General features: G+C 68.8%; 48 protein-coding genes (1 of these 48 only partly in view). 37 read left to right on the top strand and 11 right to left on the bottom strand.

The genetic code is table 11. The features are described 5' to 3' along the window. Positions 1-106: 106 nt before the first annotated feature. Complete coding sequence (locus tag MQN93_RS37820) at positions 107-886, bottom strand: hypothetical protein (protein ID WP_242713044.1); 780 nt, start codon at positions 884-886, stop codon at positions 107-109. Positions 887-1531: 645 nt separating this feature from the next. Here MQN93_RS37820 and MQN93_RS37815 point away from each other — a divergent pair. The 14 genes from MQN93_RS37815 (at position 1532) to MQN93_RS37750 (ending at position 10536) form a co-directional block, all read left to right on the top strand. After that, entirely contained in the window at positions 1532-2260 is a 729-nt protein-coding gene (locus tag MQN93_RS37815) for a hypothetical protein (RefSeq protein ID WP_016437595.1), read from the top strand. Between the two features lie 17 nt (positions 2261-2277). Further along, a complete protein-coding gene (locus MQN93_RS37810; RefSeq protein WP_016437596.1) occupies positions 2278-3126 on the top strand; it encodes a hypothetical protein in 849 nt (282 codons plus the stop codon). Beyond that, positions 3123-4430 carry a TadA family conjugal transfer-associated ATPase gene (locus tag MQN93_RS37805; protein WP_016437597.1) on the top strand — a complete coding sequence of 436 codons (1308 nt, stop codon included), beginning with the start codon at positions 3123-3125 and terminating at the stop codon, positions 4428-4430. Before MQN93_RS37810 ends, MQN93_RS37805 begins: the two co-directional genes overlap by 4 nt. A 2-nt stretch (positions 4431-4432) precedes the next feature. Further along, positions 4433-5404: a type II secretion system F family protein gene (locus MQN93_RS37800; RefSeq protein ID WP_016437598.1), complete on the top strand. Its 972-nt coding sequence runs from the start codon at positions 4433-4435 to the stop codon at positions 5402-5404. Then, positions 5401-6324 carry a type II secretion system F family protein gene (locus MQN93_RS37795; protein WP_016437599.1) on the top strand — a complete coding sequence of 308 codons (924 nt, stop codon included), beginning with the start codon at positions 5401-5403 and terminating at the stop codon, positions 6322-6324. The genes MQN93_RS37800 and MQN93_RS37795 overlap by 4 nt, the downstream gene beginning before the upstream one ends. A 59-nt stretch (positions 6325-6383) precedes the next feature. Next, positions 6384-6635, top strand: coding sequence for a hypothetical protein (locus MQN93_RS37790; RefSeq protein WP_016437600.1), 252 nt, complete (start codon positions 6384-6386; stop codon positions 6633-6635). 47 nt (positions 6636-6682) lie between these two features. Continuing rightward, positions 6683-7135 (top strand): TadE family protein, encoded by a 453-nt coding sequence (locus tag MQN93_RS37785; RefSeq protein WP_016437601.1) that lies wholly within the window; start codon positions 6683-6685, stop codon positions 7133-7135. Further along, positions 7135-7560, top strand: coding sequence for a TadE/TadG family type IV pilus assembly protein (locus tag MQN93_RS37780; RefSeq protein ID WP_242713043.1), 426 nt, complete (start codon positions 7135-7137; stop codon positions 7558-7560). Before MQN93_RS37785 ends, MQN93_RS37780 begins: the two co-directional genes overlap by 1 nt. Beyond that, positions 7557-8045, top strand: a complete 489-nt coding sequence (locus MQN93_RS37775; protein WP_016437603.1) for a TadE/TadG family type IV pilus assembly protein — start codon at positions 7557-7559, stop codon at positions 8043-8045. Before MQN93_RS37780 ends, MQN93_RS37775 begins: the two co-directional genes overlap by 4 nt. Before the next feature lie 52 nt (positions 8046-8097). Continuing rightward, positions 8098-8250, top strand: a complete 153-nt coding sequence (locus tag MQN93_RS37770; protein WP_242713042.1) for a hypothetical protein — start codon at positions 8098-8100, stop codon at positions 8248-8250. A gap of 225 nt (positions 8251-8475) precedes the next feature. Then, on the top strand, positions 8476-8868 hold the full coding sequence (locus tag MQN93_RS37765) for an SsgA family sporulation/cell division regulator (RefSeq protein ID WP_242713041.1): 393 nt from the start codon (positions 8476-8478) through the stop codon (positions 8866-8868). Between the two features lie 138 nt (positions 8869-9006). Then, the gene (locus MQN93_RS37760; protein WP_308404509.1) at positions 9007-9396 is read left to right on the top strand and encodes a barstar family protein; all 390 of its coding nucleotides are present in this window, start codon (positions 9007-9009) and stop codon (positions 9394-9396) included. A 134-nt stretch (positions 9397-9530) separates the two neighbouring features. Next, positions 9531-10028 carry a hypothetical protein gene (locus MQN93_RS37755; RefSeq protein WP_242713039.1) on the top strand — a complete coding sequence of 166 codons (498 nt, stop codon included), beginning with the start codon at positions 9531-9533 and terminating at the stop codon, positions 10026-10028. 109 nt (positions 10029-10137) lie between these two features. Then, positions 10138-10536, top strand: a complete 399-nt coding sequence (locus tag MQN93_RS37750; protein ID WP_242713038.1) for a hypothetical protein — start codon at positions 10138-10140, stop codon at positions 10534-10536. 50 nt (positions 10537-10586) lie between these two features. Here the strand turns inward: MQN93_RS37750 and MQN93_RS37745 are convergent, their stop codons facing one another. Then, positions 10587-10790 (bottom strand): DUF397 domain-containing protein, encoded by a 204-nt coding sequence (locus MQN93_RS37745; protein ID WP_242713037.1) that lies wholly within the window; start codon positions 10788-10790, stop codon positions 10587-10589. 8 nt (positions 10791-10798) lie between these two features. After that, positions 10799-11650, bottom strand: a complete 852-nt coding sequence (locus tag MQN93_RS37740; RefSeq protein ID WP_242713036.1) for a helix-turn-helix domain-containing protein — start codon at positions 11648-11650, stop codon at positions 10799-10801. Between the two features lie 237 nt (positions 11651-11887). Between MQN93_RS37740 and MQN93_RS37735 the strand changes: the two genes are divergently transcribed. Both MQN93_RS37735 and MQN93_RS37730 read left to right on the top strand, forming a co-directional pair. Then, a complete protein-coding gene (locus MQN93_RS37735) occupies positions 11888-12295 on the top strand; it encodes an ATP-binding protein (protein ID WP_242713035.1) in 408 nt (135 codons plus the stop codon). Between the two features lie 33 nt (positions 12296-12328). Next, positions 12329-13219, top strand: a complete 891-nt coding sequence (locus MQN93_RS37730) for a DUF4351 domain-containing protein (protein ID WP_242713034.1) — start codon at positions 12329-12331, stop codon at positions 13217-13219. A gap of 91 nt (positions 13220-13310) precedes the next feature. Here MQN93_RS37730 and MQN93_RS37725 read toward each other — a convergent pair whose 3' ends face one another. Further along, entirely contained in the window at positions 13311-13643 is a 333-nt protein-coding gene (locus tag MQN93_RS37725) for a hypothetical protein (RefSeq protein WP_242713033.1), read from the bottom strand. A 102-nt stretch (positions 13644-13745) separates the two neighbouring features. On the opposite strand from MQN93_RS37725, the gene MQN93_RS37720 reads away from it, so the two are divergent. The 5 genes from MQN93_RS37720 to MQN93_RS37700 all read left to right on the top strand — a co-directional run bounded on the left by MQN93_RS37720 (position 13746) and on the right by MQN93_RS37700 (position 20449). Continuing rightward, on the top strand, positions 13746-14393 hold the full coding sequence (locus MQN93_RS37720; RefSeq protein ID WP_242713032.1) for a hypothetical protein: 648 nt from the start codon (positions 13746-13748) through the stop codon (positions 14391-14393). A 137-nt stretch (positions 14394-14530) separates the two neighbouring features. Beyond that, positions 14531-19054, top strand: coding sequence for a DUF6531 domain-containing protein (locus MQN93_RS37715; protein WP_242713031.1), 4524 nt, complete (start codon positions 14531-14533; stop codon positions 19052-19054). 52 nt (positions 19055-19106) lie between these two features. Further along, entirely contained in the window at positions 19107-19616 is a 510-nt protein-coding gene (locus MQN93_RS37710; RefSeq protein ID WP_242713030.1) for a hypothetical protein, read from the top strand. A 13-nt stretch (positions 19617-19629) separates the two neighbouring features. Continuing rightward, positions 19630-20097 (top strand): hypothetical protein, encoded by a 468-nt coding sequence (locus MQN93_RS37705; RefSeq protein WP_242713029.1) that lies wholly within the window; start codon positions 19630-19632, stop codon positions 20095-20097. Further along, positions 20081-20449: a hypothetical protein gene (locus MQN93_RS37700; protein WP_242713047.1), complete on the top strand. Its 369-nt coding sequence runs from the start codon at positions 20081-20083 to the stop codon at positions 20447-20449. The genes MQN93_RS37705 and MQN93_RS37700 overlap by 17 nt, the downstream gene beginning before the upstream one ends. Here MQN93_RS37700 and MQN93_RS37695 read toward each other — a convergent pair. After that, a complete protein-coding gene (locus MQN93_RS37695; RefSeq protein ID WP_242713028.1) occupies positions 20439-21440 on the bottom strand; it encodes a hypothetical protein in 1002 nt (333 codons plus the stop codon). The two genes, MQN93_RS37700 and MQN93_RS37695, sit on opposite strands and share 11 nt — an antisense overlap. 59 nt (positions 21441-21499) lie before the next feature. Continuing rightward, positions 21500-22144, bottom strand: a complete 645-nt coding sequence (locus tag MQN93_RS37690; RefSeq protein WP_242713027.1) for a hypothetical protein — start codon at positions 22142-22144, stop codon at positions 21500-21502. 332 nt (positions 22145-22476) lie between these two features. Here MQN93_RS37690 and MQN93_RS37685 point away from each other — a divergent pair, with 332 nt between their 5' ends. The 4 genes from MQN93_RS37685 (at position 22477) to MQN93_RS37670 (ending at position 27952) form a co-directional block, all read left to right on the top strand. Next, positions 22477-25446 carry a bacterial transcriptional activator domain-containing protein gene (locus tag MQN93_RS37685; RefSeq protein ID WP_242713026.1) on the top strand — a complete coding sequence of 990 codons (2970 nt, stop codon included), beginning with the start codon at positions 22477-22479 and terminating at the stop codon, positions 25444-25446. 11 nt (positions 25447-25457) lie between these two features. Continuing rightward, complete coding sequence (locus MQN93_RS37680) at positions 25458-26186, top strand: prepilin peptidase (protein WP_242713025.1); 729 nt, start codon at positions 25458-25460, stop codon at positions 26184-26186. A 112-nt stretch (positions 26187-26298) separates the two neighbouring features. Further along, positions 26299-27498, top strand: coding sequence for a cyclic dehypoxanthinyl futalosine synthase (gene mqnC / locus MQN93_RS37675; protein WP_242713024.1), 1200 nt, complete (start codon positions 26299-26301; stop codon positions 27496-27498). Positions 27499-27505: 7 nt separating this feature from the next. Then, positions 27506-27952: an imidazolonepropionase-like domain-containing protein gene (locus MQN93_RS37670; protein WP_242713023.1), complete on the top strand. Its 447-nt coding sequence runs from the start codon at positions 27506-27508 to the stop codon at positions 27950-27952. A 61-nt stretch (positions 27953-28013) separates the two neighbouring features. Here the strand turns inward: MQN93_RS37670 and MQN93_RS37665 are convergent, their stop codons facing one another. Beyond that, positions 28014-29018, bottom strand: coding sequence for a chitinase (locus MQN93_RS37665; protein ID WP_242713022.1), 1005 nt, complete (start codon positions 29016-29018; stop codon positions 28014-28016). Between the two features lie 183 nt (positions 29019-29201). Here MQN93_RS37665 and MQN93_RS37660 point away from each other — a divergent pair, with 183 nt between their 5' ends. The 4 genes from MQN93_RS37660 to MQN93_RS37645 are packed head-to-tail and all read left to right on the top strand — an operon-like array spanning position 29202 to position 33792. Further along, positions 29202-29654: a hypothetical protein gene (locus MQN93_RS37660; protein WP_242713021.1), complete on the top strand. Its 453-nt coding sequence runs from the start codon at positions 29202-29204 to the stop codon at positions 29652-29654. 19 nt (positions 29655-29673) lie between these two features. After that, positions 29674-31977: a bifunctional polysaccharide deacetylase/glycosyltransferase family 2 protein gene (locus tag MQN93_RS37655; RefSeq protein WP_242713020.1), complete on the top strand. Its 2304-nt coding sequence runs from the start codon at positions 29674-29676 to the stop codon at positions 31975-31977. A gap of 1 nt (position 31978) precedes the next feature. Next, a complete protein-coding gene (locus MQN93_RS37650) occupies positions 31979-33073 on the top strand; it encodes an acyltransferase family protein (RefSeq protein WP_278191612.1) in 1095 nt (364 codons plus the stop codon). A gap of 23 nt (positions 33074-33096) precedes the next feature. Continuing rightward, entirely contained in the window at positions 33097-33792 is a 696-nt protein-coding gene (locus tag MQN93_RS37645) for a demethylmenaquinone methyltransferase (protein ID WP_242713019.1), read from the top strand. Positions 33793-33797: 5 nt separating this feature from the next. On the opposite strand, the gene MQN93_RS37640 is transcribed toward MQN93_RS37645, so the two are convergent. Beyond that, complete coding sequence (locus MQN93_RS37640; RefSeq protein ID WP_078516751.1) at positions 33798-34106, bottom strand: PASTA domain-containing protein; 309 nt, start codon at positions 34104-34106, stop codon at positions 33798-33800. A gap of 128 nt (positions 34107-34234) precedes the next feature. Then, positions 34235-34741 (bottom strand): GNAT family N-acetyltransferase, encoded by a 507-nt coding sequence (locus MQN93_RS37635; protein WP_242713018.1) that lies wholly within the window; start codon positions 34739-34741, stop codon positions 34235-34237. 98 nt (positions 34742-34839) lie between these two features. Here MQN93_RS37635 and MQN93_RS37630 point away from each other — a divergent pair, with 98 nt between their 5' ends. After that, complete coding sequence (locus MQN93_RS37630) at positions 34840-36132, top strand: geranylgeranyl reductase family protein (RefSeq protein WP_242713017.1); 1293 nt, start codon at positions 34840-34842, stop codon at positions 36130-36132. A gap of 1 nt (position 36133) precedes the next feature. On the opposite strand, the gene def is transcribed toward MQN93_RS37630, so the two are convergent. Then, the gene (gene def / locus MQN93_RS37625) at positions 36134-36760 is read right to left on the bottom strand and encodes a peptide deformylase (protein WP_242713016.1); all 627 of its coding nucleotides are present in this window, start codon (positions 36758-36760) and stop codon (positions 36134-36136) included. A 90-nt stretch (positions 36761-36850) separates the two neighbouring features. Here def and MQN93_RS37620 point away from each other — a divergent pair, with 90 nt between their 5' ends. Beyond that, positions 36851-38665: a hydroxysqualene dehydroxylase gene (locus MQN93_RS37620; RefSeq protein WP_242713015.1), complete on the top strand. Its 1815-nt coding sequence runs from the start codon at positions 36851-36853 to the stop codon at positions 38663-38665. A 118-nt stretch (positions 38666-38783) separates the two neighbouring features. Here the strand turns inward: MQN93_RS37620 and MQN93_RS37615 are convergent, their stop codons facing one another. After that, positions 38784-39593 (bottom strand): C40 family peptidase, encoded by an 810-nt coding sequence (locus MQN93_RS37615; protein WP_037783460.1) that lies wholly within the window; start codon positions 39591-39593, stop codon positions 38784-38786. 767 nt (positions 39594-40360) lie between these two features. Here MQN93_RS37615 and MQN93_RS37610 point away from each other — a divergent pair. The 6 genes in view from MQN93_RS37610 to nuoF are tightly spaced (at most 14 nt apart) and all read left to right on the top strand, a layout consistent with a single transcriptional unit that may run on beyond the window. Beyond that, positions 40361-40720, top strand: coding sequence for an NADH-quinone oxidoreductase subunit A (locus MQN93_RS37610; RefSeq protein WP_003992243.1), 360 nt, complete (start codon positions 40361-40363; stop codon positions 40718-40720). A gap of 14 nt (positions 40721-40734) precedes the next feature. Beyond that, entirely contained in the window at positions 40735-41289 is a 555-nt protein-coding gene (locus MQN93_RS37605; RefSeq protein ID WP_007383964.1) for a NuoB/complex I 20 kDa subunit family protein, read from the top strand. Next, on the top strand, positions 41286-42041 hold the full coding sequence (locus MQN93_RS37600; RefSeq protein WP_016437634.1) for an NADH-quinone oxidoreductase subunit C: 756 nt from the start codon (positions 41286-41288) through the stop codon (positions 42039-42041). The genes MQN93_RS37605 and MQN93_RS37600 overlap by 4 nt, the downstream gene beginning before the upstream one ends. Beyond that, positions 42038-43369 (top strand): NADH-quinone oxidoreductase subunit D, encoded by a 1332-nt coding sequence (locus MQN93_RS37595; protein WP_016437635.1) that lies wholly within the window; start codon positions 42038-42040, stop codon positions 43367-43369. Before MQN93_RS37600 ends, MQN93_RS37595 begins: the two co-directional genes overlap by 4 nt. Further along, positions 43366-44235: an NADH-quinone oxidoreductase subunit NuoE gene (nuoE, locus tag MQN93_RS37590; protein ID WP_242713014.1), complete on the top strand. Its 870-nt coding sequence runs from the start codon at positions 43366-43368 to the stop codon at positions 44233-44235. Before MQN93_RS37595 ends, nuoE begins: the two co-directional genes overlap by 4 nt. Further along, positions 44235-45121: the 5' portion of an NADH-quinone oxidoreductase subunit NuoF gene (gene nuoF, locus MQN93_RS37585; protein WP_016437637.1), read on the top strand. It continues 463 nt past the right edge of the window; only the first 887 of its 1350 coding nucleotides appear in the window; its start codon is at positions 44235-44237; the stop codon falls past the right edge of the window. Before nuoE ends, nuoF begins: the two co-directional genes overlap by 1 nt.

Here is a 45121-nt window from a genome sequence, read left to right as displayed (position 1 = left end):
GTCGCGTGTGTGGGATGTGTGCCGATCGTGTACGGGTCTGCCGGGCGCCGCACATGTTCCCGGAGGCCAGGGGGTGAGGTCTACTCACGCACCCTCGCCCTCCGGCTTACGCCGCAAAGGTCCCCCCAAGGCGCCTCTTCGAGGCTCCATGCCGCTGCGCGACGACCGTGCCTCCAATGATCCCGGCCGTCAGTACGGCCACCAACAGCCACTTCCCCGCGGAGGCGCCGAACAGGGCGTAGTCGAAGAAGAACACGAGCGGGAGCACGAGCAATGCCCAGCCGATGCTCACGGGCTGCAGCAGCGTGCCGAGCAGGCCGCTGAGGCCGGCCCACAGGGTCAGGCCGAGCAGGAGCCAGACGGCCGCGGTCCCCAGCCGCATCGAGTTCTCGGACGGTGCAGGGAAGGTCTGTGTGTGGCCGCGGACGGTGATGCCCACGACGGCGCCCTGCCAGGTCTGCGGATCGGCGCGGCTGCCGCGGTAGGCGGCGTCATAGGTGTCGCCCGAGACGTCGAGCCGCTCGATCCGTCGGCCCTCGTCGAGGCGCAAACTGTACTTCGTGGTGCAGCTGCGGTTACTGCCGCTGCCGGTGCACCCCTGCGACTCCCACTTGTCGACCACGCGCGCCTCTTCCAGGCCGACGCAACTGCCGGTCGCGGCGCCGCTTTTGGCGGTGCAGTCGCCCGCCTGCCGGTAAGCGGCCGACTCCTGGTACGCATCGACCGTCCACTGCGCGCTCGCCACAATGCCGGCCGCCGCGATGACCAGGACGAGTGCCCGCAACCAGACCGGCGAACGCCACCCCAGCCACTTCTGCGCGTCCTCGTGACCCCTCTTTCCTTCGAGATCCGCGCGCGCCCGCGCCTCCATCTCCCGGATGCCCATCGATCCCCCGTACCGTGCCGTGCCGTGCTGCTGTGAACCGGACGGTAGAGGCTACGCGGCAACCGGCGAACCGGAATGCACGGGTGCCATGCCCCTGAGCGTGATGAGGTACGCGGTTCGAGTGACGGGTTCGGCGGCGCGGGCGGGCGGGGCGGGACGGCGGTCGGGAGCGCGGCGGCGGACAGGGCGCCGGGATCGAGGAGCGGACCGCCGATGGCGTACGTCGTCCGACGATGTGCGGGCGAGCGCGCGCCGTGAGTGAATCGTGGAGGCATCATGGCCGAGCCGTGAGAGACGTCCCACTTCGGGCGCCGTCCCGGCAGGGTGGACGATTCGCTCCCGCACAGCCGCCCACCCCCCACAACCACCCCCATAACTGCGAAAACCCCACCTCAAGTTGCAGATGAATAACAGTGCACATCCCGCATCCCATGGGGCAGGACGCGCCTTGAGGGGCTTATGTGTGACTGGTACGGTGCCATGGCTTGACACTCACCCCAGGGATGGCTAATCGCCCAGGTCGGGCGGTAGGTCCGGGGGTGCCCCGGACGTCCGTGTGCGGGCGGGCCCGGGTGAAGTGTCCGTAATTGCAGAGAATTTGACAGACGTGTCAGACAATTTCTTGGGTGTACGGGGAGCGGTTGCGTGAAGATCCAGGAGCGTACGGGGGCGGGCGCAGGGCGTTCCGCGGCTCCGGCTCAGCCGTCGGTCGGCGACCGGCTTCCCACTCCGCCTCGCGAGCGCAAACCCGCGCTCGCCGCGCTGGCGGTGCTGTTGATCCTCGTGGGCGCGCTCGGCGCGACCATGCTCGTGCTGCGGGCCGGTGACCGCATCGAGGTCATCAAGCTGACCGGCACCGTCCAGGCCGGCGAGTCCATCACCGACGACAAGATCACGTCCGTGATGGTGAGCGAGGACTCGGGCGCCGAGTTCGTGCCGTGGTCCCAGCGCGAAACCCTCAAGGGACTCCAGGCCAAGTCCACCCTCTACGGGGGCACGGTCCTGGTCGGCCAGATGTTCTCCACGAAGAGCGCGGTGCAGCAGGGCAAGGCGACCGTGGGTGTCTCCCTCAAGGAAGGGCAGTACCCCAACAACATCAAGCCCGGGGACACCGTCGCGGTCTACCGCGTGAGCAGCTCCTCCGGCGGCGGCTCCAACTCCTCCTCCGACAACTCCTCTTCGTCCGGCTCCTCCGGCGACAACTCCCTGCTCGTCGACCGCGCCGTCGTCAGCGACGTCAAGGCCTCGAGCGACGATGTCATCAGCAGCACCAACCTGCCGATCACGCTGACGGTCGACACCTCCGACGCGCCCGCGCTCGCGCAGGCCGCGTCCAACGGCGAGGTCGCCGTCGTCCAGATCCCCGGCAACTAAAGGCGGCTGCGCACACCATGGCCCTCATCGCCCTCGCCGCCGACAAGGGTTCCCCCGGCGTCACCACCGCTGCCGTCGCTCTCGCCGCGGTCTGGCCGCGGCGCGTCCTGCTCGCCGAGACCGACCCGGCGGGCGGTGACCTCGTGTACCGCAGCGCCGCCGCGCACGGCGGCCCGCTCAACCCCAACACCGGCATGCTGTCCATCGCCGCCACCGCCCGCCGCGGCCTGGTCCCCGACCAACTCTGGGACCACGTACAGCCGTTGAGCGGTGGTCTCGAAGTCCTCGTCGGGCTCGGGAACGCCGAGCAGGCCGCCGGTCTCGCCGGCCTCTGGCCGACCCTCGGCCACGCCTTCTCCTCGCTCGCCGACTCGCCGAACGCGCCCGCCGACGTCATCGCCGACTGCGGCCGTATCAGCGGAGACACCCCGGCGGTCGACCTCTTCCCGCACGCCGCGCTCGTCCTGCTCCTGTCCCGTACGGAGCCCGAGTCGATCGCGCGTGTCCGGGACCGTGCCGCCGCGCTCGGCAACAAGCTGCACGGCGGCCCGCGCGGCGCCGCGAGCCTCGGGACCCCGATGATCGGCGTCGTACTGATCGCCGACACCAACAACGCGGCCAAGATCGCCGGCCAGGTCAACGACATGCTGGTGCACGCCCAGACCGGCGCCCGCGTCGTGGGCACCATCGCCGACGACCCGGCCGGCGCCGAGCAGTTGGCCGGCCGGCGCCGCGGCCGCCTCGAAAAGTCGCTGCTGATCCGCTCGGCCCGCAAGGTCACCACCGACCTCTACCAGCAGTACGGCGCCGCCTGGGCCGTACCCACCCACGGCCAGGTCAACGGCCATGCGGGGGCCGGGGCATGACCGCTGTCGACCACCAGTTGGTCAAGCGGTTCCGGCAGGACGCCGGTGACCGCATCGCCGAGCAGCGCCGCCTCGACCAGGCGAACAACGTCACGCCGATGTCCACCGAGGACGAGCGGCAGTACGCCCGCGCGGTCATAGCCCAGATCCTGGAGGAGTACGCCCGCACCGAGATCAACGCGGGCCGCACCCCGCTCGACGCCGAGACCGAGGAGCAGTACGCGGCCGCCGTGCACGCGGCGCTCTTCGGCGTCGGCCGGCTGCAGCCGCTGCTCGACGACCCCGATGTCGAGAACATCGACATCAACGGCGCGGACCAGGTGTTCGTCGGCTACTCCGACGGCCGTGAGGTCGTGGGCGATCCCGTCGCCGAGACCGACGAGGAGCTCATCGAGCTGATCCAGGTGCTCGGCGCCTACTCGGGTCTGTCCTCCCGGCCCTTCGACTCCGCCAACCCGCAGCTCGACCTGCGGCTGCCGGACGGTTCGCGACTGTCGGCCGTCATGGACGTGACGCGGCGCCCCGCCCTGTCCATCCGCCGCGCCCGCATGGGCAAGGTCTTCATCTCCGACCTCGTCGGCAACGGCACGCTGACCCCCGAGGTGGCGCACTTCCTCGCCTGCGCGGTCCGCGCCCGCAAGAACATCATGATCGCGGGCGCCACCAACGCCGGTAAGACGACGCTCCTGAGGGCTCTGGCGAACGAGATCGCCCCGCACGAGCGACTGATCACCGTCGAACGCGCCCTGGAGCTCGGGCTCGACACTTTCCCCGAACTCCACCCCAACGTCGTGGCGTTCGAGGAGCGGCTGCCCAACTCCGAGGGACAGGGCTCGATCTCGATGGCGGAACTGGTCCGTCGTTCCCTCCGCATGAACCCCTCCCGCGTCATCGTCGGTGAGGTGCTCGGCGACGAGATCGTGACCATGCTGAACGCGATGTCGCAGGGCAACGACGGCTCGCTGTCCACGATCCACGCGAACAGCTCCAGCGAGGTCTTCAACCGTATCTCCACCTACGCGCTGCAGGCCTCCGAGCGGCTGCCCATCGAGGCCAGCCAGATGCTGATCGCAGGCGCGGTGAACTTCGTCGTCTTCATCCAGCGGCGCAACAACTACCAGACCGGCGGCCGACTGCAGCGCATGGTCACCTCCGTCCGCGAGGTCAACGGCGTCGACGGCCGCGTGCTGTCCAGCGAGGTGTTCGCGGAGGCGCCCGACGGGCGGATCGTGCCGCACGCGCCCATCGCCTGCCTGGAGGACCTGATCGCACAGGGCTACCGGCCGACGGGAACGTGGGGGTGAACATGATGCCTGTTGCTCTCAACTCGCTCGGTTCCATGGGCGGGTTGTTCTCCACGACCGTCCTGTACTCGATCGGATGCGGAGTCGCCGTCGGCGGTGGTCTCGCGCTGTTCATGGTCGCCGTACGCGGTCTGCCCGCGAAGCCCGACCACGAGAAGCAGAAGGCGGCCGAGCGGGCCTCCGAGCTGATCCGGTTCGCCGGGCAGCGCGGCTCGCTCGCGGCCATCATCGGCATCGTCGTCCTGCTGCTGACCCGTTGGGCGGTCGCCGGCATCGCGGCCGGTGTGCTCGTCTTCTTCTGGGACCGCCTCTTCGGCGGCGCGGGGGAGGAGCGGGCCGCCATGCGGCGCGTCGAGGCCCTGGCCTCCTGGACGGAGTCGCTGCGCGACACGATCGCCGGCGCGGTCGGCCTGGAGCAGGCCATCCCGGCCTCCGCCCGCGCCGCGGCCCCGGTCCTGCGCCCGCACCTGGACGCGCTCGTCGACCGGCTCCGCTCCCGCACCCCGCTCCCCGAAGCGCTGCAGCACCTCGCCGACGAGATCGACGACGCCTCCGCCGACATCATCGTCGCGGCGCTCATCCTCAACGCCCGGCTGCGCGGCCCCGGTCTGCGCCAGGTCCTCGGCGCGCTCGCCAAGTCGGCGCGTGAAGAGGTGGACATGCGCCAGCGCGTGATGGCCCAGCGCTCCTCGACCCGCCGCTCCGTACAAATCGTGGTCGGCGTCTCGATCGCGTTCGTCCTCGGCCTGTCCATCTTCAACCGCGACTTCGTCTCGCCGTACGGCACACCCGTCGGCCAGCTCGTACTCGCCTGTGTCTGCGGCCTGTTCGCCCTCGGCTTCTGGTGGCTGCGCAAGCTGTCGACGATCGAGACGCCGGAGCGGTTCCTGGTGCGGGACGAGTCGTCGGTGCAGTTCGTGCGGCCCCGGACCCCGGCACAGCAGGCGCAGCAGGAAGAGGGGGTACGACGGTGAACCTGACGATGCCGGTCGTGGTCGGCGCGGTTCTCGGCCTCGGCATCTACGCCCTCGTACGGGCCCTGATGCCCTCCAAGCGCAGCGCCGTCTCGCAGGTCGCGCGGATCGACGCGATGCGGGCGCGGGGCGCGGCGTACGAGTCGGCCCGCACCACGCAGGACAAGGGCCGCCTCGGCTCGCTGCGGGCCGAAGTCGGCGAGCGCGTCGCGGAGTTCTACCTCCAGCAGGGCTGGGAGCAGCGCTCGCTGCGCGCGGACCTCGCGGTCCTGGACCGCAGCTGGGAGAAGTTCCTGGCGACCAAGGTGCTGCTGTCGGTGGCGGGACTGTTCTTCGGCCCGTTCCTGTTCGCGGTGGTCTGGACGCTCGGCTTCGGCAGCAGCCCGATCATCCCGGTCTGGCTGGCGCTGATGTTCGCGGCGGTCTTCTTCCTCCTGCCCGACCTGGAGGTACGGCGGGACGCGGCCGAGAAGCGGCGTGACCTGCGACGCGTGATCGGCGCCTACCTGGACCTGGTGTCCATGAGCCTCGCGGGCGGCCGCGGTCTGCCCGAGGCGCTCATGGCCGCCGCCGAGGTCTCGGACGGCTGGGCGACGCAGCGCATCCGCAACGCCCTGTCCGACGCCCGTATCACCGGCATCAGCCAGTGGCAGGCGCTGGGCCAACTCGGCGACGAGATCGGCGTGGAGGAGCTGAAGGACCTCTCCGCCTCCCTCGCGCTGGTGGCCGACGACGGCGCGAAGGTCCGTGAGTCGCTCGCCTCCCGGGCCGAGACCATGCGGCACCGCGAACTCTCCGAGATCGAGGGGAGCGCGGGCGAGAAGTCCCAGTCGATGCTCGTGGCCCAGCTGCTGCTGTGCGCCGGCTTCCTGGTGTTCCTGATCTTCCCGGCGGCCATGCGGGTGTTCCAGGTGTCATGACCCGTGCCGCCCCACAGCGACTACCAGCCAGCGAACTGCTTCTGAGAGGACAACTCACCATGAACGGACGGAACTTCCACACCGGTATTCCGGCCATGGACTTCCTGGTCACCTTCCTGCAGGGCCGCGTGCAGCGCGCCCGCTCCGGCGAACTGGACCGCGGTGCCTCCGCGGTCGAGTGGGTCATCATCTCCGCCGTCGTCGTGGCGATCGTCGGCGTGGTCGCCGCGATCATCAACGCCGCGCTGAGCGACGGTGCCAACAAGGTCGGCAACTGCATCAAGGGCGCCGACGCGGGCAAGACCTGCTGACCGCTCGTACAGGATCTCGTACAGGACTCGGATCTTTTTCTACGGGGATGACGGTGCGCGTACGTCGCTGGGTACGCCGACGGGTGGAGGCCGCCTCCGCCCGCGGTGACTCCGGCATGACCGCGATCGAGTTCGTGCTGCTCACGCCCGTCCTGTTCTTCATGATCTTCGCGACGGTGCAGTTCGCGCTGTACTTCTTCGCCGACCACGTCGCCCAGGCGGCGGCCCAGGCGGGCGCCCGCAAGGCCCGTGCCACGGCGCACGACCAGCCGGGCGGCTGGCGGGGCGAGGCGCGGGACGTGGTGGACAGCTACATCAGCCAGCTCGGCCCCCAGCTGGTGCTGTCGCCGGACGTGCAGATGCTGCAGCCGGAGCAGAACACGGTGGGCGTGGAGATCTCGGCGCGGGTGCCGACGGTGTTCCCGGGCCTCGATCTGACCGTGCACGCGCAGTCGTCGGGACCGGTGGAGCGGTTCGTGCAGGACAACGGGGGGAACTGATGGGGCTCGCTGCCTGGCGGGACGCTATTGTGGGGCGCGACCGGGGGTTGTCGACCATCGAGGTGGTGATCCTGGCGCCGGTGATGATCCTGTTCATCCTGGTGCTGGTGGCGTTCGGTCAACTGGTGGACGGCCGTGGCGCGCTCGACGGCGCGGCCCGCGACGCGGCCCGCGCGGGCTCGATCCAGAAGGACCACGCGACCGCCATCTCCGAGGCGAAGAAGGCGGCGGACGCGGACCTCGCCGAAGTATGCTCCGGGCCGGTGTCGGTCGTACAGACGAGCGCGGGCTTCGAGCCGGACACCATCTTCACGGTCGAGGTCAGCTGCCAGGTCCGGGGCCTTGCGATGCTGGGTCTGGACATCCCCACGACGCTGAAGGCGAGCTTCAGTTCGCCTCTGGATCCGTTCCGGAGGACGACGTGAACGACGTCTTCGTACGCCGACGTGTGCCGGACTGCGTGCATACGTGGCTGTCGTCCCGCCGAGCCCATCTGGACGACCGGGGTTCGGGTGCGGGCGCGGTCATCATCTTCGCGATCGTCTTCCTCTCCCTGTCGGCCTTCGTCATCGACGGCGGCATGTCCATCTCCAAGCGCGAACGCGCGGCGGACATCGCCGAACAGGCCGCCCGCTACGCCGCCCAGGACATCGACCGCGAAGCCCTCTACGACGACGAGGCCGGCCCCGCCCCGATCAACTACCAGGACTGCGACGCCCGCGTGAAGACCTTCGCCCGCCAGATGGACATGTCCGGCGCGGACATCGCCGCAACCCACTGCGTGACCGCCAACGCCCAACAGGTCCAGGTCGAGGTCCAGTTGACGTACGCGCCGGTGTTCACCGGGATGTTCTACGGCGGGGACGTGGTCGTACACGGGCAGGCGGTCGCCGAGAACGAGGTCGGCTGAACGGTCACGGCTGCCCGCTGAATCGACTGGAGTTGCGTGCGTAGTCCATGACGTGGATCGCGCGAAAGAGGCTGTTGATCTGGTGTGCAAGTTCCGTGAGTTCGAGGCCGTGGAGATCGCATCGCGAGGGCGCCGGGCCGACGTGACGGTCAAGGCTGGTGACCAGCGTGTCGATGCAGCCCTCGATCCCGAGGTGCGGCGCTGACGGCTTACCCGGGGGTGCGTGCTGGGTGTGCCGGGGGTGCGTGCTGGGCGTGCCGGGCGGGCGAGTGGGCATACGCGGATTCCGGGTTGAAGCCGTGAGGACCGTCCTGATGTGACGTACGCCACGGAAATAGCCCACCGCCACGGCGTAACGCAGCGCGCATTTCTTGCTCTACATGATGCACAGGCCCACCGCCCGTCCGCCCGCCCGAAAAGAGCCCCGCCCGTGTACATAGCCCTGGAGCAGCCCACCGGCGCCCATCTGCTCACCGACCACAACGAGCTGGCGGTGCCCGTGACCCTGCGCCACACCTCGGACGACCCGTCGGCCGTACACCTGGTCTTCCCGGCGTGGATCTCGCTGGACGAGGAGGAGGTGACCTGGACCGTGGCCCGCAGCCTCCTGGCGGAGGGGCTCGCCGCCCCCGCAAGCCTCGGCACCGTCCGCGTATGCCCGCACGGCCCGACCCACACGGTCGTAGAACTGCACACCCCACAGGGCATCGCAGCGGTCCGCTTCACGACCGCCGACCTGCACCGCTTCCTGGTCCGGTCCTACGAGGTCACGGAGCGGAGCGGTGAGCCGATGGAGCCGGCGTTAGATCTGGGGGTGGCGTAGTTGTCCGGGGCAGCGTGCGTGATATTCGTTCTGGGAGGGGCGGGGGCGTCGGAGGTCTGGCAGGAACTGTCCGCACTGGAGGCGGGCGGGGGACGTGTTGTGCACTTCGACGGTCGCGCTCTGATGACCGAGTAAGGAATCTTCTCCTCATTCGCGAAGGCCTTGCAGTTCCCCAGCTATTTCGGCCGGAATTGGGACGCGATGGTCGACTGCCTGGATGACCTGTGTGGCGCTATCACCGGGGGTGTCGGGATCGCAGTTGTCGTCCATGACGCAGATCAGCTGCTGGAGACGGAACATTTCCCGTTGTTCGTCTCGGTCCTCTGCCAGGGCGCGGATCGTGCGAACTCGGCCGTGGACCTCGATGGGTTTCCCCTGGACCGCCCTGCTCTCAGTGAGCATTTCGTTTTCGAGCTCCGTGAGTTCGACCCCGAGCAGATCGCTGCTCGGGTCCGACAGCCTGATTTGATCGTCAAGGTCGAGGACCGCTTTGTCGGAGCTTCCCTCGACCCGGAGGAATGGCACTGATGTCGCGGGCGGAGCGGGGTGGCGAAAGACAGCAGCGGGATCAGGTCGTTCGGGGACTTTCGGTGTACCGGCTCCTGCCGAGTCTCAGTGAGTACCAGGGGCTGCATCTGGAGAGGTCTGATGTCGTTCGGCTCATGCGCTGGCAACGCGGCGGAGCCGAAGCGGACCGGCTCGCGCGGCTACGGGCCACATGGCTCGGCGAACGGAAATGGTCGAAGAGTGAGTTTCCCTCCGGTCGCGCCGCTGCTCCTGTGCTCAGTCGGCGTCTCGCCGAGAGCATGGGAGAGGGACTGGCGGCGGCAGGCAGTCTGGTGCCGGTCGAGATCGATGCCGCAGCCAAGGGCGACGAGTACTTCCTCTTCGTGGTGGAGGCGGTGGTCGACTGTCTGGATCTGCGCAGGTCGTCCAAACCGAAGAAGATCGACGGGGAAGTCAAGAAGGCGGTCTTCCGTCCGGAAGCCTTGCCGTCGCATCTGCCGGCCTTCCGCCTGCCGCAGTTTCCTGGTGCCGTTCAGTGGAACGGCTGGGCGGCCGACCTGCTAGCCGATCTCACGGGCGACCAGATCGAGAGACGCCTGATCTGGTCCGAGGATCCGGCCGCGAGGCCGCACCCCGATCCATGGGGTATCTGACTCGACACCGCCGAGGAGGCGAGGACTTGCGCTCACCGCTGCGGGCTCTCTTTGAGACGTCTTTTCCGTGTGAGGGATGACGGGTGACGGACGGAGGCCTGGTTAATCCATGACATCCGAGTACGACTGGGAGACTGGCGAGGGGTTGTCGGGCATCGACGACCCTGTCGCCATCGACGCCGCGTTTGAGCGGGGCGAGCAGCATCTCGGTACGGCGGTGATCGGGTTGGCGTACACCTGCCCGCCTGTGGTGGCGTCGCCGCGGATCGTGCGGGCGATGCGGGTGCTGGACGCCCCTAGGAGGGAGTTGGCATTTACTGCGGCGGGCATCGTCGCGCGCCTTCACGGCGAGCTCACGCCGGAGCTGTATGCCGCACTGCGTGCCGAGGGGCCCGGTGGTGTCGCCGAGAACGCGATCAGGGACATGCTGACCTTTGTGCCGTTCCGGAGCCTGCCGTTGTGGTTCAAGTGGCGATGGTTGCTGGCAACGGTGCGAAACGCGCTGTAGGCCTTGCGCATCGTATGGGGGCGCCGTTCTTGAGCGCGTTAACGGCCGGGTCAGTTGGGCTTGGGTGCGGCGCTCTCCTTGAGGGTCCCGATGAACGCGGTGAAGACGCAGGTCGGGAAGGAGAGGGTGCCGTGGGTCGGGGCCTTGGAGTCGCGTATCGCCACTCGGGTGTGGCGGTTGGCTATCTCCACGCAGGCGTTGCCCTCGCCGCCACCGGAGTAGGACGACTTGCGCCAGGTGTCGGGATTCGCCATGGGGTGCCTCACAGCTCCTTCGCCAGCCGCTCGATGAAGTCACGTGAGCGCGCGGGCTCCAGTGACACTGTCTCCACTCTACGGAAAAGCGTTCGAAAGCGGCCCAGTTGGGCTTCGGCGTCCACGAACACGGTGCCATGGGGCCCGTCGCGTACGACGGTGTCCAGTTGGGGTACCGGGCCGCCGGCGTACACCATGGAACTCCCGGCTCCGGCGAAGCCGTCCAGGTCGAACGGGATGACGCGCACGATGATGTGGTCCGCTTCGGACAGCTCAAGGATGCGGGTGAGCTGAGCCCTTGCCGCCGCACGGTCGCCGACCCTGATGCGCAGCGCTGCCTCGTGGATCACCGCTCGGTACGGGGTGGCGTCGGTGGAGTCGAGGATGGCTTTTCGCCTCATTCGGTGCTCGACCCAGCGTTCCAGATCGTCCTCCGGGAAGTCCGGATTCATGTAGGAGAAGAGCGCCCTGGCGTAGGCCTCTGTCTGGAGGAGGCCGGGGACGTGCAGGAAGTCGACGTCCCAGCGGTAGCTCGCGTGGTGCTCGAGCTCGGACAGGTCCAGGAACGATGTGGGCAGATGGCCTCGGTACTCCTCCCACCAGCCGCGTGTCCGGTCGGTGGCCATGGCCACCAGCGCGTCGGTCAATTCGGTGTCCCTGCACGCGTAGTGAGCGGCGAGACGTCGTACGCGTTCCTCACTCACGCCCGCCGTGCCGAACTCGATCTGGCTGACCTGGGCCGAGTCCGTACCGAGCATCGCAGCAGCCTCGCGTCCCTTGAGACCGGCGGCCTCGCGGAGTTTTCGCAGCTCGGTGCCTAGGCGTTGCTGGCGTGCGGTGGGTTCTTTTCTGCGCGCCATGGCTCCCTTCCTGGCCCCAACAGCGGTGCAGCAGCACTTCGTTCGGGTGGCACATTACGGCAACGACTTGCACGGTCCCAAAATGTGGCCCTACCGTCAGTGATGCAACCAGCGCGTTGCGCAACCGTGTGCAATCGGAAGCGCACCGCTCCGTCATGCCATGACGGCAGCGGCACTGCCACCGACCGCGCTCGCGGTGCGATCCATCAACTCCCCATCCCTCAATGGAGTTCAGCCATGCCTGAAAGCGACCCCTGGGAGTACTCCCTCTACATCCCGAACGACCCCCGCGCCGTCACCATCTGCCGACGCACCCTCCGCCTGATCCTGACCATGCACGGCCTGATCCGGCTGGTCGACACCGCAGAACTGCTCGCGACGGAGCTGGTCTCCAATGCCGTACGACATGCCAAGGGCCCTGCGGCACTACGGGTGCGGTGGGCGGCCGGCGTCCTGAGGGTGGGGGCGTGGGACGCGAGCCCCGAACCGCCGGAGCCGCCAGGGGTGTTGGCGCAGCTCACTGAGCTGGAGGAAGGGCGGGGGTTGGCGCTGGTTCGGGCCTGCTCGGACCTGTGGGGGTGGCAGCCGCTGGCCAGGGGTGGGAATCGTGGGAAGTACGTGTGGTGTGACCTCATTGCGGCCTAGTTCGTTGATCACGTCGTATGGAAGGGAGAGTTGATGGTCAGCTCGTCGCACGAGGGCCTGCATCAGATCTGTCAGAAGGACCCGGCAGGTTTCACGCGCACCCTGCAACGCGTGCTGCACATCCCCATTCCCGAACCGCGTGAGTTCGCGGTGCTCAATGCGGACCTCACGGATATCGAGCCCGTTGAGCGCCGAGTGGACACGTTGTTGCGGGCGGAGACGGACGTAGGGACGTATCTTCTGGTTGTCGAGTCCCAGGGGAAGCAGGACAAGGACAAACGGAGCAGCTGGGCGTACTACCTCTCGTATTTGTACGCGAAGTACCGCTGGGAGCCGGTGCTGGTCGTCCTCACCCAGAGCAGGTCCACTGCCCGCTGGGCGATGCAGCCGATCCGTCTAGGTCTGCCGGGCTGGCATTCGCTCACCGTGCGGCCGCTGGTGTTGAGCCCGGAGAACGTGCCACTGATCGCGAACGAGGCCGAAGCCCAGCGGGATGTGTTCCTCGCGGCGTTCTCGGCGATGACGCATGGCAAGGGCCGAGGCGCCGCTGCCATACTGAAACCGCTGGCGGCAGCCTTGGCGACCACGGACACCGACAGTGCGGGGATGCTCGCGCAATTCGTCGAGTCATGCCTGGTCGATGCCCAGGCCAAGGAGATCTGGAAGGAGCTGATGATGCCGGTCAACTACTTCTTCCGGCATGAGATCGCCGAGAAGGTCCGTGCGGAGGCGCGCGAAGAGGGCGTCGAACAGGAGCGTGCGTCGATGGTTCTGCGGATTCTCGACTGGCGTGGAGTGCCGGTGCCCGACTCCGTGCGCGACCGGGTCAAGGCCTGCTCAGACCTGGAGCAGCTGGAAGTGTGGGCCCAGCGGGCGGTTGGTGCGGCGAGTGCGGAGGATCTGTTCGCCGAGGGCCCGAACTGATCTGGCAGGCCGGCGATCACTGTCCATGGGGGCGCCTCAGCGTGAGCAGACGGACAGGCCGGTCAGCACGGCGTGAGCCCGGCACGGGCGGTCACTTGTCGGCGCCGCCGCCCTTGCCCTCCGGCTTGACCGCGTCCTCCGCCTTCTTCGCGAGGTCGACGTCGAGCTTCTTGAACTCGCGGACGACGGCGTCGGCCATGTCGGCGAGGGCGTCGAAGGACTGGCTGATGTCCTCGCGGCCGTCCTCCCAGTTGGACTCGAAGTCACTGAGGGCGTCGTTCACGCTGCCGTCGCCGATGTCATCCTTGTAAGACTCGAAGAGCTTCTTGGTGTGGTTCAGGCGGCTCTTGAGGCCGCGCAACTTGCCGCCGTACTCCTCGAGTTCGCTCAGCGGCAGCGCGAGGTCGCTCTTGCCCTTGCCCATGCGTCCGTCCCCCGATCACGCGATCTCGTAGTCTGGGCCGAACCGTACAACGGGACGACGGTCATACGAACAGCAGTGACAACGGGGAGAGTCGGACACAACATGGCCCGCTACATGGAGGCGCTCACCATCGAGCGCGGAGGTTTCCGGATCAAGGTGCCGGAGTCGTGGTGGGAGTTCGACGTACGCCCGGAGTCGCGCGACGACTCGATCCGCCGCATGGTGGCCGAACGGGTGCAGCAGCACCCGGAGTTGGCCCCCCACCGGGACACCTACGTCTCCTTCCTCCAGAAGGCGGCCGCGGACGCATGGAAGTCGGGTGCGCTGTACTGCGGTTGCATGGCGGAGAGCTTCGGCGGGGACACCCCGATCACGGGCTCGGTGACGGTGTCGCTCGTCGGTGGCCGTACGCGCGAGGGCACCCCGCTCTCCACGGACCCGTCCGCGATCGCCTCCGGACTTGCGCCCAAGGAGGCGAAGAGGGAGGGGGATTCGTGGCGGAAGGTGACGACGGTCGACATCCCGGGTGTGGGCCCGGCGGCCCGTACCTACGGCATCGAGGACATCGCCGTACCGGACGACAACCTGGGCCGGACGATCCGCGCCGTTCTCATGCAGACGTTCATCCCGGTGCCGGAGCAGGAGGGGAAGGTCGCCCTCGTCGCAGGCAGCAGCCAAGTCCTGGATCTGGTCGACTCGTTCTTCGACATCTTCGACGCGATCACGTCGACGTTCCGCTTCACGGGCTGAGCGTCGTCATGGCTGAGCTTTGTCACGGGCTGAGCTTCGTCACAGACTGATCTCCTTCACCTCGAACGCGAGTACCGGGTAAGTTCGCGTGTGCATACGGTTGTTGTGGTTGATGCGCGCGTGACGGGGGTTGCGGTATGGCGGGGAACCGGCCGAGGGACTGGCATGTCCTGGACCTGGACAAGGACCCCACGCCGGGCGACCCCGACCGCGTACGCACCCTCGCCAGAACCCTGCACGACTTCGCGGACGACGTCTCCGACGCCCTGAAGATCGTCAAGGGCATGGCGGAGGAGGACACAGCCCTGAAGTGGGCCGGCAAGTCCGCCGACGTCTTCAAGGACGAGTTCTCCGACGTCCCGAAGAACCTCAAGAAGCTGAAGAAGTCGTACGAGATGTGCGGCGACGCGCTCGCGGCGTACTGGCCGAAGCTGGAGCGCGCACAGGCCCTGGCCGACAGGGCGCTGGCCAAGGGCCGCGAGGCACAGCACGACCTGTCGTCCGCCAAGTCCCGTCTGTCCTCGGCGGATTCCTGGGTCACCCGGGCCGGCCGGGAGGCCGACAAGTACAAGGACGACCCCACCGGCAGCAAGTCCGGCGCCGACAAGCCGGACGAGTCCAAGGTCCGCGCCGCCACCCGCGACGTCCAGCACGCCAAGTCCGCCCAGACCAAGGCCCAGTCCGACGTCAACAGCGCCCAGGACGCCCTCTCCGCCGCCAAGAAGATGGCAGAGGACGCCCGCAAGATGCGCGAGGACGCCGCCCGCGAGGCCAAGAACAAGATCGACGACGCCTCCGACGCCGGCATCCAGAACCGCTCCTGGTGGGAGGACGTCGGCGACTGGTTCGAGGACAACTGGGACACGATCGTCACGGTCTGCAAGGTCGTCGTCACGGTCGTAGGGATCGTCGCGATGATCATCGGCGGGCCGATCCTGGGCGCGATCGTCCTGGTGGCGGCCCTCGTTGTCCTCGCGGACACGCTCTATAAATACTCCAAGGGGCAGGCGTCGCTGTGGGATGTGGGGTTCGCGGCGCTGGACTGCATACCTGGCATGAAGGGGCTGACCAGTCTGGGGAAGCTGGCCAAGGGCGCCAGAGCCCTCGGCAAGACAGGCCTCAAGGGGATGGCTCTCGGGGCGAAGGGACTGGGGAAGAGCACCCGTCTCCTGGGGCGGCAGATGAAGAAGCTCTTCACCTGCGGCGACCCGATCGACATGGCCACGGGGCAGATGGTCATGTCCGAGACCGACTTCGTGCTGGACGGCATTCTCTCCCTGGCACTGGAGCGGCATCACCGCTCCGGCCTCAAGTCCGGACGGTGGTTCGGACCCGCTTGGGGCTCGACGCTGGACCAGCGCCTGATTCTGGATGCGGACGGCGTCCGGTTCTGCACCGCGGACGGCATGATCCTCACCTATCCCGTGCCGGAGCACGGCGTCCCCGTGCAGCCGGTCGAGGGTCCACGGTGGCCGCTGGAGTGGGACGGACCGGACTCCGGCGACCTGTGCGTGCGGCAGCCCGACTCCGGCTTGGTGCTGCGTTTCAGGCCGTTGCCCGGCAGGCCGCTCGCCGAACTTCCCCTGGCTGCTCTCTGCGACCGCCACGGCAATGCCATCGAGGTCTCGTACGGGCCCGACGGCTCTCCCGAGGAGGTGGCGCACACCGGCGGCTACCGGATCGGCGTGGCCACCGAAGAGGGCCGGGTCACGGCCTTCACCTTGCTCAGCGACCCCGAGCAGCCGACCCTCCTGCGGTACGCGTACGACACCTTCGGCAACCTGACGGAGATCTACAACTCCTCCGGGATGCCCCTCAAGCTCACGTACGACGATCAGCGCCGCATCACCGGGTGGGAGGACCGCAACGGGAGCTGGTACCGCTACACGTACGACGCCGAGAGCCGCTGCGTCCGCACGCGCGGGACCGACGGCATCCTCGACTACGAGTACGTCTACGACACGGAGAACCACACCTCCGTGGCGACGAACTCCCTCGGCCACAGCAGCACCTATCGCTTCAACGACGCGTACCAGCTGGTCGAGGAGATCGATCCGCTCGGGCACACCACCACGCGTGGCTGGGACCGCTACGACAACCTCGTCTCCCTCACCGATCCGCTCGGCCGGACGACCGTTTACGCATACGACCGAAGCGGCAACACCATCAAGGTCGTCCACCCCGACGGCAGCCTTGTCCGGCACACGTACGACGCCGATGGGGCGCTGCTGTCGACCACGGAGCAGGACGGCGCACGCTGGCAGTACGAGTACGACGAGCACGGGAATGTCGTCGCGCTCACCGACCCTCTCGGCGCCGTCACCACGCACACGTACGACGAACACGGTGCCGTCGCCACCGTCACCGACGAACTCGGCAACGAGAGCCGGGTGTACAACAATCCGGCGGGCCTGCCGACCACGGTCGTCTCACCGCTGGGAGCACGCACGCAGTTCGCGTACGACGCGTTCGGGCGGGTCCGCGAGGTCGTCGAGGCCGACGGCGGTACCACGGTGGTGGCCTGGACCATCGAGGGTCTGCCGGCGCGAAGGACATACCCCGACGGCTCCGAGGAGAGCTGGGCCTACGACGCCGAAGGCAATCTTCTTGCCCACACCCGCACGGGCGCCGGCAACACGTGCTTCGAGACAGCCCCGTTCGACCGGACCGCCGCCCGTATCGCGGCCGATGGCACACGCATCGAGTTCGCCTACGACACCGAACTCCGCCCGATAAGGGTCCGTGACGCCCAGGGACACACGTGGACCTACGAGTACGACGCTCTCGGCAATGTCGTACGGGAGACGGACTTCAACGGACGCACCGTCACGTACGTCTACGACGCCGCGAACCGGATCTCGAAGCGGATCAATGGGGCAGGCCAGGCGATCAGTTACCGTCATGACCTGCTCGACCGGGTGATCGAACAGACGGATTCGGAGGGGCACGTCACCTCCTTCGAGTACGACCAGGGAGGCGGCCTGATCCGGGCGGCCAACCAGGATGCCGAGCTGCGCTTCACGTACGACGCACAGGGCCGGGTCGTGACGGAGACCTGCAACGGCCGTGTGCTGACCAACACGTACGACCCCGTGGGGCGGCGTGTGCGACGGCAGACGCCGAGCGGTGCGGTGAGCGCCTGGAGCTACGACGCGGCACACCAGCCGGTCGAGTTGCGCGGCTCGGGCAGAAGCGTGAGGTTCGCGTACGACGCCGCCGGACACGAGGTTCTCCGCTCCCTCCCGTCGGGTGTTTCACTGCGCCATGAGTGGACGTCCGGTCATCGGCTGGTGTCCCAGTCCGTACGCGGGCCGGAAGCGGCGGGCGCCGGCCTCCAACGGCGCTACTCGTACCGCCCGGACGGACTGCCCCTCACCACCACCGACTCGGCCGCGGGCTCGGTGGCCTACCAGCTGGACATGGCCGGCCGGGTCACCGGAGTGACGGCCGAGGGCCGGCAGGAGCGCTACGCGTACGACGCGTCGGGAAACCTCGCACGTTCGGAACTGCACGCTGCCGCGGGAGACGGCGCCGTCGAGGGGCAGTTGACGTACGACGGAACGCTGGTGCGGACCGCCGGACGCTCGCGTTACGAACACGACGATCAGGGCCGCGTGGTGCGGCACACGCGTTCTCTCCTGTCGGGCGGATCACGTACCTGGCTCTTCACGTGGGACGCGGAGGACCGATTGCGCGGCGTCACCACTCCCGACGGGTCCCGATGGCGCTACCGCTACGACCCGCTCGGCCGGCGGATCGCGAAGGAGCGCCTGTCCGGCGACGACGGGAGGGTGATCGAGCGCACCGATTTCGTGTGGGACGGCACTCGCCTGGCGGAGCAGTGCTGGTGGAGCGCGCCTGAGGAGAGCGAGAGCCGTGTCACCACATGGGATTGGGAGCCGGGGGCCGACCGCCCCCTCACTCAGCGGGTCCGTTCCGGCAGAAGGGAGGACGACGACGCCTGGGTGGATGAGCAGTTCTACTCCATCGTCACCGACCTCGTGGGGACACCCACGGAGCTTGTCGACGAGACGGGCAGGACGGTCTGGCGCTCTCGGTCCACCCTGTGGGGTCTCCCTCTCGCGGGCCGGTCCCCGGCGATCGAGGACTGCCCCTTGCGGTTTCCGGGTCAGTACTTCGACGCGGAGACGGGGCTCCACTACAACCACCATCGGTACTACGACCCGGGTACGGCGCGTTACCACAGCCCGGACCCGCTCGGCCTGGAGCCGGCTCCGAACCATCACAACTACGTCGTCAATCCACTCGTCTGGATCGACCCTCTGGGCCTGGCGCCCTCCTGCAAAGCCATCATCCGGCATTACACGGACAAGAACGGCTACAACAAGATCATGGGTGGTGGCGGAAAGGACGGCATCACCCTCAAGGTCCCGAGGAGCACCAAGAGCAAGAACACGGCGGCTGTGTATGTCAGCCCCATGAGTCCGGCCGATGTGGCCAAGAAGCCGGGTGGGTTCAAGTCCTACCTTGGTCTCACCAAGGAGAAGAGTGAGTACATGATCGAGTTCGAGGCCGAGAAGAAGCTGTTCTCGGGTCGTCTGCGGGGTGGGCGTGACCACATCTGGTTCTCCAACTCCGATGTCACCATCCCGCGCGACGCGATCAGGTACCACGGCCCGACTTCCGGCTGGAAGGGATGACGAGGGAACGTCGTCATCGGTATTCGTCACCACATCACGAGGAACTCGTCTCATGGACATCACCGGCCACTCCACCGACTACATCGTGGACCTGTCCTTCCCGCAGGCCATGACGCGCTTCGTCCGGCGCGCGCAGCAGCGGTGGGCCGGATTGTTCCTGTACGGCGAGCCGGTCGCCGCAAAGGCCCTGGCGGACTGGACTCTCCCGGAGGCAGAAGGTGACGACTATTCGGGCATCGTCACTTTTTCCTCCGGCCCCGAGATGGAGGCGTTCTGGGAAGAGAACGGCTACGCGCTCGACGCATCGGGACAAGGACCGTACTCCGTCTTCTACCGCCTGCACGCCCAACCGCTGCACGCCGCCACGGTCTCCGGGGTCCGGGCCGAATCCCCCGAGGCCGTGGAGGCGGTCGAGGGAACATCCTTGCTCTTGTCCGAGTACTACGCCGTAAGCCTGGTGACGCCCGGCGACCCAGCCGCCGATCCGTTCTCCAAAGCGGTGCTGGACGACTTCGTGAACTCCTTCGGCCCACTCGGCCCACAGACAGGCCAATCCGCTTGAGCCACTTCGCACCATGACATCCGAGTACGACTGGGAATCAGGCGAGGGACTGTCGGGCATCGACGACCCTGTCGCCGTCGACGCCGCGTTCGAGCGGGGCGAGCAGCATCTCGGTACGGCGGTGATCGGGTTGGCGTTTACCTGCCCGCCTGTGGTGGCGTCGCCGCGGATTGTGCGGGCGATGCGGGTGCTGGACGCCCCTAGGAGGGAGTTGGCGTTCACTGCGGTGGGCGTCGTCGCGCGCCTCCACGGTGAGCTCACGCCGGAGCTGTATGCGGCACTGCGTGCCGAGGGGCCCGGTGGTGTTGCGGAGAACGCGATCAGGGACACGCTGACTTTTGTGCCGTTCCGGAGCCTGCCGTTGTGGTTCAAGTGGCGATGGCTGCTGGCAACGGTGCGAAACACGCTGGAAGGGTGGTGGCTGCGCGCCCAGGGCGCAGTCGAAGAAGCCTGGCGCGTTGTACGTGGGCGTCGTTCTTGAGGATGTTGAGGCCGACCTCATGACCGAGGAATTCCTGATGCGGCTCGACGAGGGCATGCTCGCTTACTTCCGGGGCATCGTGAGCGAGATGGTCTCGAGGTTCGGCATTTCTCCGGCGGAGGCGGTGGCGAGGGTCAATGAGAGGTATCAGGGGGCTGATATTTCTCCCTGGCCCGATCTCATGTGTCACGAGTTGCCGGAGTACTGGGCGTATGGCCTGTACTACTTCCCGGACGGGGACGGTCGTCTTCCGACCGGTGACGAGGATGACGACGAGGGCATCGACGTCGGGCAGTTGGCCGTCCGGCCTGCCCTGCCGGCGGATTCTCCGTTCTGGACGCTCAGCGGTTGACCGACTGGATCTCCTGGACCGTCATGTCCTGGGTCGTGTCGAAGGTGCCGTTGGGGAGGTTGCCTCTTGCGCCGCCCGTGCCTTCCCAGGTGATCTGCCAGGTGATGCTGGCCTTCAGGTGGTACGGGGTGCCGTTCGTGGCGTGGAGGTAGGTGATGCCGCAGGGTGGGGTCTTGTCGGCGTCGCCGTTCTTGTACGGCGTACCGATGCTGCCGTCGTCGTTGATTTTGCAGTCGCCGGAGGCCGGGAAGGTCGTGGCGTCGTCCGTGCCGGGGTCCAGGTGGAGGGCGACCGGCTTGGCGGTCGTCTCGGCCCACAGGTTGGTGCGGGGGAGTTCGGCGCGGACCTTGACCTCCTGGAACTTGCCCTTGTCGAGCCAGATCCAAGTGGGCAGGTTCACCGTGGACTTGGCGGTGGGCTTGACCTCGATCTCGGTGTCGGGGACCTCCACCTTGTTGTAGGCGTACTCGGCGAGCATCTTCGGCGTCGGGGCGTGGGGGACCTTGGGGACCACGTTGGCGTCCTGCCAGAACATGATCTTGCCGCAGTCCCAGGATTCGGGGTCGCTGTCGTCCGGGGCGACGCTGCGCCAGAAGTAGCCGTCCTTGCCGATGTTCCAGTCCTTGTAGCCCGGGGCGACGGTGTACGCGTCGTCGAAGTTGTGCTCCGGCTTGCCGTCCCGGTAGTGGTCGGTCCAGAGCTTCTTGCCGAACCAGGACTCGTGGATGCCGACGTCGCCGTCGCCGTCATGGCTGTCGACGAAGTCCTTCAGCTCCTGGCCGGTGAAGACGGGCTCGTACCAGCAGGCCGGGGGCTTCCAGTTGACGTCCACGGAGGAGAGGCTGCCGCGCTTGCCGCCGGTGGGGCCGCTGACCTGGCGGACCTTGATCGTGGAGTAGGTGGCGGAGGCGTAAACACTCTTGCCGTCCTTGCCGCCCTGCGTCCCGCTGTTGGTGCCTCCGCCGCCGATCGCTCCGGCGGGTGCGGACATCAGGAGGACGCAGGCGAAGGACGCGACCGACGTCGCTGTTACGTGTCCGGGCCTCATCGTCAGCAGCCGCCCCTCTTCGCCCGCGTGGAAACGTTCTGCCAGACGCCGTCGGAGTTTTTGGTGAGAGTGACCGTGTAGAACACCTTGGGATCCGTGCCCTTGGGGTTTCCCTGGACGTCCTTGGTCTTGCGGTTCCTCGTGTACGCCTTGCTCTCATCCGTGCAGTACGTCACCACGGCGCGCGTCTTCTTGTTGCCGAGGAGGGTGGGCTTGGGGTCGTACGCCGGCAGCTTGCCGAAGACGGTGAGGTTCTTGCCCGTGTAGGTCTTGATCCACGACTGGTCCTGCGACAGGCCCGATGCGGTGTCGTAGAAGGCGAGGGCGTCCCCGCCGTCGGGCTCGTCGGCGATGATCGCCGCGTACCCCGCGCGCAGCTGCTCCTTGGTGTCGTTCAGGACGGCCTGCTCGACGGCATCGCCGCTCGTCCAGTTCTCGAACGTCAGCTGGAACTCGCTCGGAAGCTTGATGTCGGGGCGCTTGACCCCGGAGGTGTGCGACGCAGACGCCGAAGGGCTCCCCGCCCCCGTGTCCGCCCCCTTGATGTCGTCCGAGGACGAGTCGTCACCCCCACCGCAGCCGGTGAGAAGCAGGGCCGCCGCGGCGGTGAGCGCGGCGGCGGTGGTGGGCAGTGCGCGGCGGGCCACGGTTGATCTCCCCCGGTGTCGGCTGTGTGCAACAGGGAACGAAGCTATCAGGGGCGGGTAAGAGGGTCTGGCGTGCCCGTGGGGGATTGTGTGGGGGATGTGAGGAGTGTGGCGTGACCGGCGCGGGGGCGGGGATCGTAGGTACGTGGATCCGTGGCGGTGCATCGCCGGGGTGAATCGGGCTTAGGGGGCACGGGGTGACGTATCGGGTGTCAGGCGTGTGTTCTTCGTCCTGTGCGGGCTTCGACGTCCCAAATACGAGTCCATAAGATCTCTGTAGGCTCAGTGCACCCCATACACCGCACCCTTCACACACAACCCAGGACACCGCCATGCCGCGACGCAGCACCTCAAGCTCGACGGGACGCTCGACGGGCAACTCGACGGCCTCGAACGCGCCGAGGAACCGGACGCCGCAGGCCGTCCGGGTCCGGCGGCGGTCGTTCGGGGACTTCGTCAAGGCGTTCTTTGCGTTCGTCGCGTTGCTCGTCCTGGTGGTCGGGGTGCCCGGGGCGCTCGCCGTACTGATCGGGTGGCCACTTCCGCACGGGGCGCCGGGTCTCGACTGGCTGCAGCGGGAAATCACCGTCGATACGTTCCTGCGGATCCTGACCGTCATCGTCTGGCTGGCCTGGGCGCAGTTCACGGCCTGTGTGCTCGTCGAGGTCAAGGCCGCGCTGTCCGGTGTCGGGGTGCCGGGCCGCGTCCCCGGGGCCGGGCCGAGTCAGTTGCTCGCGCGGCAGCTCGTCGCCGCCCTGCTGCTCGTCGGCGCGACCGCCGCCAGCCTCACGCCGGGCCTTTCGAACCTCGGGCACAGCCTGGAGGGCAACCAGAAGCCCACCGTCGCCGCCGCGCAGGCCACCCCCGGGATCTTCGCCCAGCAGCAGGAGCAGGCCGCGAGCACCGCGGCCGCCCTCGCCGAACAGGCCTCCCACGCGCAGGCCGACGCCGGCCACAGCGCCAAGCAGCACGGCGACACGAAGTACTACCGCATCCAGCCGCCCGAGGGCCGCCACCACGACTCCCTGTGGGAGATCGCCCAGCGCCACCTCGGCGACGGACGCCGGTACAAGGAGATCTACGAGCTCAACAAGGACCGTATCCAGCCCGACGGTTCCCGGCTCTCCGAGGCCAGCCTCATCCGGCCCGGGTGGATCATGGAGATGCCCGGCGACGCGCACGGCGGCGAGCTCGTCGAGATGCCCGACGCCCATGTCTCGCCCGGCGTTCAGCAGCAGATCCACGACTACGCCAAGACCGGCGACCACGCCCAGGGCGGCGGCAGCCAGGCCCAGGGCGGCGGCCACGCCGACAACCAGGTCTCCGTGCCCCAGCAGCGCCCCGCCTCCGACGGCGGTCAGCAGCACGCCGGTGATCAGCACACCGCCCCCGCCGCGTCCAGCAGCAACAGCAGCACCTTCGGGCTGCCCCAGGCCCTCATCGGCGCCCCCCTCCTCGCCGCCGGCCTCCTCGGCGCCCTCGGCCGCCGCCGCCGGCAGGCCCTGTGGCAGTCGGCGCTCGGTGCCGTCGGCGGGCGGCGCGGGATGGAGCCGCCGATGCCGACCGGCGACGCCGCGGACGCGCAGGACGCCCTGCTGATCGGCGCCGACCCCGACGGCGTACGGCTGCTCGACCGGTCGCTGCGCGGGCTCGCCGCCCAGCTCGCCGGCGAGTCGCGTGCCCTGCCCACCGTCTACGCCGCCTGGCTCAGCAACGGCGATCTGCATCTGCAGCTCGCCCAGCCCGCCGGGAAGCCGCCCGCGCCCTGGCAGCTCGGCCAGGACCAGACGTTCTGGATGCTCGCCCGCACCGACGCCGAGCGCTACGACGACGTCGACACCGCCGCGCCGTACCCCGGCCTGGTCAGCCTCGGCACCATGGACGACTCGCGGCTGCTGCTCAACCTGGAGGCCGTGCCGGGCATCGTCTCCCTGAGCGGCCGCGAGGCCGACCGGGCCGCCGTCTTCGCGTCCGTGGCCGCCGAGTTGGCCACCAACGGCTGGTCGGACCGCATGACCATCACCCTCGTCGGCTTCGGCGAGGACCTCACCCCGCTCGCGCCCAACCGGCTGCGTCACCTCGACGGCATCGACGACCTGATCGAGACCATGGAGGCGGAGACCCGGCAGCGCAGGGGAGCGCTCGGCGCCGCCGGACACGACTCGGTCCTCACCGGGCGTACGGGGCCTGCCCAGCACACCCGTTGGGCCCCGCACCTTGTTCTGCTCGCCGCACAGCCGTCGGCCGAGGACGCCGTCCGGCTCGCCGAACTCGCCTCCGACGCGAGCCGGCTCGGCATCGGCTACCTCGTCGGCACCGAGACCGGCGATCTGCCCGGCGCCGCCTGGGAGATGGAGATCACCGGCCAGGGCAAGCTGCTCGCCCCGCTCCTCGGGCTCGAACTCGACGCCCAGATGCTGCCGCTGGCTACCCAGCGCGCCGTCGTCGAGCTGTTCGTCGAGGCCGACCCCGAGCGCGAGCCGCAAGGGCCCACGCCCACCCCGCCGTTCCTCGTCGACATCAGCGAACAGGGGCGCCCGGCGGTCTACGCGCGCCTGGTCGGCCCGTACGAGATCATCGGCCTCGACACCCCGGACGGCGACCGCAGCGCCCTGCTGCACGAGGCGCTCGCGCTGCTCCTGCTGCACCGCGAGGGCGTGCACCCGCGGGTGCTGTCCTCCGCGCTGTGGCCGCGGGGCGTCACCGAGGACGTACGGGACGCGCTGCTGGAGCGGCTGGCGGCCTGGCTCGGCGCCGATCCGGACGGCAGCCCCCGGCTCTCGGCCGACGCGACCGGGCGGCTGGTGCTCGCCAAGTCCGTGGTGTCCGACCTGGACGTGCTGCGCTCGCTCTACCACGAGGCCACCCAGGGCAAGGGCGTCGACAGCCGTGCCGTGCGCGGGCGGCTGCTCACCGACGCGCTCGTGCTGGTGCGCGGTCCGCTGCTGGCCGACCGTCCCGAGGGCCGCTACCGCTGGCTCACCCACGAGATCATCGACGCCCAACTCCCGCTGCTCGTCGCGGACATCGGGCTCGCCCTGTCCGCCTTCCACCTGGAGAAGAACCGCGCGGAGAAGGCCATCGAGGCCCTGAACGCGGCCCTGAACTCCGCCCCCGCCGACGAGCGGCTGTGGAACGAACTGCTGCGCGCCACCCACGCCACCGGTGACGAGACCCGCCTGCAGGCCCTCGCCGCCGACCTGGTCAACCGCAGCGGCGCCCGCGGACTGCCCCCGCGCACCGAGGCACTGCTGGACGAACTGCTGCCGTCGTGGCGCAGCGGCGTCGCCGCGGTGGGATGAGCAGCGGATCCATGACGATCGTGCTGATCGCCGTCGCCGCCCTGTGGGGCGCGGCGGCGGGAGCGCTGCTGCCGCGGGCCGTGTACCGCTTCTCCGTACCGTCGGGGGAGGACTGGCGGGAGCAGTGCCCCGGCGGGCATCCGGTTGGCGGGTGGATCGGGCGGGCGCGCTGCGCGCGGTGCGGGCCCGAGGAGGCCCGCTTGGGATCGGCGGCGCCCGTGATCATCGCCACCGCCCTCGTCTGCGCCGCCCTCGCCGCCGCCACCGGCACCCGGCCCGAACTGGGCGTCTGGCTGCTGCTCGGGCCCGTCGGCGTACTGCTCGCGGTCGTCGACTTCCGGGTGAAGCGGCTGCCGGACGTGCTCACGCTGCCGCTCGCGGGCGCCGCCCTGGTCCTGCTCGGCGTCGTCGCCCTGCTGCCCGAGCACGCCGGTGACTGGTTCACCTCGCTCTACGGCGCCCTCGCGCTCGGCGGCGCCTTCTTCGTGCTGTTCCTCATCAACCCCGGCGGCATGGGCTTCGGCGACGTCAAACTGGCGCTGGGGCTGGGGGCCGCCCTGGGCTGGTACGGCTGGCCGACGCTCATGCTGGGCACCTTCGCGGCGTTCGTGCTCGGCGCGCTGTACGGGGGCGCCCTCGTCGTCGTACGGCGGGCCGGGCGCAAGACGGCCATCGCGTTCGGGCCGTTCCTGATCACCGGGGCCTTCGCCGGGCTCCTCATCGGCGCATACGCGGCCTGACGGCGCCGGACGGTCAGGGCCACGCGGCCTGACCACAGCCCCGCACATCCCCTGGCGTACGCTGGTCAGGACTGTCCGACCGTCCACAACCCTTGACGAAAGGGACGCCCCGGTGACCGAGAAGGCCGATCTCCAGTCCGTCCTCGACCGTGCCGCGGCCGGCGGGCGGATCACCCCGGAAGAGGCCCTCGACCTCTACCGCGACGCCCCGCTGCACGCGCTGGGCGCCGCCGCCGACGCCGTACGCCGCCGCAAGTACGCGGGCACCGAGCACATCGCGACGTACATCATCGAGCGCAACATCAACTACACGAACGTCTGCGTCACGGCGTGCAAGTTCTGCGCCTTCTACGCCGCTCCCAAGGACACGGAGAAGGGCTGGACGCGCGACCTCGACGACATCCTGCGGCGCTGCGCCGAGACCGTCGAGCTGGGCGGCACCCAGATCATGTTCCAGGGCGGCCACCACCCGGACTACGGCGTCGAGTACTACGAGAAGCACTTCGCGGCCATCAAGAAGGAGTTCCCGCAGCTCGTCATCCACAGCCTGGGGGCGAGCGAGGTCGAGCACATGGCGCGGATCTCGGGGGTGACGGTCGAGGAGGCCATCACCCGCATCCACGCCGCCGGTCTCGACTCCTTCGCGGGTGCCGGTGCCGAGCTGCTGCCGGAGCGGCCGCGCAAGGCGATCGCGCCGCTGAAGGAGTCCGGCGAGCGCTGGCTGGAGATCATGGAGACCGCGCACAACCTGGGCGTCGAGTCGACCTCCACCATGCTCATGGGCACCGGCGAGACCAACGCCGAGCGCATCGAGCACCTGCGGATGATCCGTGACGTACAGGACCGGACGGGCGGCTTCCGCGCCTTCATCCCGTACACCTACCAGCCCGAGAACAACCATCTGAAGGGCCGGACGCAGGCCACGCTCTTCGAGTACCTGCGGATGATCGCCATCGCCCGGCTGTTCATGGACAACGTCCAGCACATCCAGGGCTCCTGGCTGACCACCGGCAAGGAGGTCGGCCAGTTGTCGCTGCACTACGGCGCCGACGACCTCGGCTCGATCATGCTGGAGGAGAACGTCGTCTCCTCGGCCGGTGCCAAGCACCGCTCCAACCGCATGGAGATCATCGACCTGATCAGGAAGGCCGGACGGGTGCCGGCCCAGCGCACGACGACGTACGAGCACATCGTCGTGCACGACGACCCGGCGAACGACCCGGTCGACGAGCGGGTCATGTCCCACATCTCGTCCACGGCCATCGCGGGCGGCACGGCCCACCCGGAGCTGAAGCTCCTGGCCTCCAACTGACCGTACGGTGCTGACGATTCACGCGGCGGACGAGGTCCGGTACGGCTGGGACTCCGCGCCCGTCAAGGACGGCGCCGTGGCGGTCGACGGCGGCCGGATCGCCGCCGTGGGCACGCTCGCCGAGGTGCAGGAGCGGTTTCCGGGTGCCCGGGTACGACGCTGGCCCGGGGTGCTCGGCCCCGCCCGCGTCCACGAGGGGCCGCTGCCCGAGGCCCCGTCCCCGCGCGAACGCGTCCACGCCGTACTGAAGTCGGGGGCGACGGCGGTCCTTGCGGCCCACGCCGACTCGCCCGGACTCCGCGCGGCGGCCGACCGCAACGACGTGATGGTTCTGACGGGCCCCCGACCGGCGGTGCTCGACGAGAACGCCCGCGCCGACCTCGCCGTCTTCGACGCCACCGGCACCTGCATCGCGACGGTGTGCGCCGGACGCCTGGTACACCGGCGGCGCTAGAGGCTTTTCAGGGGCGCGAGGAACTGCGCGACCGGCCACGAACCACCCGCACTCTGTGCACTCAGCCGGCGAACGCTTTCCCGAACGCCCCCGAACTCTGCTCCACCCCGCTGCAGTTGGTGGCCGCGTCGTCCCGCGACGCCTTGCCGTCCGCACACTGCTGGTCCCGGAACGTTGACCACATCGACACCCAGGCGATCCCCTTCTCCTCCGCGAACGACCTCACCTGCGCCGCGTCGGAGAGCGAGAACGTCTCGTTGTCGACGTCGTTCACGCCGAGCATCGAGGTCAGCGCCATGCCCTGCCAGGCGCTCGCGTCGGACAGACCGAAGACCTTCTTCAGCTGGGTGTGGGCCGCCTTGGCGGAGGTGAGGGCGTAGTCGCCCATGTCGCCGTCGTACGACTCCCCGTAGTTCATGGTCATCAGGTTCACCGTGGAGACCTGCACGTCGTACTGGTTCGCGGAGTCCAGCAGCGCCAGGCTGTCGGCGTCCAGGCCGGACGGCATGACCGGGAGCGTGAAGGTGACCTCCAGGTCGCTGCGTTGCTTCTGCAGCAGGGCGATCGCCTTCGAGCGCAGGGCGACCGAGTCGGCGTCGGTCAGTTCGTCGCCCTCGATGTCGAAGTCGGCGCGGGTGGTGCCCGCCGCGTCAAGTGCCTTGCCGTACGCCGCCGCCAGCGCGGACGCGCTGTCGCAGACCGATGCCAGCTCCTTGCCGGAGGCGCCGCCGAAGGAGACCCGGACGTCACCGCCGTCCGTCTTCAGCTTCGCGATACGGGATGTGACCGCCGCGTCGGTCAGGGCGTCCTCGCCGTTCCACTTCGGTGTGCAGGTGCTGCCGTCGGAGATCACGAAGGCCAGGTTGTACGTCGACGGGGAGCCGGCCGAGTCGTTGGCGGAGGCGTCCGTGGCGCTCACGTAGGGCGCGTACGCCGTGTGGGACGGCTGGGCGGCGTCCGTGCTCCCGCCCGAGTCCCCCGCGTCCTTCGAGCCCGCGGAACAGCCCGCCGCGGCCAGGGCGAACAGGCACGTCAGCCCGGCCAGCGGCTTTCGGAAACTCGGCATTCGCAGGCACTCGCTCTCGTGATTTCTTTCGCTCTCGCGATGTCTTTCTCAAAGGGAAACGTCTCATATGCGGCCGGTGTTCCGGAAGGATTCCACAGGTGGGGGACAGCTCAAGAGGGTTCTCATATGCGCCTCACAAGAAGACTCGATTCGGTCACATAAAGACTCCCTACCGTCTGGGGAATGCATTCCGAGCCTGCCATCGAAAACCGTGCGACCGAGCGTGGTCGCCGCCGCGATCGCGGCAACGGGCCTGCTGCGGGGCCCGTGTTCGTTGACAACTCCGGGCGCCGTTCCAAGCTGCTGCGCCGGATCGGCCTGCTCGCCGGCGTGCTGTGCCTCGGGTACGCCGTCGTGCTGGGCCTGGCCTTCATGGGGATCGGCACCGCGACCCCGTCCTCGCTGCTGCCCTTCGCGGGCGGCGGCCCGGCCGGTGCCCGCAACTCCGGCCCCCGGGGCACCGAACCGCAGGGCGGATTCGGCACCCCGCCGGCGAGGCCCACCGGTACGCCGCCCACGGGTGCCGTCACGGGCGCCCCCACCGGCGCCCCCACCGGCGAGCCGCCGAGCTCCGTCCCCTCCGCGTCTGCATCCACGTCCCCCTCCGCGGCCGCATCCGCGCCCGCGGCCGGCTGAGCGGAACGCGGCCATCCTCATGACGACGACACACACCACCCGCGGCCGCCGCCGCGCCCCCTCCCGTATGCAGCGCGCGGCGGGCAAGGCCGCGGCCCTGCAGAAACCGCGCGTCATCCTCGCCCTGCTGTTGCTGCTCGGGCTGACCAGCGTCATGCTGCTCGACGGCTATCTGCGCGCCGAGGTCGGCGGCGACCAGCGCGTACGCACCGGCGCCAGTTCCAGCAAGGTTCCCGACAGCGTCCTCGACGGCGGGCCGATCCTCACCTTCCGGGGCGGCAAGGCCACGACGGTCTCGGTGCCGAAGAAGACCATCGCGCTCACCTTCGACGACGGCCCGAACCCCACCTACACGCCCCAGGTGCTGAAGATCCTCGAGGAGAACGACGTCCCGGCGACCTTCTTCCTGGTCGGCTCGATGGTCTCGCGCTACCCGGGGATCGTGAAGGACATGGTCGAGCAGGGCGACGAGGTGGGCATCCACACCTTCACCCACGTCGACCTCTCCTACCAGAGCACCGCCCGCGTCGACCGGGAGATGGAGCAGACCCAGCTCGCGCTCGCGGGCGCGGCCGGCATCACGACCACGCTGTTCCGGGCGCCGTACTCCTCGGAGACGGACGCCATCGACAACTACAGCTGGCCCGTCTACAAGAAGCTCGGCCAGGACGGCTACACCAGCGTCTTCGTCGACACCGACAGCGACGACTGGAAGAAGCCGGGCGTCTCGAAGATCGTCGACTGGGCCACACCGAAGGGGACGTCGGGCGCGGCGGTCCTCATGCACGACGCGGGCGGCGACCGCGAGCAGACGATCGAGGCGCTGCCGAAGTACATCAAGAAGATGAAGGCGAAGGGCTATACCTTCACCACCATCAGCGGCGTCATGGAGAAGCAGAACACCGGAAACGGCCGCGCGGTGACCGGCACGGCCACGGGGGTCCAGCCGGGCGCCGGTGCCCTCAACAGCCGTGGCACACAGGGTGGTTCGGCCACCCGCCAGGTCACCGACCGCCTCCAGGCCGCCCATCACCAGGCCACCGGCGCGACCCTCTACGAGGGCAAGGCGCTCATCGTGGCCGTCGCCGTGGCCGAGTACGCGCTGCCGGTGCTCTCGGTCGGTCTGATGATCGTGGGCGTGGCCGTCATGGGCCGCTTCGGGATGATGGTGGTCCTCGCCCGCCGCCACTACCGACAGCGCAACAGACGCCGGTTCGGCTGGGGACCGCCGGTCACCCGGCCGGTCAGCGTGATCGTCCCCGCGTACAACGAGAAGGAGTGCATCGCCAACACCCTTCAGTCGCTGTCGAGGAGCGCCCATCCGATCGAGGTCATCGTGGTCGACGACGGCTCGACGGACGGCACCTCCGAGATCGCGCGCGAGGCGGCGTACGCGCTCGGCATGACCAATGTCCGGGTGATCCGCCAGGAGAACGCGGGCAAGCCCGCCGCCCTCAACAACGGAGTACGCAGCGCCAGTTGCGACATCGTCGTGATGATGGACGGCGACACCGTCTTCGAGCCGGACACCGTACGGTCGCTCGTGCAGCCCTTCGCCGACCCCGAGGTAGGCGCGGTCGCCGGCAACGCCAAGGTCGGCAACCGCAACACGGTCATCGGCGCCTGGCAGCACATCGAGTACGTGATGGGCTTCAACCTCGACCGCCGCATGTACGACCTGCTGCGGTGCATGCCCACCATCCCGGGCGCGATCGGCGCCTTCCGGCGTGAGGCGGTGCTGCAGGTCGGCGGGATGAGCGAGGACACCCTCGCCGAGGACACCGACATCACCATCGCCATGCACCGCGCGGGCTGGCGGGTCGTCTACGAGGAGCACGCCAGGGCCTGGACGGAGGCGCCCGGTTCGCTGAAGCAGCTGTGGTCCCAGCGCTACCGCTGGTCCTACGGCACCATGCAGGCGCTGTGGAAGCACCGCAAGTCCCTCACGGACAAGGGTCCTTCGGGCCGCTTCGGCCGCGTCGGCATGCCGCTCGTCGTGATCTTCCAGATCGTCACGCCGGTCTTCGCCCCGCTCATCGACGTGTTCACCGCCTACTCGATGATCTTCGTCGACTTCACGGCGGCCCTGCTCGCCTGGCTCGCGGTACTGGCCGTCCAACTCGTCTGCGCGGCCTACGCCTTCCGCCTCGACCGCGAGAAGTACCGCTACCTGTTGATGATGCCCCTCCAGCAGCTGGCCTACCGCCAGATGATGTACCTCGTCCTCATCCACTCCTGCATCACAGCCCTCACCGGCGGCCGCCTCCGCTGGCAGAAACTGAAACGAACGGGCGAGGTCGGGACCCCGGCGGGGGTGAGCTGAATTGGGCACGCACAAAAGAGGCGCTGTCATCGAAGCCGACGCCGCCGCTCCACCCCCTGAACGCCCCGTACGCGACCGCTACTTCGACACCCTCCGTGCCGCAGCCCTGGTCAGGGTCGTCACATACCACACCTTCGGCTGGGCCTGGGCGGGCATGGTGTTCCCCTCCATGGGCGTCATGTTCGCCCTCGCCGGCACCCTGATGGCGAAGTCCCTGGAACGCCCCGCTGCGAAGGTCGTCAAGAGCCGCCTGCGAAGACTCCTGCCCCCGTTCTGGTTCTGGGGCGTCTTCGTCGTGCTCGCGATGCTGATCCACGGCTGGCTTCCGCCTTGGCAGATCATCTACTGGGTCGTCCCGCTCGGCGACCCCCCGGGCAACGCCTGGGGCGAGCAGGCATGGGAAATCCTCTGGTACCTCCGCACCTACCTCTGGTTCGTCCTCCTCTCCCCCCTCCTCCTACGCCTCTTCCGCCTCGCCCCCCTCCCCGTCCTGGCGCTGTCCCTGACCCCGGTCCTGGCTCTGAACTTCGTCTGGACCGCCCCGGACAACCGCTTCGGCAGCGCCCTGTGGGACCTGTCGACGTACCTCTTCTGCTGGCTCCTCGGCTTCGCGCACCGCGACGGCGTGCTGCAGCGGCTGCACCCTGTCCTCGTCGCCGCGCTCTCGCTCGCCGCGCTGGGCTACGGCGGCTGGTACGCCTTCAGCCACCAGTCCGACTACGGCACGTACGACCTCGACTCGAACCCGCTCGCGCAGGCCTTCTGGTCGGCCGGGTTCGTGCTGGTGCTGATGTGGGCGAAGGCGTACTTCCGGATCGACTTCGCCCGGCTGACCGGCTTCCGGCGGCTGGACCGGACGGTCACGGTCTTCAACGCGCGTGCCGTGACGATCTATCTGTGGCACGAGATCGCGCTGATCCTGGCCGTCCCGCTGATCGACCAGTTCTGGAACGTGCCCGCGTTCGAGAAGTACCTGCCGCTGGAGAGCCAGTGGTTCATGTTCGGCATCGGCTGGGTCCTGATCGCGGTGTTCGTCCTGGTGTGCGGCTGGGTGGAGGACGTGGCCGCGAAGAAGAAGCCCAGGCTTCTTCCGTGAGGGCGGGCTGCAACAATGGCGAGGTGACCCGCGCTTCCCTGAACAAGCAGCCGCACGAAGTCGCCTCGATGTTCGACGACGTGGCGGAACGGTACGACCTGACGAACGACGTGCTGTCGCTCGGCCAGGACCGGGTGTGGCGCAAGGAGGTGGCGAAGGCGGTCGACGCCCGGCCGGCGCGGAAGGTCCTGGACCTCGCCGCGGGCACGGCGACCTCGTCGCTGCCGTTCGCCCGCACGGGCGCCTATGTCGTCCCCTGCGACTTCTCCCTCGGCATGCTCCAGGTCGGCAAGAAGAGGCACCCCTGGCTGCCGCTGACCGCGGGCGACGCGACGAAGCTGCCGTTCCGCGACGACACCTTCGACGCCGTCACGATCTCCTTCGGGCTGCGCAACGTACAGGACGTCGACGGCGCCCTGCGCGAGATGCACCGGGTGACCAGGCCCGGCGGCCGGGTGGTGATCTGCGAGTTCTCGCACCCGACCTGGGCGCCTTTCCGCACGGTCTACACCGAGTACCTGATGCGCGCCCTCCCGCCGGTCGCCCGCGCGGTCTCCTCCAACCCCGACGCCTACGTCTACCTCGCCGAGTCCATCCGCGCCTGGCCCGACCAGCCCGCGCTGGCCGAGCGGCTGCAGAAGGCCGGCTGGTCGAAGGTGGCGTGGAAGAACCTCACGGGCGGCGTGGTGGCTTTGCACCGCGGGTTCAAGCAGAGCTGACGCAGTCAGGCCGAGCTGACGACGTACGGGTCGCCCGGCTCGTCGAGTTCGCGCTGCAGTCCGCCCCTGGGGGGCCGGGGGATACGGGGCTCACGCATGCCTCCGCCGCCCTCCCCCTCGCCGAAGTCGAACCACACGTAGATCACGGAGTCCCGCGGCACCTCGGCGCCCGGCTGCGGGTACTGCCGTACGACGTATTCGACGACGGTCTGGTGGAAGTCGGGCCGGTCCGGTGCGTTGAGAAAGAGCCCGGTCGCCTCTGCCGACTTGCGCGCGTCCATGGCCATCAGCCCGACAAGCCGTGGTACGCGCACTTCGGGTGTTTTGGGTGTTATGCGCACAGATGTCACCCCCAGCGGTACTGGAAGGGTAACCGCCGGGGGGTGTCGTCCGGAAGCGTCAAGTGTCTTTCTGTAGCAGTCGGTTACTCAATGTGACCAATTCAGAGGTGCAGGCCGAAACAGAGTGCCTCTTCGTCGAAGCGCGGGTGCGGATATGTCTCCCTCAGCTCCATGCCGAGGCGCTTCGTGACCGAGACCGACCGCTCGTTGCCGGGTCTGACTATCGCCACCACGCTCTTCACCCCGGCCGCACGGAGCCGCTCCAGCGTCATCTGCGCGGCCGCCGTGGCGTACCCCTTCCCCCAGAACTCCCGGCCGAGCCGCCAGCCGATCTCTATCTCGCCGCTCGGCCCCCACTCGTGCGGCCACGGCTGGGCGCCGGTGAACCCGATGACCCGCCCGCGGTCGTCGGCCATGGTCCACAGGCAGAAGCCCCGCTCGGCGTCGTGCCGGCGCTGCCGGGCGGTGAGCTCCTCGTAGACGGACAGCTCCGCGGACGCACCGCCGTGGAACTCCATGACGTCCGGGTCGTCGAAGATCCGGTGCCAGGCGACCGCGTCCTCGTCGGTGGGGACGCGCAGCCGTACTACGGGGAGAGCTCGGTTCACGAGGGCAGCCCTTCAGCCGGGTGATCAATGCTGCTGAATAGACTGCCCCTGTCCCGTGCCGTCCGGCACAGAGATTTCGAAGTTGGGGAGATCCCGCCGTGACCGTCGCGACCGAGCCGCTCTCCGAGAACACCGCCGATGTGATCGTCGTGGGGGCGGGGCCCGCCGGTTCCACGACCGCCTACCACCTCGCCAAGTCCGGCCTGGACGTGCTCCTGCTGGAGAAGACCGAGTTCCCGCGGGAGAAGGTCTGCGGCGACGGCCTCACCCCGCGTGCGGTCAAACAGCTCGTGGCCATGGGCATCGACATCTCCGAGGAGGCGGGCTGGCTGCGCAACAAGGGCCTGCGGATCATCGGCGGGGGAGTGCGGCTGCAGCTCGACTGGCCGGATCTCGCCTCCTTCCCCGACTACGGACTCGTCCGCAAGCGCGACGACTTCGACGAGCAGCTCGCCCGGCAGGCCCAGAAGGCGGGCGCGCGGCTCTACGAGCGCTGCAACGTCGGCGCCCCGATCGTCGACGAGCGCACCGGCCGTATCACCGGCGTCCACGCCAAGCTCGGCGAGGAGAAGCGCGAGGTGACCCTCCACGCGCCGCTGGTCGTCGCCGCCGACGGCAACTCGACGCGGCTTTCGCTGGCCATGGGCCTGCACCGCCGCGAGGACCGCCCGATGGGCGTGGCCGTACGGACGTACTTCACCTCGCCCCGCCACGACGACGACTACCTGGAGTCCTGGCTGGAACTGTGGGACCGCCGCGGCCCCCAGGACCGGCTGCTGCCCGGCTACGGCTGGATCTTCGGCATGGGCGACGGCACCTCGAACGTCGGCCTCGGCGTGCTGAACACCTCGGCGGCCTTCAAGGAGCTGGACTGGCGCGAGATCCTCAAGGCGTGGTGCGCCTCCATGCCCGAGGACTGGGGCTACACCCCGGACAACATGACCGGACCGATCCGCGGCGCCGCGCTCCCCATGGCCTTCAACCGCCAGCCCCACTACACCAAGGGCCTGCTTCTGGTCGGCGACGCCGGCGGCCTGGTGAACCCCTTCAACGGCGAGGGCATCGCCTACGCCATGGAGTCCGGCCAGATCGCCGCCGACGTCATCGTCCAGGCCCACGCCCGCCCGACGGCCGCGAGCCGTGAACTCGCCCTGCAGCGCTACCCGCGGGTCCTGAAGGACACCTACGGCGGCTACTACACGCTGGGCCGCGGCTTCGTGAAGCTCATCGGCAACCCGAAGATCATGAAGATCGCGGCCCAGCGCGGTCTGACGCACCCCATGCTCATGAAGTTCACCCTCAAGCTCCTGGCGAACCTGACCGACCCGACCGGCGGCGACGCGATGGACCGGGTCATCAACGGCCTGAGCAAGGTGGCCCCGAAGGCGTGAATCAGCCCTTCAGGGCTTCCACGTTGGCGGCCCGGCGGGCGAACACCTCGTCACGCCGGTCCGCCACCTGCCGCAGCGCGTCCTTGCGCTGCCGGCCGGAGAGGCGGTCCAGATAGACCCGGCCGTTGCAGTGGTCGGTCTCGTGCTCCAGGCAGCGCGCGAAGTACCCCGTCCCCTCGATGACGAGCGGCTGCCCTTCCTTGTCCAGCCCCCGCACCACGGCCCGGTCGGGCCGCGGTACGTCCATCAAGGCGCCCGGCACGGACAGGCACCCCTCGTTCTCGTCGAGCAGTCGGCGCCCGGCGGGTGCGAGCGGGTCGAGCACCGGGTTGACGATGTGCCCGACGTGCCGGGCCCCGTCGTCGTCCGGGCAGTCGTAGACGAACAGCCGCAGGCCGACGCCCACTTGGTTCGCCGCGAGACCGGCCCCCTCGGCGATGTACATGGTCAGGAACATGTCGTCGATGAGCGCGGCCAGGTCGGGACCGAACTCGGTGACGTCCCTGCACGGCTTGTGCAGGACCTCCTCACCGACCTCGGTCACGCGCCGCACCTTCCCGCGCCGGGCTTCGGGCGCGAGCGGCGGATACGAGTCGACGGGCCTGCCTTGCACGAACACACTGGGCATGTCTGTGTCTCCCTGTGATTGTGAGGATGCTGTGGGTGGCGGGACAACAGGGTTCCGGCCTGCGGAAGCCCTCCCTACCCTCCGGTACTCATGACATCAGAACCCTCACCGCGACCGGAGGAAAACTCCGGCCACACCCGCAGAAAATTCCTCGCCGGCACCGGGGCCGCGGCGGGTGCGCTCGCCTTATCGCCCGCCACGCGCGCGAGCGCGGCCGCCTCCGGCAAGCGCGTCGCCGTCCTCGGCGGCGGGGTCTCCGGCCTCAGCGCCGCCCACGAACTCGCCGAACGCGGCTACGCCGTCACCGTCTACGAGTACTACGACGTCCTCGGCGGCAAGGCCCGCTCGATGGACGTCCCCGGCACCGCGAGCGGCGGACGGAAGGCCCTGCCGGGCGAGCACGGCTTCCGCTTCTTCCCCGGCTTCTACCGGAACCTGCCGGACACGATGCGCCGCATCCCCTTCCCCGGCAGCGCGAACGGCGTCCACGGCAACCTCCGGAACGCCACCGAGGAGCTGTTCGCCCGCAGTTCCGGCCGACCGGATCTGCATTTCCCGCTGCGCCGCGCAACCACCCCGCCCGCCCCCGGCGACATCACCCCGTCCTGGATCCGCGACCAGATCCTCTCCGTCCTGGATCTCGGCACCCGCCTGCCGGCCCACGAGGTCGCCTACTTCGCCGACCGTCTCCTCGTCCACCTCACCAGCTGCGACGCCCGCCGCGAGGGCCAGTGGGAGAAGGTCGCGTGGTGGGACTTCATCCGCGCCGACGACATGAGCGAGGAGTACCGGACCCTTCTCGGCATCGGCCAGACCCGCAACCTCGTCGCCACGCGCGCGGAGGTGGCGTCCACGCGCACCGTCGGCCGCGTCATCATCGAGGCCCTGATCCTGTGGGGCCTGCTCGGCCGCGGCCTGGACGGTGACGCCGACATCGACCGGGTCCTCAACGCCCCCACGAGCGAGGCCTGGATCGACCCCTGGGAGACCCATCTGCGTTCCATGGGCGTCGAATTCGTCCTGGGCACCCAGGTCCGCGAGGTCCTCTGCGACGGCGGCCGGGTCACCGGCGTACGCGTCTCGGCGCGCGACGGCGGCCAGGAGCGCACGGTCACCGCCGACCACTACGTCTCCGCGATGCCCGTCGAACACGCCCGCACGACCTGGGGCAGGGCGCTGCGGGCCGCCGACCCGCAGCTCGCCAGGTGCGACGCGCTGCAGACGGACTGGATGACCGGCGTGATGTTCTACCTGCGCACGCCCACGCCCGTCGTGCACGGCCACATCAACTGCCTGGACTCACCCTGGTCGGTGACCGGCATCGGCCAGGCCCAGTTCTGGGACGAGCGGGACTTCTCGCGCGACTACGGCGACGGCCGGGCCCACGACTGCCTCTCCGCAATCATCTCCGAGTGGGACAAGCCCGGCATCCTGTACGGCAAGACGGCCAAGGAGTGCACCAAGGACGAGATCGTCGCCGAGCTCTGGGCACAGTTGAAGGACGCCCTCAACGACTCCGGCAGGACGACGCTCACCGACGAGGACCGGCTCGGCTGGTTCATGGACCCGGCCGTGACGGGCCTGGGCGGCCCCGAGCCGCGCAACCGCGAGCAGCTCCTCATCCATCCCACCGGAACGCTCTACAACCGCCCCTCGGCCCGCACAGAGGTCCCGAACTTCTTCCTCGCCGGCGACTACGTCCGCACGGACGTCGACCTGGCGACGATGGAGGGAGCCAACGAGTCGGCGCGACGGGCGGTCAACGCCCTCCTGGACGCGGACAATTCGGACGCCGAGCGGTGCGGCATCTGGGAGCTGTACCGCCCGCCGGAGATGGAACCCCTCAAGCGCGTCGACGAGGTCCGCTACCGGCTGGGCCTGCCCAACACCTTCGATCTGGGCTGAGCCCGACCGGGCCGGGTCCGGCGCGACGGGCGGAAGGACCGCTGCCCCCGAGCGGCTGCGGTCCTTCCGTACGTCCGTATTGCGTGAGTTGTGCTTGTGCGTTGTGTCGCGGAGTGGGTCAGAGAACCCGCACCGCGCCGCTCGGCGGGTCGTAGGAGAGCGGCTTCTCGACCACACCGGTCGAGGGGTTCTGCGCGCCGACGAACATGCCGTCGCCGACGTACACGCCCACGTGGTACGCGCTGCCCGCGCCACCCCAGTACAGGATGTCGCCGGGCTGCAGGTTGCTCAGCGAGACCTGGGTGCCGGCCGTCGACTGGCTCTGCGAGACGCGCGGCAGGTCGACGCCGACCTGCTTGAAGGCGGCCTGCACGAGACCGGAGCAGTCCCACGAGTTGGGGCCGGTGCCGCCGGAGACGTAGGCGTCGCCGATCTGGGCCTTGACGAAGGCGATGACCGCCGCGGCCGAACCGGTGGCCGTGGAGGAGCTCGTGGAGGTCGTGGACGTGCCGGCGGTGGCGGAGAGGGTGGCCCGCTCCGTGCTGCGCGAGGCGCGCTCGGCGGCGGCCTTGCGGGCGGCCTCCTGGGCCTTCTTCTTGGCCTCCGCCTTCTTCTTCGCCTCTGCGAGGTCCGCCTTGGCCTGCTTCGCGGCCTTTGTGGCGGCGGCGTCACGCTCGGCCTGCAGCTGGTAGTTCGCGGCCGCCTGCTGCGTGGCGTCCGCGGACTGGGCGACCTGAGTGGCCAGATCGGCCGTCAGGGTGGGCAGTTCGAGGGTCTGCGTGACCGGCTCGGCGGCATTCGCCGAAGCCGACGCACCCGCCGCTGCCATGCTGAGGACGCCACCGGTCACACCGACGCGCATCGCGAGCGACGACGTCGCGGTGCGGCGGGGCTTCCGGTGGCTGCGTATGTGAGCGGTGTGGGACATGAGAACAACCGGTATCAGGGGCTCCTCCATACCTTCAAGAAACGTGTGCTGCGCCACAGTTGTTCAACTGACGCCCCGAAACCTGGTTCCAGCGGCCCTTATTGACGCCCTAACGGACATTGCGGGCAGGACCCATTGCCCCCGTGATCACGGTCTTTCATCGTTACGCCCGAATTGCCCCGCGCCTACCACTGGTTGGGACCGTTGGCCAAGCCCCGTTCTCATGCGCCTCTCATGAGTGTGGCGGAGGTCACGCAACGGTCACGGCAGCGTGCGCGTCCCGCGCGAAGATCACGGGCCGATTGCGTCCGGATCACGACCGGGCTCCGCTCGTGAACGCGTGCACGCGTCCACATCGCGCCGCGCATCTCCCTCTGATGTGTGAACGGGGTCCTCTATCAAGACGTCCCGTCCAGCGCCAATTTGCATGCAAGGGAAGTCTCTTGATATGGAGACGCCCCCTCCGAACTGCGTCGACAAGCGGAAATGTCACCTCTGGTGACCACTCGGACGCTTCACGTACGAAGATCACTTCTGATCCGTCTTCATGATCCTTCGTCAGGTGGTGGAGATCACAAAGCTTGTGCAATACCCCGTGTCGCAGATCACAGAGCGGCGGGCATAAGATGCGAGGCAGTTGGGCTTGTGACCTGCTTCACATGTTCTCGATCTTCGCCGGGACGGGCGGGGTGAGAGGGGCGTTGGAGGAGGGTGTGAGTCCGGCGCCATCGCCAGCAGTCAGTGCCGACTGAGAGGAGCGAGGAGCGGTGAACGCGTATGCGCCCATCCTCGTACTGGGAGCCCTCGGGGCAGGCTTTGCGATCTTCTCCGTGGTCATGGCCACGCTGATCGGTCCGAAGCGGTACAACCGGGCCAAGCTCGAGGCTTACGAGTGCGGGATCGAGCCGACCCCCACGCCGGCCGGCGGCGGGCGTTTCCCCATCAAGTACTACCTGACGGCGATGCTCTTCATCGTCTTCGACATCGAGATCGTCTTCCTCTACCCCTGGGCCGTCACCTTCGACGCCCTGGGGATTTTCGGGCTCGTGGAGATGCTGCTCTTCGTGCTCACCGTCTTCGTCGCGTACGCGTACGTATGGCGGCGCGGCGGCCTGGAATGGGACTGAGGGGCCTTTAGAACATGGGACTCGAAGAAAAGCTGCCGAGCGGATTTCTGCTGACCACCGTCGAGCAGGCCGCGGGCTGGGTGCGCAAGGCGTCCGTCTTCCCGGCCACGTTCGGCCTCGCCTGCTGTGCCATCGAGATGATGACCACCGGCGCCGGACGCTACGACCTGGCGCGCTTCGGCATGGAGGTCTTCCGAGGTTCGCCTCGCCAGGCGGACCTGATGATCGTGGCCGGCCGGGTGAGCCAGAAGATGGCACCGGTGCTGCGCCAGGTCTACGACCAGATGCCGAACCCCAAGTGGGTGATCTCCATGGGGGTCTGCGCCTCCTCGGGCGGCATGTTCAACAACTACGCGATCGTCCAGGGCGTCGACCACATCGTCCCCGTCGACATCTATCTGCCCGGCTGTCCGCCGCGGCCCGAGATGCTGATGGACGCCATCCTCAAGCTGCACCAGAAGATCCAGTCCTCCAAGCTCGGCGTGAACGCCGAGGAGGCGGCCCGCGAGGCGGAGGAAGCGGCGCTCAAGGCCCTGCCCACGATCGAGATGAAGGGGCTGCTGCGGTGAGCGACGCGAACGGCACCAGCGGGGCGTCGAACGGGGTCAACCCCGAGAAGGACCTCGGCGCCTCCAACCTCCCCGGCCAGCGCGGCGAGGGCGGCGAGGAGATCCGCGTCCAGCGCGGCATGTTCGGCGCCAACAACGGCGGCGACACCTCCGGCTACGGCGGCCTGGTCCGCTCGGTCCGCCTCCCGGGACCGGCGGCCCGCCCCTACGGCGGCTGGTTCGACGAGGTCGCCGACGAACTGGAGGGCGCGCTGGAGGAACAGGGACTCCTGCCCGACAACGCGATCGAGAAGACGGTCGTCGACCGCGGCGAACTCACCTTCCACATCGAGCGCGAGCACCTGCTCCGCGTCGCGCAGACCCTCCGCGACGACCCGGCCCTGCGCTTCGAACTGTGCACCGGCGTCAGCGGCGTCCACTACCTGCACGACAAGGGCCGCGAGCTGCACGCCGTCTACCACCTGCGCTCGATCACCCACAACCGGCTGATCCGCCTCGAGGTCAGCGCGCCCGACAGCGACCCGAAGATCCCGTCGCTGGTCTCCGTGTATCCCACCAACGACTGGCACGAGCGCGAGACCTACGACTTCTTCGGCATCGTCTTCGACGGTCACCCGGCCCTGACCCGGATCATGATGCCGGACGACTGGCAGGGCCACCCGCAGCGCAAGGACTACCCCCTCGGCGGCATCCCCGTCGAGTACAAGGGCGCCCAGATCCCGGCTCCGGACCAGCGGAGGTCGTACTCGTGAGCACGCAGTCAGCATCCGCCGCCTCGGCGCGCGAGACCACCGAGGGCACCGTCTACACGGTCACCGGTGGCGACTGGGACGAGGTCGTCCAGTCCGCGGCCCGCGCCGACGACGAGCGCATCGTCGTCAACATGGGTCCCCAGCACCCCTCCACCCACGGGGTGCTCCGCCTGATCCTGGAGATCGAGGGCGAGACGGTCACCGAGGCCCGCTGCGGCATCGGCTACCTCCACACGGGGATCGAGAAGAACCTCGAGTTCCGCACGTGGACGCAGGGCACCACGTTCGTGACGCGCATGGACTACCTGACGTCCTTCTTCAACGAGACCGCCTACTGTCTCGCCGTCGAGAAGCTCCTCGGCATCGAGGACCAGATCACCGAGCGCGCCGAGATCATCCGGGTGCTCCTGATGGAGCTGAACCGCCTCTCCTCCCACCTGGTGTGCATCGCCACCGGCGGCATGGAGCTCGGCGCCACCACGATCATGATCTACGGATTCCGTGATCGTGAAATGATTCTCGACATCTACGAGCTCATCACGGGCCTGCGCATGAACCACGCGTACATCCGGCCCGGCGGACTCGCCCAGGACCTGCCGCCCGGCGCGGTGGACCACATCCGCGAGTTCGTGAAGAAGATGAAGAAGAACCTCCCGGAGTACGACAAGCTCGCCACCGGGAACCCCATCTTCAAGGCCCGTATGCAGGACGTCGGCTATCTCGACCTGGCCGGCTGCATGGCCCTCGGCGCCACCGGCCCGATCCTGCGCTCCACCGGCCTGCCGCACGACCTGCGCAAGGCACAGCCGTACTGCGGATACGAGACGTACGACTTCGAGATCCCGACCGCGGACTCCTGCGACTCCTACGGGCGCTTCCTGATCCGCCTGGAGGAGATGCGCCAGTCGCTGGGGATCATCGAGCAGTGCCTTGACCGGCTGCAGCCCGGCCCGGTCATGGTCGCCGACAAGAAGATCGCCTGGCCCGCCCAGCTCGCCCTGGGACCGGACGGGCTCGGCAACTCCCTCGACCACATCAAGAAGATCATGGGCACGTCCATGGAGGCCCTGATCCACCACTTCAAGCTGGTCACCGAGGGCTTCCGCGTCCCGCCGGGACAGGCGTACGCGGCCGTCGAGTCGCCCAAGGGCGAACTCGGTGTGCACGCCGTCTCCGACGGCGGCACCCGCCCCTTCCGGGTCCACTTCCGTGACCCGTCCTTCACCAACCTGCAGGCCATGGCGGCGATGTGCGAGGGCGGCCAGGTCGCCGACGTCATCGTCGCCGTCGCGTCCATCGACCCCGTGATGGGAGGCGTCGACCGGTGACCACCAGTTCCTCGGAGCAGGGCGTCAGCCTGGGCATGCCCCAACTGCCCGCGCCCGCCTACCCGGACGACGTCCGAGCCCGGCTCGAGGCCGACGCGCGCCAGGTGATCGACCGCTACCCCGACTCCCGGTCCGCGCTCCTGCCGCTGCTGCACCTCGTGCAGTCGGAGGAGGGCCATGTCACGCGCACCGGGATGCAGTTCTGCGCGGACATGCTCAAGCTGACCACCGCGGAGGTCACGGCCGTCGCGACCTTCTACTCCATGTACCGGCGCAAGCCGTCCGGTGACTACCAGGTCGGCGTGTGCACCAACACGCTGTGCGCGGTGATGGGCGGCGACGCGATCTTCGAGGAGCTCCAGGAGCACCTCGGCGTCGGCAACGGCGAGACCACCGCCGACGGCAAGGTCACCCTGGAGCACATCGAGTGCAACGCGGCCTGCGACTACGCGCCGGTGGTGATGGTCAACTGGGAGTTCTTCGACGACCAGACCCCGGCCAGCGCCAAGCGTCTCGTCGACGACCTGCGCGCGGGACGCGAGGTCGAGCCCACGCGCGGGGCGCGTCTGTGCACCTTCAAGGAGACCGCGCGGATTCTGGCCGGCTTCCCCGACGAGCGGCCCGGGGCCGTCGAGGAGAGCGGCAGTGCGGGACCGGCGTCGCTGGTGGGCCTCCGCCTGGCCAAGGGAGAGACCGCACCCGCGCGCGTGGTCCATCCGCGGGACGGCGGGCCGCACGACGAGCAGGACAGGGCCGTGCACGACCCGTCGCCGACCGAGCGACTGAGCGCACACGACGCGCCGCAGGAGACGTCGGCCTCCGACCCGGCCCACCCGGCCGGGCCCACCGCCGAGGAGGGGGAGTGATGACCTTGGCACCCGAACTCAAAGACACCAGCCCCGAGAAGCTGCTCGCACCCGTGCTGTCCGCCTTCTGGGACGAGGACAGGTCCTGGACGCTGGACGTCTACAAAAGGCACGAGGGGTACGAGGGGCTCCGCAAGGCGCTCGCGATGTCCCCGGACGACCTGATCGCGTACGTCAAGGACTCCGGGCTGCGCGGCCGCGGCGGCGCGGGATTCCCGACGGGAATGAAATGGCAGTTCATTCCCCAGGGAGATGGAAAACCGCACTATCTAGTTGTCAACGCCGACGAGTCGGAGCCGGGGACGTGCAAGGACATCCCGCTCCTCTTCGCGAACCCGCATAGCCTCATCGAGGGCATTGTCATCGCGTGTTATGCCATCCGGTCTTCGCATGCCTTCATCTATCTGCGTGGTGAAGTCGTCCCCGTTCTGCGGCGGTTGCACGAGGCCGTGCGCGAGGCCTACGAGGCCGGCTACCTCGGCGAGAACATCCTGGGCAGCGGACTGAACCTCCAGGTCACCGTGCACGCGGGCGCAGGCGCGTACATCTGCGGTGAGGAGACCGCACTGCTCGACTCGCTCGAAGGCCGCCGGGGTCAACCGCGGCTCCGTCCCCCTTTCCCTGCGGTCGCGGGCCTCTATGCGTGCCCGACTGTTGTGAACAACGTCGAGTCGATCGCATCGGTTCCCGCAATTCTGAATCGGGGCAAAGAATGGTTCCGGTCGATGGGCAGCGAGAAGTCCCCGGGCTTCACGCTCTACTCGCTTAGCGGCCATGTCGCGAGCCCCGGCCAGTACGAGGCCCCGCTCGGCATCACGCTGCGCCAGCTCCTCGACATGAGCGGCGGCATGCGGCCGGGCCACCGCCTCAAGTTCTGGACGCCGGG

This window comes from Streptomyces spinosisporus, assembly GCF_022698145.1.
Lineage (GTDB): Bacteria > Actinomycetota > Actinomycetes > Streptomycetales > Streptomycetaceae > Streptomyces > Streptomyces spinosisporus.
The sequence above is the reverse complement of the archived record's forward strand: the minus strand, read 5'-3'. Positions and strand labels throughout refer to the sequence as shown.

Coding starts and splice junctions, on each gene's coding strand:
- MQN93_RS37820 (WP_242713044.1), bottom strand. CDS start 886: ATGGGCATCCGGGAGATGGAGGCGCGGGCGCGCGCGGATCTCGAAGGA.
- MQN93_RS37810 (WP_016437596.1), top strand. CDS start 2,278: ATGGCCCTCATCGCCCTCGCCGCCGACAAGGGTTCCCCCGGCGTCACC.
- MQN93_RS37805 (WP_016437597.1), top strand. CDS start 3,123: ATGACCGCTGTCGACCACCAGTTGGTCAAGCGGTTCCGGCAGGACGCC.
- MQN93_RS37800 (WP_016437598.1), top strand. CDS start 4,433: ATGATGCCTGTTGCTCTCAACTCGCTCGGTTCCATGGGCGGGTTGTTC.
- MQN93_RS37790 (WP_016437600.1), top strand. CDS start 6,384: ATGAACGGACGGAACTTCCACACCGGTATTCCGGCCATGGACTTCCTG.
- MQN93_RS37785 (WP_016437601.1), top strand. CDS start 6,683: ATGACGGTGCGCGTACGTCGCTGGGTACGCCGACGGGTGGAGGCCGCC.
- MQN93_RS37780 (WP_242713043.1), top strand. CDS start 7,135: ATGGGGCTCGCTGCCTGGCGGGACGCTATTGTGGGGCGCGACCGGGGG.
- MQN93_RS37755 (WP_242713039.1), top strand. CDS start 9,531: ATGCGCTGGCAACGCGGCGGAGCCGAAGCGGACCGGCTCGCGCGGCTA.
- MQN93_RS37750 (WP_242713038.1), top strand. CDS start 10,138: ATGACATCCGAGTACGACTGGGAGACTGGCGAGGGGTTGTCGGGCATC.
- MQN93_RS37745 (WP_242713037.1), bottom strand. CDS start 10,790: ATGGCGAATCCCGACACCTGGCGCAAGTCGTCCTACTCCGGTGGCGGC.
- MQN93_RS37740 (WP_242713036.1), bottom strand. CDS start 11,650: ATGGCGCGCAGAAAAGAACCCACCGCACGCCAGCAACGCCTAGGCACC.
- MQN93_RS37735 (WP_242713035.1), top strand. CDS start 11,888: ATGCCTGAAAGCGACCCCTGGGAGTACTCCCTCTACATCCCGAACGAC.
- MQN93_RS37730 (WP_242713034.1), top strand. CDS start 12,329: ATGGTCAGCTCGTCGCACGAGGGCCTGCATCAGATCTGTCAGAAGGAC.
- MQN93_RS37725 (WP_242713033.1), bottom strand. CDS start 13,643: ATGGGCAAGGGCAAGAGCGACCTCGCGCTGCCGCTGAGCGAACTCGAG.
- MQN93_RS37720 (WP_242713032.1), top strand. CDS start 13,746: ATGGCCCGCTACATGGAGGCGCTCACCATCGAGCGCGGAGGTTTCCGG.
- MQN93_RS37715 (WP_242713031.1), top strand. CDS start 14,531: ATGGCGGGGAACCGGCCGAGGGACTGGCATGTCCTGGACCTGGACAAG.
- MQN93_RS37710 (WP_242713030.1), top strand. CDS start 19,107: ATGGACATCACCGGCCACTCCACCGACTACATCGTGGACCTGTCCTTC.
- MQN93_RS37705 (WP_242713029.1), top strand. CDS start 19,630: ATGACATCCGAGTACGACTGGGAATCAGGCGAGGGACTGTCGGGCATC.
- MQN93_RS37695 (WP_242713028.1), bottom strand. CDS start 21,440: ATGTCCGCACCCGCCGGAGCGATCGGCGGCGGAGGCACCAACAGCGGG.
- MQN93_RS37685 (WP_242713026.1), top strand. CDS start 22,477: ATGCCGCGACGCAGCACCTCAAGCTCGACGGGACGCTCGACGGGCAAC.
- MQN93_RS37680 (WP_242713025.1), top strand. CDS start 25,458: ATGACGATCGTGCTGATCGCCGTCGCCGCCCTGTGGGGCGCGGCGGCG.
- MQN93_RS37665 (WP_242713022.1), bottom strand. CDS start 29,018: ATGCCGAGTTTCCGAAAGCCGCTGGCCGGGCTGACGTGCCTGTTCGCC.
- MQN93_RS37660 (WP_242713021.1), top strand. CDS start 29,202: ATGCATTCCGAGCCTGCCATCGAAAACCGTGCGACCGAGCGTGGTCGC.
- MQN93_RS37655 (WP_242713020.1), top strand. CDS start 29,674: ATGACGACGACACACACCACCCGCGGCCGCCGCCGCGCCCCCTCCCGT.
- def (WP_242713016.1), bottom strand. CDS start 36,760: ATGCCCAGTGTGTTCGTGCAAGGCAGGCCCGTCGACTCGTATCCGCCG.
- MQN93_RS37620 (WP_242713015.1), top strand. CDS start 36,851: ATGACATCAGAACCCTCACCGCGACCGGAGGAAAACTCCGGCCACACC.
- MQN93_RS37615 (WP_037783460.1), bottom strand. CDS start 39,593: ATGTCCCACACCGCTCACATACGCAGCCACCGGAAGCCCCGCCGCACC.
- MQN93_RS37605 (WP_007383964.1), top strand. CDS start 40,735: ATGGGACTCGAAGAAAAGCTGCCGAGCGGATTTCTGCTGACCACCGTC.